At 49.6% G+C, this 57,671-nt stretch carries 45 protein-coding genes (2 of these 45 running past the window's edge); 15 read left to right on the forward strand and 30 right to left on the reverse strand.

The genetic code is table 11. The annotated features are described in order from the left end of the window. Nucleotides 1-573: the 5' end (the start) of a trypsin-like peptidase domain-containing protein gene (locus MYF79_RS13785; protein ID WP_247814515.1), read on the reverse strand. 966 nt of this gene lie to the left of the window's left edge; the window shows 573 of its 1,539 coding nt (coding positions 1-573); its start codon is at nucleotides 571-573; its stop codon lies beyond the left edge, outside the window. 265 nt (nucleotides 574-838) lie between these two features. Beyond that, nucleotides 839-1,831, reverse strand: coding sequence for an acyl-CoA reductase (locus MYF79_RS13790; protein ID WP_247814517.1), 993 nt, complete (start codon nucleotides 1,829-1,831; stop codon nucleotides 839-841). 92 nt (nucleotides 1,832-1,923) lie between these two features. Here MYF79_RS13790 and MYF79_RS13795 point away from each other — a divergent pair, with 92 nt between their 5' ends. From MYF79_RS13795 to MYF79_RS13840, 10 genes are all read left to right on the forward strand, one after another. Continuing rightward, nucleotides 1,924-2,271, forward strand: a complete 348-nt coding sequence (locus MYF79_RS13795) for a 4Fe-4S dicluster domain-containing protein (RefSeq protein ID WP_199657127.1) — start codon at nucleotides 1,924-1,926, stop codon at nucleotides 2,269-2,271. Nucleotides 2,272-2,451: 180 nt separating this feature from the next. Then, a complete protein-coding gene (locus tag MYF79_RS13800; RefSeq protein WP_247814518.1) occupies nucleotides 2,452-3,441 on the forward strand; it encodes a D-alanine--D-alanine ligase in 990 nt (329 codons plus the stop codon). A 37-nt stretch (nucleotides 3,442-3,478) separates the two neighbouring features. Continuing rightward, complete coding sequence (locus MYF79_RS13805) at nucleotides 3,479-4,300, forward strand: PASTA domain-containing protein (RefSeq protein WP_247814520.1); 822 nt, start codon at nucleotides 3,479-3,481, stop codon at nucleotides 4,298-4,300. Between the two features lie 66 nt (nucleotides 4,301-4,366). Further along, nucleotides 4,367-4,675, forward strand: coding sequence for a rhodanese-like domain-containing protein (locus tag MYF79_RS13810; RefSeq protein ID WP_199657124.1), 309 nt, complete (start codon nucleotides 4,367-4,369; stop codon nucleotides 4,673-4,675). Nucleotides 4,676-4,777: 102 nt separating this feature from the next. Beyond that, a complete protein-coding gene (locus MYF79_RS13815) occupies nucleotides 4,778-5,335 on the forward strand; it encodes an RNA polymerase sigma factor (protein ID WP_247814521.1) in 558 nt (185 codons plus the stop codon). 95 nt (nucleotides 5,336-5,430) lie between these two features. Then, a complete protein-coding gene (locus tag MYF79_RS13820) occupies nucleotides 5,431-6,591 on the forward strand; it encodes a FecR family protein (RefSeq protein WP_247814523.1) in 1,161 nt (386 codons plus the stop codon). 46 nt (nucleotides 6,592-6,637) lie between these two features. After that, complete coding sequence (locus MYF79_RS13825) at nucleotides 6,638-9,973, forward strand: TonB-dependent receptor (protein ID WP_247814524.1); 3,336 nt, start codon at nucleotides 6,638-6,640, stop codon at nucleotides 9,971-9,973. An 18-nt stretch (nucleotides 9,974-9,991) separates the two neighbouring features. Further along, nucleotides 9,992-11,416 carry a RagB/SusD family nutrient uptake outer membrane protein gene (locus tag MYF79_RS13830; RefSeq protein ID WP_247814526.1) on the forward strand — a complete coding sequence of 475 codons (1,425 nt, stop codon included), beginning with the start codon at nucleotides 9,992-9,994 and terminating at the stop codon, nucleotides 11,414-11,416. A gap of 121 nt (nucleotides 11,417-11,537) precedes the next feature. Further along, a complete protein-coding gene (locus MYF79_RS13835) occupies nucleotides 11,538-12,290 on the forward strand; it encodes an SGNH/GDSL hydrolase family protein (protein WP_247814527.1) in 753 nt (250 codons plus the stop codon). Between the two features lie 21 nt (nucleotides 12,291-12,311). Next, nucleotides 12,312-13,943: an FAD-dependent oxidoreductase gene (locus MYF79_RS13840; RefSeq protein WP_247814529.1), complete on the forward strand. Its 1,632-nt coding sequence runs from the start codon at nucleotides 12,312-12,314 to the stop codon at nucleotides 13,941-13,943. A 305-nt stretch (nucleotides 13,944-14,248) separates the two neighbouring features. Here MYF79_RS13840 and MYF79_RS13845 read toward each other — a convergent pair whose 3' ends face one another. The 6 genes from MYF79_RS13845 to MYF79_RS13870 form a co-directional block, all read right to left on the reverse strand. After that, complete coding sequence (locus tag MYF79_RS13845) at nucleotides 14,249-15,448, reverse strand: hypothetical protein (RefSeq protein WP_247814531.1); 1,200 nt, start codon at nucleotides 15,446-15,448, stop codon at nucleotides 14,249-14,251. Next, nucleotides 15,445-16,278: a type 1 glutamine amidotransferase gene (locus MYF79_RS13850; protein ID WP_247814532.1), complete on the reverse strand. Its 834-nt coding sequence runs from the start codon at nucleotides 16,276-16,278 to the stop codon at nucleotides 15,445-15,447. Before MYF79_RS13850 ends, MYF79_RS13845 begins: the two co-directional genes overlap by 4 nt. A gap of 17 nt (nucleotides 16,279-16,295) precedes the next feature. Then, the gene (locus MYF79_RS13855; RefSeq protein WP_199657115.1) at nucleotides 16,296-17,396 is read right to left on the reverse strand and encodes a carboxylate-amine ligase; all 1,101 of its coding nucleotides are present in this window, start codon (nucleotides 17,394-17,396) and stop codon (nucleotides 16,296-16,298) included. Nucleotides 17,397-17,474: 78 nt separating this feature from the next. Continuing rightward, nucleotides 17,475-18,581: a RimK family alpha-L-glutamate ligase gene (locus MYF79_RS13860; RefSeq protein WP_247814534.1), complete on the reverse strand. Its 1,107-nt coding sequence runs from the start codon at nucleotides 18,579-18,581 to the stop codon at nucleotides 17,475-17,477. A gap of 154 nt (nucleotides 18,582-18,735) precedes the next feature. Continuing rightward, nucleotides 18,736-19,443 carry an alpha/beta hydrolase-fold protein gene (locus MYF79_RS13865; RefSeq protein WP_247814536.1) on the reverse strand — a complete coding sequence of 236 codons (708 nt, stop codon included), beginning with the start codon at nucleotides 19,441-19,443 and terminating at the stop codon, nucleotides 18,736-18,738. Nucleotides 19,444-19,572: 129 nt separating this feature from the next. Beyond that, entirely contained in the window at nucleotides 19,573-22,869 is a 3,297-nt protein-coding gene (locus MYF79_RS13870; RefSeq protein WP_247814537.1) for a TonB-dependent receptor, read from the reverse strand. A 369-nt stretch (nucleotides 22,870-23,238) separates the two neighbouring features. Here MYF79_RS13870 and MYF79_RS13875 point away from each other — a divergent pair, with 369 nt between their 5' ends. Further along, entirely contained in the window at nucleotides 23,239-24,441 is a 1,203-nt protein-coding gene (locus MYF79_RS13875) for a bifunctional 3,4-dihydroxy-2-butanone-4-phosphate synthase/GTP cyclohydrolase II (RefSeq protein WP_199657111.1), read from the forward strand. 438 nt (nucleotides 24,442-24,879) lie between these two features. Here the strand turns inward: MYF79_RS13875 and MYF79_RS13880 are convergent, their stop codons facing one another. The 6 genes from MYF79_RS13880 to ggt form a co-directional block, all read right to left on the reverse strand. Further along, nucleotides 24,880-29,613: a translocation/assembly module TamB domain-containing protein gene (locus MYF79_RS13880; protein ID WP_247814538.1), complete on the reverse strand. Its 4,734-nt coding sequence runs from the start codon at nucleotides 29,611-29,613 to the stop codon at nucleotides 24,880-24,882. A 190-nt stretch (nucleotides 29,614-29,803) separates the two neighbouring features. Further along, a complete protein-coding gene (locus tag MYF79_RS13885; protein WP_247814540.1) occupies nucleotides 29,804-30,682 on the reverse strand; it encodes a TraB/GumN family protein in 879 nt (292 codons plus the stop codon). 2 nt (nucleotides 30,683-30,684) lie between these two features. Continuing rightward, the gene (locus MYF79_RS13890) at nucleotides 30,685-31,731 is read right to left on the reverse strand and encodes an aminotransferase class I/II-fold pyridoxal phosphate-dependent enzyme (RefSeq protein ID WP_247814541.1); all 1,047 of its coding nucleotides are present in this window, start codon (nucleotides 31,729-31,731) and stop codon (nucleotides 30,685-30,687) included. A 518-nt stretch (nucleotides 31,732-32,249) separates the two neighbouring features. Beyond that, nucleotides 32,250-32,678, reverse strand: a complete 429-nt coding sequence (locus tag MYF79_RS13895) for a hypothetical protein (RefSeq protein WP_247814543.1) — start codon at nucleotides 32,676-32,678, stop codon at nucleotides 32,250-32,252. A gap of 6 nt (nucleotides 32,679-32,684) precedes the next feature. Next, nucleotides 32,685-33,218: a DUF1572 family protein gene (locus MYF79_RS13900; protein ID WP_247814545.1), complete on the reverse strand. Its 534-nt coding sequence runs from the start codon at nucleotides 33,216-33,218 to the stop codon at nucleotides 32,685-32,687. A 22-nt stretch (nucleotides 33,219-33,240) separates the two neighbouring features. Next, a complete protein-coding gene (gene ggt, locus MYF79_RS13905) occupies nucleotides 33,241-34,941 on the reverse strand; it encodes a gamma-glutamyltransferase (RefSeq protein WP_247814546.1) in 1,701 nt (566 codons plus the stop codon). A 163-nt stretch (nucleotides 34,942-35,104) separates the two neighbouring features. On the opposite strand from ggt, the gene MYF79_RS13910 reads away from it, so the two are divergent. From MYF79_RS13910 to MYF79_RS13920, 3 genes are all read left to right on the forward strand, one after another. Next, nucleotides 35,105-37,879: a TonB-dependent receptor gene (locus MYF79_RS13910; RefSeq protein ID WP_247814547.1), complete on the forward strand. Its 2,775-nt coding sequence runs from the start codon at nucleotides 35,105-35,107 to the stop codon at nucleotides 37,877-37,879. A gap of 144 nt (nucleotides 37,880-38,023) precedes the next feature. Then, nucleotides 38,024-38,443 (forward strand): toxin-antitoxin system YwqK family antitoxin, encoded by a 420-nt coding sequence (locus tag MYF79_RS13915; RefSeq protein ID WP_247814549.1) that lies wholly within the window; start codon nucleotides 38,024-38,026, stop codon nucleotides 38,441-38,443. Between the two features lie 51 nt (nucleotides 38,444-38,494). Continuing rightward, the gene (locus MYF79_RS13920; protein WP_247814551.1) at nucleotides 38,495-41,008 is read left to right on the forward strand and encodes a M14 metallopeptidase family protein; all 2,514 of its coding nucleotides are present in this window, start codon (nucleotides 38,495-38,497) and stop codon (nucleotides 41,006-41,008) included. Between the two features lie 306 nt (nucleotides 41,009-41,314). Here MYF79_RS13920 and MYF79_RS13925 read toward each other — a convergent pair whose 3' ends face one another. The 15 genes from MYF79_RS13925 to MYF79_RS13995 form a co-directional block, all read right to left on the reverse strand. Further along, nucleotides 41,315-41,917 (reverse strand): redoxin domain-containing protein, encoded by a 603-nt coding sequence (locus MYF79_RS13925; protein ID WP_247814552.1) that lies wholly within the window; start codon nucleotides 41,915-41,917, stop codon nucleotides 41,315-41,317. Nucleotides 41,918-42,040: 123 nt separating this feature from the next. Next, complete coding sequence (locus MYF79_RS13930) at nucleotides 42,041-43,012, reverse strand: YihY/virulence factor BrkB family protein (RefSeq protein WP_247814554.1); 972 nt, start codon at nucleotides 43,010-43,012, stop codon at nucleotides 42,041-42,043. Nucleotides 43,013-43,024: 12 nt separating this feature from the next. Next, nucleotides 43,025-44,083, reverse strand: a complete 1,059-nt coding sequence (gene mltG, locus MYF79_RS13935) for an endolytic transglycosylase MltG (RefSeq protein WP_247814556.1) — start codon at nucleotides 44,081-44,083, stop codon at nucleotides 43,025-43,027. A 73-nt stretch (nucleotides 44,084-44,156) separates the two neighbouring features. Continuing rightward, nucleotides 44,157-44,498, reverse strand: a complete 342-nt coding sequence (gene secG, locus MYF79_RS13940; protein ID WP_247814557.1) for a preprotein translocase subunit SecG — start codon at nucleotides 44,496-44,498, stop codon at nucleotides 44,157-44,159. Nucleotides 44,499-44,508: 10 nt separating this feature from the next. Continuing rightward, nucleotides 44,509-45,759, reverse strand: a complete 1,251-nt coding sequence (locus MYF79_RS13945; protein WP_247814559.1) for a hypothetical protein — start codon at nucleotides 45,757-45,759, stop codon at nucleotides 44,509-44,511. A 47-nt stretch (nucleotides 45,760-45,806) separates the two neighbouring features. Beyond that, nucleotides 45,807-46,322 (reverse strand): LPS assembly lipoprotein LptE, encoded by a 516-nt coding sequence (gene lptE, locus MYF79_RS13950; RefSeq protein ID WP_247814561.1) that lies wholly within the window; start codon nucleotides 46,320-46,322, stop codon nucleotides 45,807-45,809. 55 nt (nucleotides 46,323-46,377) lie between these two features. Further along, the gene (locus tag MYF79_RS13955; protein WP_247814562.1) at nucleotides 46,378-47,628 is read right to left on the reverse strand and encodes a sigma-54 interaction domain-containing protein; all 1,251 of its coding nucleotides are present in this window, start codon (nucleotides 47,626-47,628) and stop codon (nucleotides 46,378-46,380) included. A gap of 68 nt (nucleotides 47,629-47,696) precedes the next feature. Further along, nucleotides 47,697-49,118 carry a tRNA (N6-isopentenyl adenosine(37)-C2)-methylthiotransferase MiaB gene (gene miaB, locus MYF79_RS13960; protein ID WP_247814564.1) on the reverse strand — a complete coding sequence of 474 codons (1,422 nt, stop codon included), beginning with the start codon at nucleotides 49,116-49,118 and terminating at the stop codon, nucleotides 47,697-47,699. Nucleotides 49,119-49,203: 85 nt separating this feature from the next. Then, a complete protein-coding gene (locus MYF79_RS13965) occupies nucleotides 49,204-49,830 on the reverse strand; it encodes a response regulator transcription factor (RefSeq protein WP_247814565.1) in 627 nt (208 codons plus the stop codon). Then, nucleotides 49,814-50,686 carry a sensor histidine kinase gene (locus tag MYF79_RS13970; protein ID WP_247814567.1) on the reverse strand — a complete coding sequence of 291 codons (873 nt, stop codon included), beginning with the start codon at nucleotides 50,684-50,686 and terminating at the stop codon, nucleotides 49,814-49,816. The genes MYF79_RS13965 and MYF79_RS13970 overlap by 17 nt, the downstream gene beginning before the upstream one ends. A 1,624-nt stretch (nucleotides 50,687-52,310) precedes the next feature. Beyond that, on the reverse strand, nucleotides 52,311-52,892 hold the full coding sequence (locus tag MYF79_RS13975; RefSeq protein WP_247814569.1) for a histidine phosphatase family protein: 582 nt from the start codon (nucleotides 52,890-52,892) through the stop codon (nucleotides 52,311-52,313). A 59-nt stretch (nucleotides 52,893-52,951) separates the two neighbouring features. Further along, complete coding sequence (locus MYF79_RS13980) at nucleotides 52,952-53,620, reverse strand: response regulator transcription factor (RefSeq protein WP_247814571.1); 669 nt, start codon at nucleotides 53,618-53,620, stop codon at nucleotides 52,952-52,954. Between the two features lie 61 nt (nucleotides 53,621-53,681). Next, on the reverse strand, nucleotides 53,682-54,422 hold the full coding sequence (locus MYF79_RS13985; RefSeq protein ID WP_247814573.1) for a sensor histidine kinase: 741 nt from the start codon (nucleotides 54,420-54,422) through the stop codon (nucleotides 53,682-53,684). Nucleotides 54,423-54,459: 37 nt separating this feature from the next. Next, on the reverse strand, nucleotides 54,460-55,122 hold the full coding sequence (locus MYF79_RS13990; RefSeq protein WP_247814575.1) for a hypothetical protein: 663 nt from the start codon (nucleotides 55,120-55,122) through the stop codon (nucleotides 54,460-54,462). 24 nt (nucleotides 55,123-55,146) lie between these two features. Continuing rightward, complete coding sequence (locus MYF79_RS13995; protein ID WP_247814577.1) at nucleotides 55,147-55,656, reverse strand: hypothetical protein; 510 nt, start codon at nucleotides 55,654-55,656, stop codon at nucleotides 55,147-55,149. 282 nt (nucleotides 55,657-55,938) lie between these two features. Here MYF79_RS13995 and MYF79_RS14000 point away from each other — a divergent pair, with 282 nt between their 5' ends. Next, nucleotides 55,939-56,547, forward strand: a complete 609-nt coding sequence (locus MYF79_RS14000; RefSeq protein WP_247814579.1) for a MarR family transcriptional regulator — start codon at nucleotides 55,939-55,941, stop codon at nucleotides 56,545-56,547. A 197-nt stretch (nucleotides 56,548-56,744) separates the two neighbouring features. Here MYF79_RS14000 and MYF79_RS14005 read toward each other — a convergent pair whose 3' ends face one another. Next, nucleotides 56,745-57,671 carry the 3' portion of a PLP-dependent aminotransferase family protein gene (locus MYF79_RS14005; RefSeq protein WP_247814580.1) on the reverse strand. The gene runs 531 nt beyond the window's last position, so only the last 927 of its 1,458 coding nucleotides appear in the window; the start codon falls outside the window, past its right edge — the gene reads right to left on this strand; its stop codon occupies nucleotides 56,745-56,747.

Raw genomic sequence — 57,671 nt, forward strand, 5'->3', positions numbered from 1 at the left:
ATAGAGCAGGTACGGAAGATTTTTAGCGTCGATCTTGATCACTGCCAGGTCGGTATTCGGGTCGGTACCGATCACTTTTGCCTTGTACGTTTTGTAGTTGTTGAGCGTTACGGCTATTTCATCCGCATCATCCACTACGTGGTTGTTGGTAATGATATAACCGTCGTCGGAGATCAGCACTCCGGAACCGGAGGCCATCTGGCCGGGAACGTAGTATTTACGTCCACCGCCTTCACCCTGGAATTCGTCACCGAAAAAGTCATCGCCGAAAAGGTCCTGTAAAACACTTCTCCTTCTCTGGAGGTTGTTGGTCACCTGACGGGGATTGATCTTTGTTTTGATATGTACTACTCCAGGTACCGCTATTTTAGCCGCCTGGCTAAAATCGGTAGGAGGCGTTGCATTCTTCACTTCGGCGCCAGGCATGTAACTGGCGTAATTTACAGGGATGTTCTCTGATCCATTCTGATAGGGGCCTGCCTGCCGTGGTTGGTACCTGTTGTACGCATAGATGCTGGCAACAGCAGTTGCCGCGCTGATTAGTACAGTTGCCGCAATTTGCCGGAATTTCATATGTTTCGTTGTTTAAAGTTTAAATTTTATACGGAATGAGCATCAATTTGCATGCCTTCTGATACAAATTTAAGGGGGCATGCCAGTGAACATTAACCACTCCTGTTACTTTAACACATTTTTATATGAATAGTTAATATGATCTTAACGCCACGACTGACAGATTGTTGTTTTTCATGACAAGATTGTAGTTATCCGGACACCGGAAACAGACATTGTTACAGCCATCGCCGGCGGGACGGTCCTCCGGCGCTGACTGACTGGCTTACAATCCTGTCAGGAACTGCATAGTATCGACACCGTCAGCATAATCCGACAGGGAAGGTTGCTGTGCCATTCCAAAGGGAATGAACCCATGTCCTACAAGGCACTGAAGATCATTGTTTGTTTTGAGTTCTTCGCCAAGGGAAGCGGCATCGGTATAGTAACTGTAGTGCAGAACGCTGATGGGAGAAAAAACGGAAGAAGATTCCTGTAAAATGATATTGCCGGCCGCTATGTGTGGGGTGTTGCTGAGCAGCGCCAGGGCCAGGTTATAGTCATAGTTGTTCTTATACTTATGATGATCTGCCAGTCGGGCATACTTTCCGAGTGCCTTCAGCAGGTCCTCGAAATGGTAGTTTTCCGGAACAAAGATCTTGGTCACATTCCTGCAGCCCAGGCCAAAGTACAGCATGACATCATCTGCCAGGGCTTCCAGTTCGGCAGGTGTTTCGGTGCCGTCGAGGATGGCCACGGAGGTCCGGTTCCTGCGGATGATATGCGGGTATTTGGCAAAATAATATTCAAAATAGCGGGCAGAGTTGTTGCTGCCGGTAGCGATGTAGGCGCCGCAATTCTTCAGCATGTCCTGTACCTGGGTCTGCTCAGCATAGGCAGGGTACCATTCCTTGACTTTGTCAATGACATGCTGCATAAGTATCGTATCTTTGGAAGAGAGCTTCAGACGTACCTGGTGGCCACTGAGAAAGCCGCAGAGCCAGTCATGGAAACCTACCAGCGGAATATTGCCCGCTGCAACGATACCTACCTCAAGAGGGGAGGATACAGGAGCAGCATAACCAGCTAGCCACGCGTTTAAACGGGATTCGTCCAGGTAATAACGGCAAATGCTTTGCAAGGAAAGATCAATAAACTCGGGCGTGAACCAACCGTTAGCCTGAAAGGCCCTGTCCTTCACTATCTGGAGCTCGGGATCATTGCCTGACAGGTATTGTCCTAAACGTACGAGGGCTGCTACTTTTTCTGAACTGCTCATGAATCTGTATAAATAATTAACTTTTTAAACCTAGATATTCTATTTTTGTCTGCAAAATTAATGGCTTACTACTTAAACAAAAAGTTTATACTATGGCAATAAAGATAACAGACGAATGTATTAATTGTGGTGCTTGTGAACCTGAATGTCCAAATAACGCTATTTATGAGGGTGGTGTTGAATGGGCAATGGCAGATGGTACTACCATTAAAGGCCCATACGTACTGATGGATGGGAGTACAATGGATGCTGACCAGCGTAATGCGCCAATTAGTGTAGACACTTACTACATCGTTCCTAACAAGTGCACAGAATGCCAGGGCTTCCATGAAGAGCCTCAGTGTGCGGCTGTTTGCCCGGTTGACTGCTGCGTTCCTGATGAAATGTACCAGGAAACAGTAGATGAACTGCTCGCCAAGAAAGAAAGATTGCACATTTAATATTATTATAAAGGAAGCATAAGGAACTACACCGGTAACTGGTCGCCGAATACCATCGGAACGCATACCGGGGCATAAAGGGAAGAAAGGATGTCAACTTTCTTCCCTTTTCTTTTGCAGTAAAAAAAATGTACATCCACTATTTTTCTATTAACTTTATCCGCTATTATTAAATTATATATGAAAAAGAACATCGCCCTGGTTGCCGGCGGATACTCCGGTGAATATGTGATTTCAGTACAGAGTGCCGCAGTAATAGAAAAGAATATTGACAGTAGCAAGTATAACGTATATAAGATCTCTGTTACCCGTGATGGTTGGAATTACATCGGCGCTGATGGCCAGGCAGTTGCAGTAGACAGGAACGATTTCACATTGACGATCAATGGCAGTAAGATAAAATTCGATGCAGTATTCATCGGTATACATGGTACGCCAGGCGAAGACGGCCGTTTGCAGGGATATTTTGAAATGCTGGGCATTCCTTTCACCAGCTGTGGGATGGTAACCTCCGCGCTGACCTTCAATAAGAGCTACTGTAATAAAGTAGTGGCTTCCCTGGGTGTTGTAAACGTTTCAAAATCAGTACATATCTTTCGTGATCAACCGTTTGATACCAAAGAGATACTCCGTGAACTGAAATTGCCGGTATTTGTTAAACCGGCAGAAGGGGGCAGCAGTATCGGCATGTCTAAGGTAAATACCGCAGAAGAGCTGGAACCGGCTATCGAAAAAGCCTTTAAAGAGGATGTACAGATCCTGATAGAAGAATTTATCAAGGGCAGGGAAATGACCTGCGGTCTATATAAATCCAATGGAGAACTGACCGTACTGCCGGTAACTGAGATCATCAGCAGCAAGGAATTCTTTGACTATGAAGCGAAATATACCCCGGGCGTAACCAGGGAGGTAACACCGGCAGAAGCGCCTGCAGAAGTGACCAACCTGATACAGGAAACAGCTAAGAAATTGTATAACAAGCTAAATTGCCGTGGAATAGTGAGAATGGATTTCATCTGGGAAGAAGCGAACAACCGCCTGTTCTTCCTGGAAGTTAACACAATGCCGGGACAATCAGAGAACAGTCTCGTACCTCAGCAGGTAAGAGCTGCCGGTAAAACTCTGCAGGAGTTTTACGGCACATTAATTGAAGAGTGCCTGAGGAAGTAAACAGATCCGAGTTCATCTTAACGTTAAAATATAATCTGTGTTCAATTCAATAACGAAACGCTCTTTCGGCTTTAACCTGCTGGTTGTTGTAGGAAGTCTGGCCGTTCTGGGGCTGCTTTTCTTTTTACTATTGGGAGTTATCACTAAACATGGGGACACCCTGACCGTTCCCGACGTTTATAAGAAAAATATACAGGAAGCCACCATGATCCTGGAAAAAGAAGGGTTCAGTGTGGATGTAAGGGACTCTATCTATGTAGACAGTCTGCCTGGCCTGGCCGTTTGGGAACAGACCCCTGCCAAGGGCTCCATCGTAAAAGTAGGCCGTACTATCTACCTGACTATCAATAAAGTAATACCTCCAATGGTTCAGATGCCGGACCTGACAGGCCTCACCTTCCGCAGTGCGGAAATGACCCTGCATAGTCTCAGGCTGAACGTAGGAGATACCATCTATAAACCAGACTTCGCCACCAATACCGTATTGCAGCAATTGCTGAACGGCAAACCGGTTAAACCCGGAAGGGACATTCCCGAAGGGAGCAACATCACCCTGGTACTGAGCAGTGGTACCGGCAACACCGAGAACCCTGCGCCAGACCTGATCGGGCTGACCTTCCTGGAAGCAAAGGAGACGTTGAGCGCCAGCAACCTGGGCCTGGGTACCGTACTCATAGATCCTTCTGTGACAGATACGGCCAATGCCTTTGTGGTGAAACAAACGCCTCCGCGCCGTAACAGCCTGAACGAGCTGAACATGGTAAGGGCGGGAGAGACCATCGACCTCTGGCTGTCGGCCAATCGCCCGGCTAAGGATAGCGGTGCCGCACCGGCGCCTCCGGCAGAACAACCAGAATAATCGTCACCAAAACCCGGCAATACAGTAATTTGCCGTAGATATCACAAACATTCAAAATTTACAGCCATGGAAAATATAAGTGTTGCTGAACTGAAAAAACGCATTGACAGCGGGGAAGACCTGAACATTGTGGATGTAAGGGAACCACATGAGCATGAAGATTTCAATATCGGCGGCATCCTGGTGCCACTGGGCGAGATCCGCGCCATGCAGGTAGATGAGCTGGAAGACCTGAAAGATCAGGAAGTGATCGTATACTGCCGCAGTGGTGGCCGTAGCGGACAGGCAGCCATGATCCTCGAAACAATGGGCTTCCAGAACGTAAAGAACCTGACCGGCGGTATGCTGGCCTGGCAGGAGCAGTTCGGCAAGTAATTGATCAATATATCATTCTGTCATAATGCCTTCCGGCGTGTGTGATGCCCCTGGTATCATACTGCCCGGAAGGCGTTTTTAATAGCATTCCCGTTGCCTGCAATGCACGACGATCTATACACAGAGAAGGCTATACTGGCGCGCATTGCTGATGGCGATGAACGTGCGTTCGCACAGTTCTTTAAAGCCATCTCCCCCGGCATAGCTAATGTGGTCAGAAAGGTCGTAAAGCAGGAAGACGCCGCGCATGAAGTGTTGCAGGAGTTCTTTATCAAATTGTGGCTGCACCGCGATAAACTGCCTGCTGTAGATCAGCTGAACGCCTACCTGAAAAGAATGGCCCTCAACGAATGTTTCACCTGGCTGAACCGCCAGGCCCTGTTGCAGCAAAGACTGGCAGATATCCGGAACGCTGGTCAGACCAGCGTCAATGAAACCGAAGCGGAACTCTCTTACCGCGAAACGCAGCGCATCATCGCCAACGCCGTCAGCGCCCTGCCCACCCAACGCCGGCAGATCTATGAAATGAGCCGCCAGGAAGGGCTCAATGCCACCGAAATAGCCAATATCCTCCGGCTTTCCCCCAGCTATGTCCGGAATACCATCAGCGCCGCTCTGCAGTTCATCAGGGAACAATTAAAACAGGCCGGTAAACTTTAATGAAATTTTTTTTCCTCCCGATAGGTACACCCATCCTTTTCCGCCAGTCTATATAAACGGAGATACCCTCACATACCGGGTACGCTGCCGGATAAATGGACCAAGAACGCATTCACCACCTGATCAGCGGTTTTCTGGAAGGAAACCTCTCAGCAGCCGAAAAGGCTGAACTGGACGATTTCCTGAAAGATCCGGCCAACAGGGAGGTATTTGTCGCTGCTGCCAGCAGCCTGACAGAAATGGAAGAGGAGGGCGCTTTCGATGAAAACCTCGAACCGGTATTATCCCGCGTGCTGAATGTGGACAGAACACCTGTTACCACCGGTCGCATTGTTCGCTTCCCTTACTGGCGTGTAGCTGCCGCCGTGATACTGGCGGCCGGTATTGGCAGCTATTTTTACTGGTCGCAGAAAGCGCCGCAAAGGCCCCGGTTGGCGCAACATGAACCAGTTACACCACCTGTGATCCTGCCGGGTAGTAATAAGGCCACCCTTATCCTCGAAGATGGCAGCTCTGTATCGCTGGACAGTACCGGCCGGCAGACCATCATGCAGGGTAACACGGTCGTGCAACGCAATAATGGACAGCTCTCGTACAGCGGTCAGGGGGCAACGGCAAAACTGAGTTATAATATACTCAGCACCCCCAGGGGAGGGCAATACCAGGTGGTGCTGCCGGACGGTACCAAAGTATGGCTGAACGCCGCTTCCCGCCTGAAATACCCGCTTGCATTTGCGGGCAATGAACGCCTGGTGGAACTGGAAGGTGAGGCCTATTTCGAAACAGTGAAAAATGCGCATCAGCCATTTAAAGTGAAAGCGGGAAATTTCGAAGTACAGGTGCTGGGCACCAGCTTCGATATCATGGCCTATAAAGATGAAAAGAACACCCATACCACTTTGATCAGCGGCGCCGTGAAAGTAGCGTCAGGCAAAGTGAGCAAGTTGCTACAGCCTGGTCAGCAGGCTGTCATGAATGCCAACGCCGATATTGGAGTGAATACAGTGAATACCGAAGAGGTCATTGCCTGGAAGAACGGTTATTTCTCTTTCAGAGACGCCGATATTGCGGCCGTCATGCGACAACTGGAACGCTGGTACGACGTGACCGTGTCTTATCCATCAGGTATACCTAAAGGCACATTCTCCGGTGAAATGGGAAGGGGGTTGACACTTACTGAAGCATTAAAGATCCTGGAACAGACAAATGTAAATTTTAGAATAGAGGAAGGCAGACACATTGTTATACTGCCCTGATTATTAGCATTCTTTTATCGTCCCGTTATTTAAAAACTTCCATGTTATGAAGCAGACCTTACTACTTCTACTGGCTTTGCTATGCCTGAAAGTAAATGCCGCCGACACGTCCACACAGATCACCTACACAGGGAAAGATGTTCCGCTGAAAAAGATCTTTTCCGTTATTAAAGCACAAACAGGATATGTATTTTTTTATCGCAATGAAGACATTGCAGATGTCGGCCCCGTCACTGTTTCATTTAACAAAACGCCCCTGGAAGCGGCGCTGGGCGCTGTCCTCAAAGACCGCCAGCTGCAGTATGTGATCCAGGGTAATACCATCGTTATCAGCAGAAAAAAGAAGCTGTCACGGCCCGCTGCCAATGACGAAGCATCTCCTCCGGCCGACACCAGCATACAGGGTAAGGTGGTGAACAGTAAAGGCGAACCGCAGCCCGGCGCCACTATCCTGATCAAAGGGACCAAACGTGGCACCACGGCTAACGAGAACGGCACTTTCACTTTGCGTAATGTGCCGGAGGATGCTGTGCTGCTTATATCCGCCCTCGGACTGAAAGCCAGGGAAATACCAGTGGCGGGTGTTAGCAGTCCGCTGACAGTAACGCTGGAAAGCGGTACAGAAGCGCTGAGTGAAGTGGTAGTCGTAGGATACGGGCAGGTAAAGAAGAGCGACCTGACGGGCGCTGTGGCTACCGTGCCCGTTGGAGAGATCAAAAAAGTAGCAGTGACCTCGCTGGATCAGGCCATACAGGGACGCGTGGCCGGCGTACAGGTAACGCAGAACTCCGGCGCTCCCGGCGGCTCTACCACTATCCGTATCCGTGGTGGTAACTCCATCCAGGGCGATAATGAACCCCTGTACGTAATAGATGGTGTGCCCTTCAAGAATGGCGGCGCGGAAAGCGGTTCCAGCTTTAATGTGCTCAGTACCCTGAACCCCGGCGATATCGAATCGATGACCATCCTCAAAGACGCTTCTTCCACCGCTATCTACGGTTCCCGTGGTTCCAACGGCGTCGTGATCATTACCACCAAACGTGGAAAGGCAGGAAAGACGATCATCAGTTTCGATACCTATTACGGCACACAGCATGTGCGTCGTAAATACCCCGTGCTCAATGCCAAAGAATATGCTGCCTTTGTGAACGAAGCCAATACGAATGATGGGTTATCACCCGTCTATACACCTGCACAGGTGGAAGCTTTCGGGGAAGGCACCGACTGGCAGGATGAGATATTCCGCCAGGCGCCTGTTGCCAATTACCAGCTGTCTATGAGCGGTGGTGATGAGAAGACACAGTTCGCCGTTTCTGCCGGTTATTTTACACAGAAGGGGATTGTGGTGAACTCCGATTTCAACAGGTATTCCTTCCGCGTTAACCTGGATAGAAAGATCAGTAATAAGATCAAGGTAGGGAACAGTCTGACCATCAATCGCACTGCTACCAACCAGTCGCGCACCGACGGTAGCCTGGGTAGTGGCGGATTAGTTACCATGGCGGCATTACAATTCCCTCCCCTGCTGAAGGTGCGCAATGCAGATGGCTCTTACCTGATGACAGACCCCGCGCTGAATTTTACAGCTGATAATCCCGTAGCACTGGCACGCGACAGCAGGAACAAGAATACCGCCTACCGCTTTTTCGGGAACATTTTCGGTGAGTACCAAATCATAGAAGGGCTCACATTAAAAGTGCTGTTCGGTGTAGACGGCATCCTGCAGAAACAGGACAGCTACCTGCCCAGGAGTGTGGCCAGCGGTCTTGCACAGGGCGGTGTCGGCTCCATTTACAACGAACAGTCTGTTACCTGGCTGAATGAAAACCTGCTGACCTACACCCGAACCTTCAACAAGGTGCATAGTTTTTCAGCACTGTTGGGATACACACAACAGGAAAACCATACAGAGAATAATTCCGCTTCTTCCAGGAGCTTCGTGAACGATATTCTGGGTACCGGCAACCTGGGTACCGGCGCGGTGGCCATTACCCCGGGTTCAGGTATCGGCGGCTGGGGACTGGTGTCTTACCTGGGAAGGATCAATTATGGCTATCGGGATAAATACCTGCTGACCGTCTCCTTCCGGGCAGACGGCTCTTCCCGTTTTGGCGCCAATAAACGCTTTGGTTTCTTCCCTTCAGGCGCTGTGGCATGGAAGGTGTCGGAAGAACCTTTCCTGCAACATAACAGGACTGTAAGCGATCTGAAGATACGGGCTACCTATGGTACCACCGGTAACCAGGATGGTATTGGTAATTACCCTGCCTACGCTTTACTGGGCACGCAGAATTATGTGCTGGGCAATAATATTTCCACCGGTCTCGGTCCCAGCCAGATCGCCAATCCGGACCTTTCCTGGGAAAAGACGGCACAGGCAGATGCCGGCATTGACCTGGGCCTCTTCAACAACCGCGTCACCATCACCGCAGATGCCTATCTGAAAAAGACCAGCGACCTTCTGCTCAATGTAACCATCCCGGGTTCTTCCGGTTATACCAGTGCTATCAGAAACCTGGGTAAAGTGCAGAACAAGGGCATTGAGTTGAGCTTATCCACTGTCAACGTGGATGGCGCTTTCCGCTGGACCACAGACATCAACTATGTAGCCAATCGCAATAAAGTGCTGAACATCGGCAGTACACCACAGATCTTTGCCGGCCAGGTGGCGAATATTGCTCAGAACGTGAATTCAGGGATCATCCGGGTAGGAGAGCCCCTGGGTACCTTTTATGGTTACGTGACCAATGGCCTGTACCAGTCAGAAGGAGAGCTGGCAGGGCTGGCAGATGCCAGTGCAAAGAAAGTGGGCGACAGGAAATATATGGACCTCAATGGCGATAAGAAGATCGATGATAAAGACAGGAAGATCATCGGTAGTGCACAACCCAAATTCAGCGGTGGTATCAGTAATACTTTTTCCTACAGGGAAATTGACCTCACCATTTTCCTGCAGGGCGTATACGGCAATAAGATCCTGAATGCAAACCGTTTTGAGCTGGAATACCTGAACGGTACCACGAACCAGGACAGGGACATGCTGGACAGGTGGACGCCCACACATACCAATACGGACATTCCCCGTGCAGCTACTACCAGGCCTGCCAACCGCATCTCTACGAGGCAGATCGAAGATGGTTCCTACCTGCGCCTGAAGAATGTGCAGCTGGCGTATAACCTGCCGGATGCCTGGCTGAAGGCGGCAAAGATCCACTCCATACGCCTGTATGTTACCGCGCAGAACCTCATTACCTGGACAAAATACAGCGGTTACGATCCGGAAGTGAACCGCTTCGGTCAGGACAACCGCAGCCAGGGATTTGATTATGCCAGTTATCCCACCGCAAAAACATTCCTCTTCGGATTAAACATCACCTTGTAAGTATTTAACAGCACGTATATGAAAAAGCTATTTTTTCTGTTGATCTGTACACAAATGTCCTGTAACCTGCTGGACCAGCAACTGCAATCCAATTTTACGCCGGACAATTTCTACAAGAATGCCGACGATGCCAAGGCGGCCCTCAGCGCTGCATACGATCAGCTGAAAGGGCAGAATATGTACGATCAGGCCATGTGGGTATTGCAGGACCAGGCTACCGATGATGCAGAATGGGGTGGGGGCCGCTCTACTGCCAACCAGGCGAAGAACGATGTAGATAAGTATTCCTTTACACCGGCTACGACTACTTTCCAGTCAATATGGACCGCCGCCTACTCCGGCATCAACAAGGCCAACGCTGTGCTGGGACATGTGCCGGGTATCAATATGGATACCGCTTTGAGAAGCCAATACCTGGCAGAGGCTAAATTTTTAAGAGGGTTTTATTATTTTACACTGGTGCGCATGTTTGGTGGCGTGCCGTTGATATTGCAGGAAACCACTTCGCTTGATAACCTGGATGTAGCGAGGGCCACAGCGGAAGATGTATACCAGCAGGCAATAAAAGACTTTTCCGAAGCAGCGGCCGTACTGCCTGTTTCCTATAGCGGTGCTAACCTGGGCCGTGCCACCAAAGGGGCTGCTCTCGCTTTCCTGGCCAAGATATACCTGACCCGTGAATACTGGCCCAATGCATCGGCGAAGTGTAAGGAAGTAATGGACCTTGGCGTTTATGACATCTGGGATAAATTTGAGGATGCCTTCCTGATCGCTAACAAGAACGGAAAAGAGGCCGTATTTGAAGTGCAGGCACTGGGTGGTGGTCTGGGAGAGGGAAGTTTTATGCAGGGCTATATGCGTCCCAACTTTGATAAGGTGAATGGTATTGCAGGTTTCGGAGATGATCCGGTTACAAAGAACCTGTATGATACCTATCGCGCTACGGATAAACGTCGTGACCTTACTATCAGGTTGTACTCTGCCGCCACTACGCCCCCCGCTCCGGCCAGCATTACTTTCCCGGCTTACGTATACAAGTACCGGGACCCGTCTGCCACCGCCAATGGGGAAGGAAGTAACAATTTTCCCGTGATCCGTTATGCAGATGTTTTACTGATGTATGCGGAAGCGCTCAATGAACAGGCTGCCGGCAATCCGGATGCCTTTAATGCCGTTAACCGTCTCCGCAGGCGCGCCGGTATTCCTGAGCTGGAGCCTTCCCTGGGACAGGCGCAGTTCCGCGATAGCGTGCTGCTGGAAAGAAGACTGGAACTGGCCTTTGAAGGGCACCGCTGGTATGACCTGGTGCGTACCAAACGACTGATCAGCGCTATGAAAGCACAGAACCCATCCATCGTTGTGAGCGAAAGACATTATTTGTACCCGATCCCCCAGACAGAGATCGATGTGAACGCTAAACTGAAGCAGAACCCGGATTACTGAGTGTTATTTAATGCAAGCGCTGTGAGAGGATGAGCAGCGCTGTATACAGTAAATCAGCGGAAATGGTACTGAAAGCATCCCTCATGAAGATGCCCCCGAGTTTATTAATCAACACGATGATATGCAAAGAAGAACATTTTTACAGGCAGGAATATTAGCCACTTCTTTTTCCCTTTCGGGGAAAAATGCGCTTGCTTCCCATCTTCCAAAAGCCGCATGGCAGCCGGCAGGAGACGATGAACCTTCATTGGTCATCAATGCCGGTATCGGCGGTAATAATACCGTAGATATGCTGGCAAGAATAGACAAGGATTGCCTGTCGCATCGTCCGGACCTTACTGTATTCATGGCCGGCACCAACGATATGAACAGTATGAAACATGTACCCCTGAAAGAATACGACAAGAACATGCGCAACATGGTGAAGATGATCAGTAATACGGGTAGTAAGGTATTACTGATGACCATCCTGCCCGCCTTTGAACCTTATCTGTATACCCGGCATCCAAAGACCTTTTATGATCCTGAAGGCTATGTGGCCCGGCGGAAGGCCGTCAATGAAGTGATCGCTGCAATAGCTGCGGATACTGGTCAGGCATTGCTGGACATGGGCCGCATATTTGAACGTGCCGGTAACATCGGCAAAGACAAGGACAGTCTTATTCAGAATGAACTGAACAGCGGGAAAACGGACGGTGTCCATCCTACGCCCGACGGTTACCGTCTGATGGGCGTCGTAGTGTACGATTGTATCATCCAGCGGCAACTACCGCATAAAAGGATAGTATGTTTCGGAGACAGCATCACGCACGGTGATGGTGGTACAGAAGGACATAGCTATCCGGCATATCTTAAAAAGTTACTGGTACCATAAAACATCTTTAAACCCACAGTTATGAAGCAGCTTCTTACAATCTTACTCTTTTGTTTGTTATGCCTTACACAGGCCCGGGCACAGACGCCCATAGAGGCCGATGTTGTGATCTATGGCGGTACCTCCGCCGCTGTCACCGCCGCCGTGCAGGTCAAAAAAATGAACAGATCAGTGGTCATCGTATCGCCCGACAAGCACCTGGGCGGCTTGTCGGCCGGAGGACTTGGTTTCACCGATACAGGGAATAAGTCGGTCATCGGTGGCCTGGCGCGCGAATTTTACCATCGCATCTACCTGCATTATGCACAGCCTTCTGCATGGAACTGGCAGCCACAATCTGAATATGGTAATAAAGGACAGGGCACGCCTGCTATGGACGGCGCAGAACGTACCATGTGGATCTTCGAGCCACACGTAGCAGAGCAGGTGTTTGAAGATTTTGTGAAAGAAAATAATATCAAAGTATACCGCGATGAATGGCTGGACCGTAAAAAAGGTGTAAGCAAAAAAGGTGAAAAGATCACCGCTATCAGAACACTGAGCGGTAAAACATTCCGCGGGAAGATGTTCATTGACGCTACCTATGAAGGCGATCTGATGGCCGCTGCCAAAGTATCCTACCGGGTAGGCAGGGAAGCCAACAGCGAGTTCAATGAAACCTGGAATGGTGTACAGATAGGCGTACTTCACCACGGTCACTATTTTAAGCAGCCGGTCAGCGCGTACAAAATACCCGGGGATGCTAAAAGTGGTTTATTACCGCTTATTTCTCCACTGCCACCCGGTGAGAAGGGGAGTGCCGATAAACGCGTGCAGGCTTATTGCTTCCGTATGTGCCTGACAGATCTTCCTGCAAACCGTATTCCTTTTGTGCGTCCGGAGGGATATGATTCCACTCAGTATGAATTGCTGGTGAGGGTGTTTAAGAACGGTTGGGAAGAGGCATTTAATAAATATGACCCTATTCCTAATCATAAAACGGACGTTAACAACCACGGGCCTTTCAGCACAGATTATATCGGTATGAACTACGACTATCCCGAGGCTTCCTATGAAAAGAGAAAAGAGATCATCGCGGCCCATGCTACTTATCAGAAAGGGCTCTTATACTTTATGTCCACTGATCCGCGGGTGCCTGATAATATCCGTGAGCATATGAATAAATGGGGATTGTCAAGGGATGAATTCAAAGATAATGGCAACTGGCCGCACCAGTTATATATCCGTGAAGCCCGTCGCATGACCGGTATGGAAGTCATGACAGAACATGAAGTGCTGGGAAAGAAGCAGGTGGTTAATCCTGTCGGTATGGGCTCTTATACGCTCGATTCACACAACACACAACGATATGTACAGGACGATGGCACCGTGCAGAATGAAGGAGATGTAGAGGTGCGCGTGCCGGAGCCTTACCGTATCAGCTACGGAGCTATTGTGCCCAGGAAGGGAGAATGTGAGAACCTGCTGGTACCCGTATGCGTGTCGTCTACACACATCGCCTATGGTAGTATCAGGATGGAACCGGTGTTCATGATACTGGGACAGAGTGCTGCTACCGCCGCTATCCAGGCAATAGACGCAAAGAAAGCAGTACAGGATATCAGCTATGAACAACTGAAGGCACAGCTATTGAAAGATAAGCAGCGGCTGTAAAGTCACATGCAAATATCGGCTGAGACGTAGCAACTAAAAGACAAACACGGGCACTCCTGAGGGAGTGCCCGTGTTTGTAGCGCTGTGTGATAGCCGGGGAACAAAAACGCAACACGTAACCACCGAAATGAGAAATGAATACGGATGAAAACGATGAAACCGAAACGTATTGAATACGGAAAAATCCAAAATGAAATAGATCGCCAGACCGCGCGAAGCACTCCGTCAGGAGTGCCCGTGTTTGTAGGCCCGGGTGACAACCCGGGGAACGAAAACGCACGGGGAATGAAAACGCAGTACCAATATTACAACGCCTGTTCAAAGAAGGCGCAGCTGCCGCCGGTCCAGTTCTGCGGCTTGCCTTGCGACACACCGATCATTTTGCTTTTGCTGATCCTGGCAAGGTTGTGTACAAGCAAAGGCGCAGGACTGCTGTCCGGCCATATGTACATCATACGTATCTCACAATAGGCAGGACCTTCCGGTGTTTCTACAGCGGGAGCATACTGCACTTTTTGTTGCAGGATCCAGTTCTCCGGATCCTGGATCTTATCCAGGTCCTCCTGTGTCACGTCTATGAGTACGCCCTTTCCTGCGAAAGAGAAGAGCGGCTTCAGTACATAGTTTTCCAGGTCGGCAGGTATCACAGGCAATTGATGCAGGAACCAGCTTTTAGGAGCGTATTCACTGTGAATGAAGGGCAGCATGTATTTACTGATGCGATAGAACCAGTTGGGATGTGTGATCCATTCTACTTCTAAATCCTGGAAGAGATGCACATGTTTACCCAGCAATTCCTGTTGCCGGTGCAGGTCGTCAAATATAACGCGGTTGTAGATGCGTTTGATCTGTATACGTTTACCATCCAGCTCATAGTACAGTTTTTTGCCCTCCTGGATCAGTTTTGTGATGCAGACAGCTTTGATGCCGAGCTTATGTTCGGTATAGTAAAAGTCGATCCTTGTTTTCTGTTCATGTGGTTTTACTTCCAGCAGCACTACTTCTTCCGGCGCGCAGGGACCGATGATGACCTCTTTCAGCAATTCAAAATAGGAGCTTGCATTCAGGCCATTGAAGAAGTTGCGGAGCGTATCAGGAATAGAGAAATGCGTTCTGAACTGACGCGCCATCAGTTCCTGGAAGGCGTATAAGGATGGGAAACCTTGTAGTTCTATCAGTTTGGGTGTCAGGTTGCCTGCTTCGTCACGACATACGGCAAAATCAATGACCATAAAGTGAGGATGGTCATTTTCATGCGGTACTTTCAGTTCATGGGGAATAGCATCCCTGGTTTGCTGTTTGAAATCCGGGTGGAGGATGACAGCAACAATGTCATCGCAGGCCTGCTGTATCCTGGCTGTCAGCTGCGCAGGAATGAATACAGGCGTTTCAGCCACTTTAAAGGCCGGTGCTTCTCCTGCCTCTGCCGCAATACCTGAAAGGAAATCCTGGTATTGCCGCTGGGTGAACTGATGATTGTATGTGCTACGTATGGAGGGGATCATTGTTGTAAAGAGCGTTTAAAAATGGCATTATCAAGAAATGCCGGTATAAAAGCATCGTGCGTCAGCATAATTTTGTCCGGGTCAGAAAGATGCTCCAGCATGCCGTAGTATTTTTCTGCTCCATAATTGGTGATGACCTGGTTCTTCTTTTCCTGCTGCAACAGGTACATGCGCATGCCTGCAGCATCTGCTTCCGGATGGAACTGTGTGCCCAGGCAGTAATCGCTGAAGCGGATGGCCATGGTAGCACGTTCCAGTGGTACATGCGGCCGTTCTTTCTCAATGGCCAGCACTTGCGCGCCGATGGCTTCCATCTTCTGCTGATTCAGCTCGATGACCTGCCAGTTACGGCTGTCAACGATGTAATAAGGCTCGGGCAGTTCATTGAATACCAGTTCCTGCTCGCCCGCAACTGTTTTATGCACGGGAAAGACGCCAAATGCCGGAGACCTGCGGCGGCATACATTGCCTAATCCGAGATAACGGCACATCAGCTGAAAACTGTGGCAGATCAGTAAAACCTGTTTTTTTTCAATAGCGGCGGCATTCCATTCCCTGATGTCTTCCATGAGACGGAAATAATGTTGTTCCCACTCACTGCCTTCGCTGTCCAGCGGACTACCAGGACCGCCGGTGGAGATGTAGATGTCGTAGGACAGATCTGGCACCTGCTGCTGCACCCTTACCTCATATTCATGAAATTCAAGTTGCAGCGCATGTCTTTCAGCATAGCTGGTCAATATTTCCCTGATGCAGCGCATGCCTTCATTAGGGACCTGTTCGTACATATCCAGAACTGCTACTTTCCAGTGCTGCTTATTCGGAATCATACTGCAAAGTTACATGTTTAGCAGTCTTTCAGGAACTGATTAGTGATGAAGTCGGTTACCGATATCAGGTCTTTGGTCTCAGCATAGACCTTCAGCTGCTGATCGGCGCCGGTACCGTTTTCCAGGATATGACGGGTATGCTCTATATAGTGACGGCTGCCCAGGTCATCTACCACATCATCCACAAAGTCCAGCAGCTCAGAGATGAGCAGGCGTGCATTCACTTCTTCCTCCTTGCCGAAATCGATCAGGCTACCATCAATACCGTAGCGGGAAGCGCGCCATTTGTTCTCATTGACCAGGGCGCGGTTGTAGATGATGAAGTTCAGGTTCTGCATACGCAGTTTATAGATCTTGGCGCATACGGCCTGGAAGAGCGCGGCAATAGTACAGGTCTCTTTTACGGTAAGCGGTACGTCGCAGATGCGGAATTCTACCGTGTCGAAGAAAGGGTGTACGCGCAGGTCCCACCACACCTTCTTTGCATTGTCTATACAATTGGTCTTCACCAGCAGCTGGATATACCTGTCGTATTCTTCTATGCTGGCAAAATAATCGGGAATGCCGGTGCGGGGAAACTTGTCGAATACTTTTGTACGATAGGATTTAAAGCCGGTATTACGGCCTTCCCAGAAAGGGGAGTTGGTACTTAAGGCAAATACGTGCGGCAGGAAATAACGGACGGAATTGGCAATATGCAGCGCCATTTCCCTGCTTTCCATGCCCACATGTACATGTAGTCCGAAAATGAGGTTGGAGCGGGCAGCATCCTGCATTTCGTTCACGATCTCGAAATAACGGGGATGATCGGTGATGAGCTGTAATTCCCAGTTGGAGAAAGGATGGGTGCCGGAAGCGCCGATGCTGAAACCGAGGTCGCCGGCTATCTGGGCGATGGTGCGGCGCAGCATGGAAACGTCTTCACAGGCTTCGTCAATATTCGAGCAGACCTGGGTGCCTACTTCTACTACTGCCTGGTGAAATTCCGCTTTTACCTTGTCGCGGAGCACCCTGTGCGCCTGTTCTACGATCTTTTGTTCATGGGACCGGAGCTCACGGGTCACCGGATCCATGACCATATATTCCTCTTCAATACCGAGGGTGAAATTTTTGAGCATGTGGTGTTGGTGTACAATCAGTTACAAATGGTAAATGCCGGACCGCGGACCCGTGATCCGGCATTTTGGACACCAAAGTTATTCTTTCTTTTTAGTCTTTTTGGCGGGTGTTTTTTTGGCCGGGGTTTCTTTTTCTGACAGAGCATCTACCAGCTCCTTCGCATCTTTAGGCGTTTTGGCGGGCGTCACCGCAGCAGGCTTCTTCGCCGCCGCCTTCTTGGCGCCGGGAACAATAGCCGTTTGCTGGCCATGAACGGCGTGTTGCAGGAAATTGCCCCAGGTCAGATTATCGGTACCCGGCTTTTGCTGCTGTGCGCGCTGGATAGCATAAGTGGCGGCTGTTTCCACCACCCATTCGAAATTGTCGGGGCCTATGACCTTTGCATTGGTTTCCGGCGCCGGGTTCCAGAAGTCGATCACATAAGGCACTCCATTGCGTACGGCAATTTCCACCGAATTGAAATCGTAGCCCAGGTATTGGTTCAACCTGGCCACCTGGTCGGCAACGATGTTCAGCAGGTCGCCGTCACCACTGTCTTCCGCCAGGTAACGCTGGTTTTCCGGCTGGTAAGGATCGTAGGGGATCACCCGCACATACCTGCCGCCGATACAGTAGCAACGGTAGTAGGATTCGTATTTTATCTCTTCCTGCAGCATCATTACCAACTGTCCTGTACGGGCATGTTGTGCAAAGAACTCCTCACGGTCATGGATTTTATACACATGTTTCCATCCGCCGCCATTGAATGGTTTCATGTAGGCAGGGAAACCGATATAGTCGAAAATTGAATCCCAGTCGAAAGGGTACACCAGGTTCCGGAACGACTGGTCGGAGGTATTCAAAGGAAGTTCCCTCGAAGGGATAAGAGCGGTTTTAGGTACCTGTACACCAGTCCGCTGGGCCAGCTCATTGTTGACGAATTTGTCGTCGGCACTCCACCAGAAAGGATTGTTGATAACAGCTGCCCCCTCCAGTGCAGCCTGTTTGAGCCAGGCGCGGTAGAAAGGAACGTCCTGGGAGATGCGGTCAAGGATCACCGTATACCCCGAAGGAATACCCTGTATCACTTTATCTATAGACACAGCTTCCGCTGTAATATCATCTACCTGTTTCTCATTCACACGATCGATAAATGCCTGGGGAAAGCCATTTTCCTGGCCAAAGAGGAGTCCTATTTTTTTCATCTGTAAAGAGTTTTACTGTTTGGTTATCCGTCGTTTACAACAGCAGCGTTGAGAATCAATATTCGCGCCAAGGGCGGGATTTTCACTGTCTTAATGCCTGTATTGAATACCAGCTGCCTTGCATAAAAGCATTACTGCCAATGGTAGTTTGTCCCTATTTTATGAGGGACAGGTAATATGGCAGCATTTCCAGCCAGGTAGGCCAGTCGTGCGTCCTGTTAGGCCTTACATCCAGCCAGTGCATGATGCCTTTGCCGGAAAGAATGCCCGACATGGTTTCATTCTGACTGCGGGTGATGTCTTTTTCGGCTACGCCTAAGATGATCCCCATGCGCCACAGGGCTTCATGAGGATTAGCGGGCATAAAGTCCACCGGGTTATGGAAATACACGTTGTCGTCATAATGGCCGTTAAGCCTTGGTTTGAGGTCGAAAACACCGCTAAGGCTAAACAGGTAGGATACGCTTTCAGGATAGCGGAAAGCGAAATTAGCGGCATGATATCCGCCAAAGCTGCAACCGGCTACCGCTACGCGGTGAACGCCCGTTTCCATAGTCACTTTTTCCAGCACTTCATGGCGAAGCATATTGTCATACCTGATATGATTCAGTGCCCTTTGCGCCGGGGAGATGTGCGGATTATACCAGCTATCGCTGTCTATACTGTCCGGACAGTAGATCCTGATCAGCTGATTGTCTACAAACCATTGCAAAGCCTGGATCAGCCCTCTGTCCTTATGTTCGTGATGCCGCCCCATAGATGTTGGGAAGAGTATCAGCGGATAGCCCTCTTCGCCGTACACCAGCATTTCAAATTCATGGCCCAGGTGTGGAGAATGCCATTTGTAATGTTGTTCCTGCATCGTTATAAATATAAAGAAAAAACGCTTACAGGCTGTGAAGGAATAATAAAGTAATGAGTATTATCATCCAATAAAAAAGGGTTGTCGCGCCAACGGCGTACAACCCTTTTTCTATGAAAAGTGCTCTGACTATCTGAATGTGTAACGGAAGCCAAGCTGTGCCTGCCAACGTGCTGACTGTACACCGAAATCATCGATGGTTGCAACAGTCTTGTTGTCGTTTTTAACAGGGTTCTTGAAGTTGAACTGTGGTGTGGTACCATCAGCTGCAAACCCAACGAGGTTGATCAAACCATAGTTGTTATAGTTCATACCTGTACGGGTAGAGTAGATGCGGCCCCAGTCATTGTTCAACATGTTACCCAGGTTGAAGATATCGAAGGTAACCTGTACGGTGTGGCGTTTACCGTTCTTCTGTCCTACGAAGATATCCTGTGCCAGGTGCAGGTCGAAGATGTGCGTGAAAGGAACGCGTGCGCCATTCTTTTCAGCATACTGTCCCCTGCGTTTGCTCAGGTATTTATCGTTGTTGATGAATGCATCCAGTGCGGCCCACTGCTGTTCAGGAGTAACCACATTACCTGCTGCGTCATTATATGCTACCAGGTTGATCTCTGCTGCAGTTCTTGGTACATAGATCAGGTTCAGGCCCCTGTCGCTGCTGGTAGTGTAATCTTTTACGATATTGGTAGACGGGTCGATGTATCCGTAAGAATACCTGTCGCCGGACTGACCGGTGTAGTATAAAGATACCGTAGTAGCCAGGTGTTTCAGGTATTCCTTCTTGTAGGTCACGGATGCAACGATCCTTGAACCTACGTCGAAGATAGAATAACCCAGGTCTACATCGTTACGGCCCCTTACGTTTGGCACCCTCCACTGGGAAGAGTTCTGGGAAGACTGACCATCGTTGATAGATTTGGAACGGCCGAAGGTATAAGATGCCGTACCGCTGAAACCATTATCGAATGATTTCTGTAACTGTGCGGTCAGGTTGTAGGAATAACCCTTGCTGGTGTTCTGTGCATACATGATATCGGTATAGTTACCACGTACAGCAGAGCCTACGTTCTTCCATATCGGACGGTTGTCGCCACCATTACCGGTTACGGTGGTGCCGCTCGGAATGTATGACAGGTTGTAGTAAACTACGTTATTGATATTTTTGGTATAAATAGCTTCCAGGCTACCGATCATGCCCCATGGTAAACGCTGATCTACTGCCAGGCTGGTTCTGAATACCTGTGGGAATTTGAAGTTCTTCGCAAACAGGTCGATCTGTCCTGATGGCGCTACCGTAATGCTAGGCTGGTTGAACGGATCGGTGATGAAAGGGATCTTCTGGTTGGCCGGACCTTCTGGTTTGGTAGGATCATACTTTAAGGTCATACCACCCAGGGTTACACCGTTGTTGTTGTACATACCACCCAGCCATACAAATGGAATGCGGCTGGTGAAGATACCTGCACCACCACGGATCTGCGTGGTCTGGTCTCCTTTCACGTCCCAGTTGAAGGCGATACGGGGAGACAGCAGGATCCTGGCATCAGGTTTAGTACCTGTTTTAGCGCCTTTGATATCCCATTTACCTGCAGCTACAACAGCTGGCAGTATGGTATTGTTAAAGTCATTGTTCGTAGCAGGATCGGTCAGCAGCATAGGCAGGTCTGCACGTATACCCAGCGACACGCGTAAGCGGTCATTCACCTGGTAGTCGTCCTGTGCATAGAAACCCAGTTGCAGCGCCTTGAACTTGGCTGCACCCTTTGTATCATCTCCGGTAGTTTTATCTACAGCAGAGAATGAACGCTGGTACTGAACAGGAGAGGCATTGTTCATGAAATCGTCCAGGCTGGCGAAAGTATAAGAACCATAGTTCTGACGGATAAATACGTTCGTCATATTATAGAACTCATTACTTGTACCCAGGGAGATGGTATGTTTACCTCTGTACAGTTCCAGGTTATCAGTCAGGGTGAATACATCCTGTTTCAGCAGGTTTGCCACAGAGAATTCTTCTGTACCGAAGCTGATAGATTCTTTGGTGATGAATACGGAAGTATATGGAGAACCCATGATACCACGGTCATCTCTTACGATGTTTGCGCCTACCAGCAGGGAGTTGGAAGCCCTGTTTCCAAACTGGCTTTTCAGCTCGGCAGTGGTAGCGTTGGTCGTAGACGGGAAGAGAATACCTTTATTGGCAAACGTGATCGTGTTGGCGCTGGATTTACCCGGGCTGGTGCTTTCACCGTGTACATAGCTGTGACGGATGGTGAACTTGTGCGCATCGCTGATGTTCCAGTCCAGTCTTGCGAAGAATTTACGACCGTCCAGTGAGTTCTCAACTGTTTCATAACCACCGGGATCGTAGCCTGATGCCTTCAGTTTGGCAGTGAGGTCGGACAGCTGTTGCTGTGTAGCATGTGCGCTACCGGGGCCGTTCGCGTATGTCTGATAGGTGAAAGGCTGCGGACGCGTCTCTTTCTGCCACTCTGCGTTCACAAAGTAGAACAGTTTGTTCTTGATGATGGCGCCGCCTAAACGCGCACCGTAAGTTTTGGAAGAGAAGTCAGCCAGCTTAAATCTCTTGCTCTCATCCTTGTTAGGCGTCTTACCTGCAAAGCTCTCGTTGCGCACGAAGTAGTAAGCAGAACCTTCGATATCGTTGGTACCCCTTCTTGTTACCGCGTTGATGGCGCCACCGGCAAAACCACCCTGCTTTACGTCGAATGGAGATACGTTTATGTTAAACTGGTCGATGATATCGATACTGAAAGGAGAGATACCGATCTGACCACCGTTGGTACCGTTTTCTGCCAGACCGAATACGTCGTTCTGTACAGCACCGTCCACGAAAGTAGCGTTGTATTTGTTGTTGGTACCTGCGATGGAGATAGTCTGGTTACCGCTACCATCTTTGGTCAGTTTTGCCTGAGGGGTCAGACGCACGAAGTCTGTCAGGTTCCTGCCCACAGTAGGTAAGGCCTCTATCTGGGAGCGGTTCAGTACAGTCTGCGCACCTTTACGGCTGGAGTTGAATACACCGCCGCCTCTCTGTGCGGTTACCTGCACTTCTTTAATATCCTGGGCTTTTTCTCCCAGTTTCATGTTCAGTCTGAATGGCTGACCCAGGGCCAGGAAAATGTCCCCCTGGCTGAATTCCGTATAGCCGATATAGGAGGCAGTCACTTTGTACGGTCCGCCCACGTTCATGTTTGGGAGCCGGTAATAACCCTCTGCATCTGTAGTGGTACCGTATTTAGTACCTGAAGGCACATGGATTACAACAACGGTAGCACCAGGTAAGGCCTCATTTGCAGGGCCGGTGATCTTACCGGTCATGCTACTGGTGGTAACCTGGGCATAGGAGTAAAAAGCGATAAACAGTACAATGAATGTAGAAAGTAATCTTTTAAATCCCATAAACGAGCGATTTGATTTATGACGCAAAGGTGGCGAATAAAGTTTTACAGATTTTAACTATAAATTAACAAATTGTTAAGCCATTGAGCTTATCTGCTTTACAGTATATAATTTTGGATAGTCATCATTTTAAACAGGGATTTTATCGAGTTTGTTCAAGAATTTGTGCCAGAAATTCTAAAAAATCGAATAGGACATCTTTAAAATACTTAGAATATTGCAGCGTACGGTATTAAATCATATACTTATCAGCCCGAATATTTATATGGTTTATTGCTATATATGTGCAGTGACATTCAGGTAAGCAGATCGGATAGGGTATGGTGCTTTTTTTACCATAACTTTGCAAATTAACTTTAATAAAGCGCTATGCTAGATACAATAGAATCAGCCATAGAAGATATCAGGAATGGTAAGCTGGTAATAGTCGTAGATGACGAGGACAGGGAGAATGAGGGAGATTTTGTTACAGCAGCAAGGAACGTAACACCAGAGATCATCAATTTTATGAGCCGTTACGGCCGTGGTTTAATATGTGCACCGCTGGTGGAAGAACGTTGTGAGGAACTGAAGCTGGAAATGATGGTGCGTGACAATACAGCTCTGCACCAGACGCCCTTTACCGTATCAGTGGACCTTTTAGGCCACGGATGCACCACCGGTATTTCAGCGCACGACCGTGCCAAGACCGTACAGGCCCTGATTGATCCTAATACACGCCCTGAAGAACTTGGGAAACCAGGACATATCTTCCCCCTGAAGGCAAAAAGCGGCGGCGTACTACGCCGTACCGGTCATACCGAAGCCACTATCGACCTGGCCCGTCTGGCTGGTTTTGAGCCTGCCGGCGTGCTGGTGGAGATCATGAACGAAGACGGCACCATGGCCCGCCTGCCACAACTGAAGGAAATAGCAGACAAGTTCGACCTGAAGCTTATTTCTATCAAAGATCTGATCGAATACCGCCTGGAAAAAGAAACCCTGATCGAAGAACAGGTAACTGTACATATGCCTACCGCATATGGCGACTTCGAACTGGTAGCTTTTAAACAACTGAACTCCGGCGACCTGCATATGGCCCTCAAAAAGGGTACCTGGGAGAAAGGTGAACCGGTACTGGTTCGTATACACTCCTCCTGCGTAACCGGCGACATCCTGCACTCCCTCCGCTGCGATTGCGGCGAACAGCTGCACAAGGCCATGGAAATGGTAGAACGCGAAGGTAAAGGCCTGATACTCTACATGAACCAGGAAGGCCGTGGTATCGGACTGCTGAACAAACTGAAGGCCTACAAGCTGCAGGAAGAAGGTCGTGACACCGTACAGGCAAACCTGGAACTGGGCTTCAAAATGGATGAACGCGACTACGGTGTAGGGGCACAGATCCTCCGCCATATGAACATTACCAAAATGCGCCTGATCACCAATAATCCCCGCAAACGCGCCGGGTTAAAAGGATATGGCCTTGAAATAGTGGAAAATGTACCTATTGAAGTACATCCGAATCCACATAACGAATTCTATCTCAAGACCAAACGCGATAAGCTGGGACATGAGATACTAAAGGGGTAATTGAAGACCTCCGTCAATTAAAAAAGGAATCAGCGTAAACTGATTCCTTTTTTAATTATTATAAGTTCTTATCTTATCTATAAGGTCCGATCCGCTGCATTCCGCTCCGTCAGGAGCGACGTGTTTGTAGCCCGGGGTTGAATACCCCCGGGTGGCGAATACCCCCGGGTGGCGAATACCCCCGGGGGGCGAAACCCCGGGTGGCGAAACCCCGGGAGGCGAAACCCCGGGAGGCGAATACCCCGGGAGGCGAATACCCCCTGGAGGCGAATACCCCCTGGTGGCGAATACCCCCGGGAGGCGAAACCCCTGGAGGCGAATACCCCCTGGAGGCGAATACCCCCTGGTGGCGGAAACCCCGGGAGGCGAATACCCTCGGGTGGCGAAATCCCTGAAGGCGAATATCATGGACGACTAAGCGATGAACAAACAAGCGTCTTAATTCCCGCCCTTCCGCTTCAAACTATCCTCTTTATCACGTTGTTTTTCAATCTCTTCCTGCCGGATGGCTTCCGCTCTCCTGATCGAGTCAATATATCTGCGCCGGTTCCGCTCGTTGAACAGCTCCGAAAACTTATTATACTCACGTACATAGGATATACCCAGACCCGCCTTGTTACGGTTTACCAGGTTATATACGTCATAATCCGATTTACTGAAGGCATTGATACGCAAACGGCCTTCCGGTGTCAGGAGGTATTCTGCCCTGAAGTCGCCCGCAAAGCGGTTGGCATTGGCCGAAGTGCTGGCCTTACCCCAATCGTAGTCACCGCCCACATACAACCTGATCCTGTTATTATAGAGGTTACTGGTCACCCCGGCGCTCACCTGGTTACGGTCAAGGGATGCATTGTCCTGGCTACCAATATTGTAAGCCCTGTAGTTGACATTGATACCGATACCGCTGTTTTTCAGCAGGGTGCCGGTAATATTGTTCAGAATGGCAGATGCCTGTGCACTCAACGCCTGGCCCACGCTGTTCTTACCCGTCGTTGCCACACTGGCGCCACCGGCCGAGTTAGGATCTTCCGGCAGGAACTGGTTGAACAGGAGAAGACCGGCCATTTGTTGCAGGGCCTTGTTCTGGTCCTGGTTGATCTCCCTCAGTTTGGCCGCCACACCACTTTCGTAAGCCACTGAGCCTACTTCCGGCAGGCTGATCTCGTAGGTGATATCCGGCTTCATCAGCTCGTTCCGGAGATTGATGAGGATGTCCACCCTTTCTGTACGGGTAGCCAGTTTATCGCCCGCGGTAGAGGAGTTACCCACCAGGTTATAAAGACTTACTTTAGGCAGCGTGTATTTCGCATGAATGTCCACTTTGGCTTCGTTGGGATCGCCATTCCAGGTGATGGAACTGCTCTTGTCGATGTCGAACTTCCAGCTGGTCAGCCGCTGCAGGGTAAAATTGTAGGATCCGTTATTGATCTCATAATTACCGAACATGGTGAAATCGCCCTCTGTATTCACATTGATCTGCAGGTTGCCGGTACCGTTCGCCGAGATCATATCACCGGAAGCAGCGTCCATGATCACGTCGATCTGGGCATCCGGGGTGGCGGAGATATCCAGTTTTACGCTCAGTTTTACGTTGTCTTTCTTCTTTTTCTTTTCCTCTTTCATCTCCGTACCGTAAGACTTGAACGTGATATAGTCCGAACGGCCAATGTCCTTACTGTCTGACAATGGCAGGTAGAAATGTGTGGTCCTGCCTGGTCTTGCCTGTATACGCAGTTGCAGATCGTTCAGGGGGCCCGAGAAATAGACCTTACCATCTGCGATCACGTTCCCGTAAAACAGGTCGCTGTCTGCCGCACCGGTATTCAGGAATATGAAGTTCCTGGCACTAACGTCGAAGTCAAAGTTGAGATTATTGAAATGATCATGTGATATATAACCACTGGCAGTAGCCCGGCTGTTATTCTTATCGACGATGAAGAAGTTACCGAATTCAATCAGGTTGTCATCTATGTTCACGTTAAGCCGGGGGATGGTGTAATGGGTGCCCAGGTACAACACCTTCAGGCCCGCACTGTCTACGCGCAGGTTACCATGTACGGATGGCTGCCGGGTAGTGCCGGTGATGGCCAGCTTGCCGGAGGCCATCCCTTTCAGGTCTGTTACATATTCGTTCACAAAGCGGTCCAGCACACTGAGAGAGGTGCCGTTCAGCTCCACATTGGCCTGTAACCTGTTGTTGGTGGCGGATACGCCTGCCAGTCCTTCTGCAAAGAAATTCTTGCCCTTATTTTCTGATCTGACAGAGAAGGTCACGTCGCCCGTTTCCTGTTTATAACCGCCTTCAAAGGCCACCAGGCCAATGGAGTCATTGTCAATACGCAACTCGCTGGTGGTGATCAGGGCATTGACATCCAGGCTGCCTGCCGGATCGGAAATGGTGATGTTCCCATCCGCAAAACCTTCTATGCGCATAGTGGTCAGTTGGGAGGGGATGACGTCATTCAGGTTCAGGTTTTTCAGGTTCACGATAAATTTCGACTCGTCCGGGTTGAACTCGTTCGTCTCTACCGTGATGCTTTGTTCGTTCCTGGTTACCTGCAGGTTATGGATGGTGAGGAAGTCCTTGCTCCAGTATATTTCATTGCCCGGCGTCACATTCCATTGCCGCTCATTTACGGTAAAGGCGCTGTTGAGGAAACTCACTTTCACACCCTCAGCTACAGTAATAACCCTGGCATAGAAACCATCCAGGGAGGAGGAGTCTATAGCCTGCAGGTCCACCTTAATATAAGAAGTATCCCTGCCGGAATTGGCCAGGATAAGCGGATGCTGCAGCAGTACCTTGTCGCCGGAAGATACCTTCCCGATACTGGTACTGATGTCTATCTTGTCGAAAGTCCCCGTGCTTTTCAGCTGAAGATTTTCAAAATGATAGTTCCTGTAAGAGGCCAGCGGCACATTGACATTCAGGGCCAGGTTACCTTTGATGGTATTCAGGTTACCCTCTATGGTGGAGTTGTCGAAGCCGGAAATATCCTTTGAAAAGCCACGTATCAGTTTATCTACCTGCCCCAGCTGGAAGGCGAAAGAGAAATCCTGCTGGATATTGTCTTTAGGGGCGGTAGGGAAGTAGCTGGGATAATATTTGTTCAACAGGAGGCGGAAAGCATCCGGCAGCTGCATGAAACTGTAATTCCCTTTTACATACCCGCCTATTTCGCTACCCTGGATGGCCAGCACCTTTACATTATTTTCCAGGTGGGTGGATACATTGAGGGAGTCGAACTCCAGCCTGCGCTGGTCTTTGAACAGGGATACATTGTATACCCTGGCGGAACCATTGAAGTTATCGATGTTGTCTCCGGCGAAGTTGAGGGCCATTTTAGCCTGCAGCACGATGGAATCGCCTGTCAGTTTTAAGGCCCGCAGGTTGCCATGGCGGATGTCGGAATCGAAATCGAATACCGGCACATCGCCATTGAAGTCGATGGTACCGGAAAAATCCATGTCCAGGTTGGGATCGTTGACCGTTAGGGAGCCGTTGAAGAATTTACGGTTCATTTCCCCCTTGGTCTTGATATTGCTGTAGCTGTAGCCGTTCAGTGTGATCTGTTGTACATCGGCATCCACGGCAGCTTTCAGGGTCCTGAAGTTGAAGCCTTCCCCGTTCAGTTTTGCGCTGAGCGAGACGGTAGCTATTTCGGGCACGCCCATCAGGGCGCCCACGTTGAAGGCGTCTGTGGTGAGACTTCCGGAATATACCGGTACATCCCTGTTCGTTTTAAAGTTAAGGTCGGAATTCAGGTTACCCAGATTGGTCTGGAACTTACCGTAGGCCACGAAGTCGTTCACGAAGCCTGTAAAGCTACCGGTGAAACGGATATTGTTCAGCCGTTCCAGTTGCACGGGATCTATATTCCGCAGATCAGGCGCAATGCTGATAATGTCAGCCCCGGTGGTGAGCAGTTCATCTGCGTTAAAGTCGATGTAGGTATTGTTGATATCCGGAAGGCCACGCATTTCCAGTCCGCCTTTCAGGCGGGTGGTGGCGCCGGCTTCCAGGCGGATATTGGATGCTTTCAGGTTGCTGACAGGGCCACGGGCATCTCCGCTCAGGGAGATCTCCCTTTTCCAGTCGGACAGTTCGGGCGCGAAGTAGGCGATATCGTCGGAATGGAGGGAGCTGTTCACAATATGCGCACGCATATATACCTCGTCGATATAGTGGTTCATGTCACTGATATCGGCATACTGCATGGTATAGTAATCCCGCAGGTGGCTGCGGTTGGTAAACAGGTCCATGTGGGAGAACTCCATTTCTACCGGCGACATCTTGAACTTCGCTGTCAGCTTTTTCACCTCGAAGCCGCTCCGCTCTTTGGTGCTCATGGTCAGATCGCCCAGGATGCTGTCTTTTACCAGGCTGGTATTGGTCAGTGACAGGTCGATCTTGTTGAAGCGGATATGATTGGGGGCAAAATATCCTTTTGCTACCGGGGTAGGGTCTTCCAGGTCATCCACCCCTAAAGTGCCGTCCTTAATGCTGATCTCTTTTACCAGCAGCTTCCAGTTGGCGCTGTTCCAGCGAAGGGCGGGAATGGCTGCGGTATCTGTGAGCGGCGCTGCGGGTGGCGCCGGACGTTTCTTACGGAGGGGAGAGGCCGGGTACCGGGAAATGATAAACGTCGGTTTATCCAGCGTCAGCTCCTGTATATCAATGTTATGCAGGTTAAGGTCAATATTCTTGGCGTCCAGGTAAATGCGTTTAGCCGCCACACGCATGTCTTCTCCTATCCAGGCATCGATCTGGTTAATGCGCACATTGCGCAGGTCTGTTTTACGCAGGTCGAAAGAGACACCGCCGCCGCCTTTGCGGGGCTTCAGGGTAGTATCCGGCGGAGCGCTGAATTCATCGATGATGAATTGGTAGTTCCATACGGAATCGTTCCTGTGGCGTACCAGGTTTATATCTGCGTCTTCCAGTCCCACAAACTTGATCACAGGTTTGTCCTGGAAGAAGAACCAGTCCGTAATGCGCAATTGCAGTACGCGGGCATAGAGCAGGGTATCTTTATGACGGTCTTCTATCAGTGTGCCTTCCAGGCGGAAACTATTGAACAGGCGGACGTTGACATGATCGATCTCTACACGGGTTCTCAGTTGTTCTGACAGGCGTTGGGTGACTTGATGCACCAGGAAGTTCTGTACCACCGGAATGTTTACCAGTATGCCGATCAGGATGATCAGGCCCAGGATACTCAGGAAGATAACAGATAATATTTTGCGTACTTTTTTCAGGCGGCGATATTTAATCCGGCAAAAATAGTTGAATTACTTGATAGAACTATAAGAGAACGCAGAAGTGCCGGCCATCGTCTGTGAGTATTGTATGAGTATTGCTTTATAACACAGGTTTAACAGTATATCCTTCCTTGCGCAAGAGCGCTATCACCCCCATGTTACCACCCAGGTGCCCTGCGCCTACTGCGAAAAAAGTAGATGCTTTGCCGGCTTCATTGCTGATGATACTGATCCAGTTGCGGTTACGCCTGTCCAGCAGCAGGTCCTTATACCGGAGCATGTCTTCCGTTTCAACGATCAGACTGTATAATGACTGGATATCTCCCTGTTTATAGGCGGCCATCATCTTTTGGTATACTTCCCTCGATTTCACCGTATCAGTAATACTCTTCAACACCATTGCGGCTTCTTCCGTATCAGGAATACTGTCAAAAAGGGCCAGCTGGTCCATGACTGTTTCCAGGTTTTTGACCGGTAGTTGCTGCACTTTCGCCAGTTTCCTAAGTTCGGCCTCTACAGATGCCGGCTGAGGGCAGGTTGTGGCAGCGAATTTTTGTAGCATGAGGGAATATATGATCACTGGCTTCAGCTTATCCAGTTGTGCCAGTTCGATATTCAGTGTATTGCGGTACCAGGTGGACACCTTTACATAATCATCTTCCGCAAACAGTGCCTTGAAGGAATAAGGCTCCGGCATTAGTGCTGCTGACCGCAGACGGCTTATTTCCTGTTTATCGTCGGTGTTCAATTCCAGGTATAGCGTTTTGGATTGCTTCAGCGCATCCAGGGTAGCAGGAGAGAAATGATTGTCATCAGGACAGATAGCATGAATAGTTCCATACAACCAGGATGGGCTTTGCAGGCCTTTACCGGATATTTCCCAGAGTAAGGAAGACTTTGGGGCTGTTTGCTGCTGGCATTTGATGGTTAACAACAACAGACTACAGGAAAACAGCAAAGAGGTCTTCTTGAATAACATGTCTATCTGTTTAAAAGTAATTTATGCAGTATGTACAGATCCTCCTCCGAATGCTGTGCTGAAACAATGATCCTGTTCACAGGCGGACTATCCGGATTGGGATAACCGAATGAGGAGATCATGATATCATGCTCCAGCAGGTATTTTTCAATACCCGCACTCTCCTTCAGCAGGAATACGGGCAACTGGAAGGGGTTGTGTAAGTATCCGATATTTCCCGTCAGGGATGCAAAATAACTGATCCGTTGCTGTAACAGCCGTCTTTGTTCGCGATGCAGGGAAAAGCTTTGCAGGAATGCCCAGGCATTGGCCGGCATCATAGGGGTGGCGCCGGTAAAGAGGGGGAGCCTTTTAATCGCTGCAATATCCGCCGCATGCCCCGATACTACGCCTCCCTGGGCGCTGTAGGCCTTGGTAAGGGAGGCTGACAGCAGGTACTGAACGGGAGGATGCTTTGGCAGGCTATGTATGATGCCATTACCATCCGTCCCGATCACGCCAATACCATGTGCATCGTCAATGAGCACCAGCACCTGGCGCTTCAGCTGTTGCAACCAGGAGAAATCGTTGATGGTACTGGCGAGCGGGTTCACGCTGTCTGTCACAATCACAAAACTTCCGTCAGGATGCGCATTGACCTTGTCGACCGTGGCGGCGGCCCAGGCAGACCATTCCTGTGCAGGAATGAGTGGCTGTCCTTTCCATAAAGCCGGATGGGCAGATGGCGCATACAACAGCTCTCCCTTTGTGGCGGCATATTGTACTGCCGCCTGCGATGCCAGGTAACCGGAAGAAAAAGTCGCCGCTGCCTGCTGCTGCAGCAATACCGCCAGGGCATGCTCCAGCTCCTCATACAGGAGCAGCCTGGTATTGGCAATACGGGAGGATACAAAGGTGGTCCCATATTCATCAATACCCTGTTTCAGCAACTCCTTAAAGGCAGGAAGCGCATGTAAGCCCAGGTAAGAAAATCCGGAAAAGAAGAGATATTCTTTCCCGGAAATGCTCGTTTTGCCGGTCGGCGTTGTATGTGTGAATTGTGCCTGCATGTCGTGAGTCTTTTTAGTTCCAGCATTCCATAAGATCCATTCGTGCCAATCGGCTCCGTCAGGAGCCTCTTGTTTGTAGCCCGGGGTTTTCAACCCCGGGTTGTTTGTAATGCGGGTATCCCCCCCGTTTGTGTAATTGGTACACCCGGGTCGTTTGTAACGCGGGCACCCCGTTGTTTAATGGTACACCCACCGTCGTGTAATGTGTGCCCCGTGTTATTGGTAACGGGTACGCTCCCTGGTTGTTTATAACACCCGCGACACCCCGGGATGGCATAACGCATTCATTCGCGCCAATCGGCTCCGTCAGGAGCCTTGTGTTTGTAGCCCGGGGTTTTCAACCCCGGGTCGTGTATTGGATACACCCCATTGTTTAATGGGTACACCCACCGTCGTGTAATGGGTGCCCCGGTGTTATTTGTAACGGATACGCCCCCTGGTTGTTTGTAACGCGGGTCGCCCGTGTTTATAACACGGTGCCCCCGCTGGATTGTTTATAACGCGAGGATGCCCCCCGCTCATTCAGATTTCGTTTTCAATATGAAATAGTAATCCCCCGATTTCACCTTCATATCAAAATGCGTTTCATCCAGGTTTATCACCGTCACCAGGTTCTCTGATGACCGCAGGCCATTGGCGGCAGTTACAGAGATGATCTTACCATTGCTCAGTAGCTCGTACTTGCCGGAATCCGGTTTATTGTCGATGGTGGCGATGAACAGGTTGTTGTCGAGGAACTGGTAAAACACATTCGTGTAATATCCTCTTTTCAGGTCAGTGGCCTGGGTGATCTGTGTAATATCGTAGGCCGATCCTGGTGGTATCACCACATCATACACCCGCCATTTCTTGTGCAGCAACAGCTGGTTGGTACGGCCGCTGTTACATGCGCTGAAAAGGAGGGCCAGTACAATTGCTGACAGGATAGCCTGTAATCTGATCTTCATGGTATATTATTGTTGCTTTTTTCCAAACATGTCCTGGTTGAAGGCCTGCGATTGCCCTTTGGGGATAGACAGGCTTTTCCAGTCAGATTTTTTGATCATTTTACCAATGTACACAATTTGCCCTACGTGATAGGGGATATGGCTGAGCTGCCTGTTGATGGCATCCAGCACAATATGCGGCTCGCTGCGTATATAAACGGTCTTCTCCAGGTCTTCCGGTGTCAGGGCGCTTATAGCATCCAGCATACATTTCCAGCCGGCGTCCCAGAGCCTGATGATATCTGCGGCAGATGCATTGTCATCTTCAAACTCCACGTCCCTGTTACGCCAGGGTTTTTCGCCATCGGAGTGAAGGAAATCTGTCCAGCGGGAGTGCATATTGCCACTCATGTGTTTCACGATGAGGCAGATGCTGTTCGGCTCTCCCTCCGGCTGCCAGTGCAGTTGTTCGCTGCTGAGCACAGCCAGTGTCTGATCGCCGAGTGATTTATAGTATGCGAATCTTTTCAGCACACTATCCAGGAAGATTTGTCCTATCATACGAAAGTAGTTTTAGTGATGATCAATAACCAGCTACGCTGTCATCGCCTCTTTTATCGCCCGCCGCTTCCAGCTGTCCTTTGGTGTTCACCTTAATAACCTCTGTACGTCCGATGGGACTATGAGGTACTATCTTATAGCCCATCTCCCTTAAGTACTGTAAAGGTGTTTCATCAAAGTCTTCCTCTACATCCACCTCGTCGGGCAGCCATTGGTGATGGAATTTGGGCGCATCTACCGCCTGCTGCACAGGCAGGTTGAATTCAATGATATTGAGCAGGGTCTGGAACACGGAAGTGATGATGGTCGAGCCGCCGGGCGTACCTGCTACAATATATGGCTTGTCTTTCTTCAGCACAATGGTAGGCGTCATAGAGCTCAGCATACGTTTGCCGGGAGCTACAGCATTCGCCTCTGTTCCTACCAGGCCGTACATGTTAGGCACGCCGGGCTTTACGCTGAAATCGTCCATTTCGTTGTTCAGGAAAAAGCCAGCGCCGCCTACTACCACTTTGGAGCCATAGCCGCCATTCAGGGTGGTGGTTACGGATACAGCATTGCCCTCGTTGTCCATCACAGAAAGGTGTGTGGTCTCATCACTTTCATAATAAACAGTTCCTGCGCCGGTCTGTTTACTGGAGCCTGCACGGTGTGGGTCAAAATCTTCCATGCGCGTACGCAGGTATTCGGGAGCGGTGAGTTGTTTTACCGGTACTTTCACAAAATCAGGATCTCCCAGGTATTGCGCACGGTCTGCATAGGCGCGGCGTTCCGCCTCTATCATGAGGTGCATGGCGTTGACAGAATGGAAACCCCAGGCAGACAGCGGATATTTTTCCACCATCCCCATCATCTGTTGCAGGGCAACGCCGCCGCTGGAAGGTAATGGCATGGTGACGATACGATAATTTTTATAGTAGAAGGAAACGGCTGTCCGCTCTTTCGCTTCATAAGCTTTCAGGTCTGCTGCGGTGATCAGCCCTTTGCCGCGTTTCATTTCCGCCAGGATGAACGCCGCGGTTTCCCCTTCATAAAAGCCTGCGCGGCCATTGATACTGATCCTTTTCAGGGTGGCGGCAAGGTCTTTCTGTATCAGGGTATCTCCCGCTTTCCAGGTCTTTTTTCTTACAAAGGCGTTAGGTTGCGTATTGAGCTTGCTGAACTGTTCCTGTGTTGCATTCAGGCTCCTGGCTTCCCTTTCGGTAATGGCGAAGCCCTTTTCTGCCAGAGTAATGGCCGGAGCAATGAGCTGCTGGATGCGCAGCTTTGCATATGGCAGGGACGCAAAGATGCCGGCTACGGTACCCGGTACGCCCGATGCCAGGTGACCGTCCTGGCTCAGTTTTGTATTGGCATTGCCTGAGGCATCCAGGTACATATCGCGGGAAGCCGCTGCGGGTGCTTTTTCCCTGTAGTCGATGGCCAGGTCCTTCCCGTTTTTCAGGTGGGCTACCAGGAAACCACCGCCGCCAAGATTCCCGGCAGCGGGATATACCACGGCCAACGCAAACTGCGTGGCAATAGCCGCATCTACCGCATTACCACCCTGTTGTAACATCAGCAGGCCGGCCTGGCTGGCTAATGGATGGGCAGATACTACGGCGCCATGACTGGCGGTAATACTTTTTTTAACTTGATAACGATAGGCATTGATCTGGGCTGGTTGTTGTGCATAAGCTGTGCTGGCAAGGGTTATAGCCAGTAAAACAGGAATCGTGCGCATGCGTTTATGAGTTTAATCCACAATTGATATTGACAAGTTGTTCCAAATGCGCTGTCAAATTAGTATTTTAGATAATAGACAGACCAATTCGTTCTTGTAGCAATACCATAACCAAAAGAACAACTCAAAATCTAAAAACCCAAATAAATCTAAATCGAACCTTATGTTACACCTGGTAGCCCATCTAAGAGGCCTTGTGCTTCTTATCGCCCTCACTTTATGTATATCAGCATCCTCGTATGGCCAGACCGGCACCATTACGGGTACCGTCACTGATGGCAAAGGACCGCTGGCCAATGCCACCGTCCATATCGAGCATACCAATAAAGGCGGATATACCAATGCACAGGGACGTTTTACCCTGGAAATAGTGCCCGGCAATCATACAGTGCTGATCAGTTACGTAGGCTATACCGCCCAGCGTAAGACCGTTACTGTCAGCGCCGGACAAACCACTACACTGGATGTGACCCTGGAAACAAGCACCACTATGAATGAACTGGTGGTACTGGGCTCCCGCAGCCTGCCGCGTACACAAACGGAAACGCCTGTACCGGTAGATGTTATTGACATCAAACGTATTGCCGCCGATGCGCCGCAGGTGTCCATCAACCAGATCCTCAACTATGTAGCGCCTTCCTTCAGCTCTGGTACACAAACCGTTGCCGATGGCACGGACCATATTGATCCCGCCTCCCTGCGTGGACTGGGGCCCGACCAGGTGCTGGTGCTGGTAAACGGCAAACGCCGGTACAATACCGCCCTGGTGAATGTGAACGGTAGCTTTGGCCGTGGCGCGGTAGGTACCGATATGAACGCTATCCCCACATCTGCCATTGACCGTATCGAGATACTGCGCGATGGCGCTGCCGCCCAGTATGGCTCTGATGCCATCGCCGGTGTGATCAACATCATCCTGAAAAGCACAGTGAACCGCCTGAACGTTAATGTAACTACAGGCGCCAACGTTACCTCGCAGGCCGACGATAATATGGATGGCCAGACGGTGCAGACCGGCGTTAACTATGGTGTTCCGCTGGGCGCCAAAGACGGATATATCAATTTCGGCGGCTCTTATGATTACCGTAATTATACCAATCGTTCAGGCCCCTGGACGGGCGCTATCTATCGCACCTATCCCGGTGGCGTAGATAAGACGGATTCTTTCCTCGTGGCTAACAACATCACCCGCAACGATATCCGTATGCGCGCGGGGCAGTCGAAACTGCGCAGCGCACAGTTGTTTGTGAATGCCAGCATCCCGCTGGAAAACAATGCTGAAGTGTATTTCTTCGGCGGTATCGGCTACCGTAACGGGAATGCTGCCGGTGTATACCGCTTGCCGCACGACAGCAGGAATGTAATGGAGATCTATCCCCTGGGCTTCCTGCCGGAAATACACAGTGATATTTACGACCGTTCTTTTGCAGCAGGTATAAGAGGTAACCTGGGCGACTGGAAAGTGGATTTCAGCAATACCTATGGCCGTAATGAGTTTGGCTTCAAAGTGGAAAATTCACTGAATGCATCCCTGGGAAAAGCTTCTCCCACACGCTTTACCTGCGGTGGACCTATCTTCACACAGAACACTACGAACGTCGATTTCTCGCGCCGTTTTGATGTGCTGGAAGGACTGGACATAGCCTTCGGTGCAGAACACCGCTTCGAGCAGTACGAGCTGGTAGCAGGGGCAGAGAACTCTTATACCGACTATGGCCGCGCCAGGAAGATAGGGGTAGATGCCAATGGAAAAGATATCCTGATACCAGACCCGCAGGGCTCAGTCAACACCGTATTCGGACCTGACGGCACACCCAGGGCCGGCGGTGCACAGGTATTCCCCGGCTTCCGTCCTGAAAATGCGATCAGGGCTACCCGCAGTGCCATCTCCGGTTATGTGGATGTAGAAGCCAATTTCTCCTCCGCATTCCTGCTGGGAGGCGCCTTACGTTTTGAGAACTATAACGATTTCGGCAGTACGCTGAATGGTAAACTGACAGCACGCTATAAGCTGAGTGAAAGAACTGCGCTCAGGGCTTCTGCCAGCACCGGTTTCAGGGCGCCATCATTACACCAGCGCTTTTATTCTTCCACTTCCACTTTGTTTGTGGATGGCGTGCCTTATGAAGTGGGTACCTTCACGAACGACAGCCGGCCGGCACAGTTGCTGGGCATCCCGCAGCTGAAACCGGAAAAATCAAAAAGTATCAGTGCGGGTTTTACCAGCACCTTCGGCAAGTTTAGCCTGACGCTGGACGGTTACTTTACTCATATCGACGACCGTATTGTATACACAGACCAGTTCTCCGGTAATAATGCCGATACCGCATCTGCCGTAGACAAAGAAATATACCAGCTGCTCTCGCTCGCCAATGCCAACAGGGCTGCCTTCTTCGCCAATGCCATCAATTCTGAAACAAAGGGCGTTGACCTGGTACTGACCTACAGTACAAAACTGGGCGGGGGCACATTGCGTGCAGACCTTTCCGGCACCTATAGCTATACGCAGCGTGTAGGCCAGATCAAAGCTTCCGAGAAGCTGAAAGGGAAAGAGAATATCTATTTCAGCCGGGCCAGCAGGATCTACCTCGAAAGAACGGTGCCGCGTGAAAAAGTGAACCTGACACTGTCTTACAACATAGGTAAGTTCAATGCCTTCCTCCGTAACGTTCACTTCGGTACGGTAGAGGAAGCTACCAACGATCCGGCCTTCTTCCAGACCTATTCTGCCAAGGTAGTGACCGATGTGGCAGTGGGTTATAAACTGACGCCTGCCCTGAAGCTGAGCATTGGTTCCAACAACGTGTTTGACGTATACCCGGACCTGGTAGCCAACCCTGCCAATACCACCAACAACCAGTTCAGGTATAGCAGAAGGGCTACACAATTCGGTTATAACGGCCGTTTCCTGTTTGCAAGGCTGGAACTGAACCTGTAAATATTTTACTATAACTGAATAACTATCAATGGAATGAATGGGCTTCGCATTCATTCCATTGGTATAGTCATTTTTCCTGCTATTTTATATTATTATATTTTGCTATATTGAGTATGCCTTTTCAAGCTATTTATTTGCATCAGCATGTCCGGTGAACGAAATTCTATAAACATTTACAATGCATTGCTTCCAGGTTTTCTGCTGTTGTTGCTTGCCATCAATGGCGCAGGTTGTGCTGCCGGAGAGGATCACAAGACTGAACTGTTGCGCCAGGTAATGCGGGAGGAGAACGGGCATATCAAATGGAAAGTATATGGCTTTACTGATGATCCTTACAGGGAAAAGGTAGAGATCTACTATGAGAATGGCAAGCTCAAAGAAGTGTATTACCGGCGGGCGGGGAGAATGGAAGGCGTCAGGACCGTTTTCTTCGATAACGGCAAACTATCGGAAACCGGCCACTGGCATGAAGACAACAGGGTAGGGGAGTTCCGTTATTACCGCCGCGAAGGAGGTCTTGAGTGTGTACAGTATTTCGGACTGATAGGTGAAAGTGTAGAGTAGCAAAAAACCTTTCAATTGTTTATCTTAGGTAAATTAAATTGAAGGTTCCATATGCGCAAATTGCTGTTATCGTCCCTTATACTGCTCATCGTGCAAACAGGATATTCACAGATCCTGCCTACGCCGGAACAGTTTCTCGGTTATGCGCCCGGAACGCAGTTCACGCCCTATCACCGGGTACTCGAATACTTCAGGGCCGTTGCTGCTGTTACGCCCAATATGCAGCTCACCCAATACGGCACTACCTACGAAGGCCGCCCCCTGATGCTGGCCGTTATTTCTTCTCCTGAAAATATCAGCAAGACCGAACAGATAAGACAACACAACCTGGAACTGGCCAGTGGTGATGGCAAGCCTGCCGCCGGCGATCCTGTGATTGTCTGGCTGAGCTATAACGTACATGGCAATGAAGCTGTTTCTACGGAAGCCGCTATGGTCACACTGTACATGCTGGCCAATAAAGAACATAAAGCGCAACAGGAATGGCTGAAGAATACGGTCGTGATCATCGATCCCTGTCTTAATCCCGACGGACGGGAACGCTATGTGAACTTCTACAACCAGGTGCATACCCGTTATGCCGACCCCTTATTATTTGCGAGAGAGCACAATGAACCATGGCCGGGAGGAAGGGCGAACCACTATTACTTTGACCTGAACCGTGACTGGGCCTGGCAGACGCAGGTGGAATCGCAGCAAAGAGCGATCCAGTATAGCCGCTGGATGCCCCAGGTACATGTAGACTTCCATGAACAATCTATCGACGCTCCATATTACTTTGCACCTGCAGCAGAGCCTTTCCATGATATTATCAAACCCTGGCAGCGCAGCATGCAGATGCTGATCGGTAAGAACAATGCCCGTTACTTCGATAAGGAAGGCTGGCTGTATTTTACCAAGGAATTCTTTGATATGTTCTACCCCAGCTACGGCGATACCTACCCTACCTACAATGGGGCCATCGGAATGACCTACGAGCAGGGTGGTGGCGGACGTGCAGGGCTGGCAGGTTTAAAACAGGACGGCGATACCCTGACCCTTACAGAACGTATTGCGCATCATCGCACTACGGGACTGTCGACTATAGAGATCGCCTCACAACAGGCGCCCTTATTACTGAAAGAATTCTCTCACTATTTTTACGAAGCTATCCATGCACCGGAAGGCCCTTATATGTCTTACGTAGTAAAGGCTGCCGGCAATTATGAGAAACTGGCTTCCCTGGGCACCCTGCTCAACAGGAACGGTATCCGTTTCGGTTATGGCTCGGCCGCGAACAAGGCTATTGGCTTTAACTACTTTAATGGTAAGACAGAAAATTTCAACATAGATAAGGAAGACATGGTGATCAGTGCTGCACAGGCCAGGTCAAACCTGTTAAAAGTATTGTTCGAGCCCGATTCCCGTTTAGCCGATTCCGTCACATATGATATTACCGCCTGGTCACTGCCTTATGCTTATGGCCTGCAAACCTACGGGGTACGCCAGTTACTGACGCCGGCAAAAGATAGTCTGCAGGCTATCCAGAACGCTTACCTGGCCGCCGCAAAGCCCTATGCCTACCTGGCCCGCTGGAATAGTATCAAGGACGTACGTTTCCTCTCCGCATTGCTGCAGAAACGCATCCGGGTAAGATATGCGGAAGGCGATTTCATTGCCGGCGGCAAGTCCTTTCCCGCAGGTACGCTGATCATTACCAGGTCGGGCAATGAAGCGGCAGGCGCTCAATTTGACGAACAGGTCATTGCATTGGCCAATACTTTTAAAACAGGACTGGACGCGGTGAATACCGGCTTTGTGGAGAAGGGCGTGGACTTCGGTTCGGAGAAAGTGCGGTTCATCAAACCTATCCGGGTGGCTGTGGTCATGGGCGAGGGTATTTCTTCCCTGGCAGCCGGAGAGGTATGGCATTTCTTCGAACAGCAGATCGGTTACCCGCTCACCATCGTGGATGAAAAACAACTATCGCGCGTGAACTGGAAAGCCCTCGATGTGCTGATATTGCCGGATGGCAACTATAAGTTCCTGTCAGACAAAGACAACGCCAATAAACTGCGCGACTGGATCACCGGCGGCGGTAAACTGATTGCCCTGCAGGGAGCGCTGGCACAGGTGGCTACACTGGACTGGGGCATTCACCAGAAAAAGGAGGATGAAGAGAAAGAAGAAAAGAAAGATGAATACGCCATGCTGAAGCCTTACGCCAACCGTGAAAGGGAAGGCGTGAAGCAGCTTATTCCCGGCGCCATATACAAAGTACAACTGGACAATAGCCACCCGCTGGCTTTCGGATTTCCGTCTGTCTATTACACTTTAAAGCAGGACAGCAGGATATACGACTATCTGGACGATGGTGGCTGGAATGTGGGCATACTGAAGAAAGATAATTACCTCAGTGGTTTCGTGGGAACGGAAACACGCAGAAAGCTCAGGGACGGTTTACTCTTCGGTGTAAGGGAAATGGGCGAAGGTAAGATCGTCCTCATGGCCGATGACCCGCTGTTCCGCAGTTTCTGGGAGAACGGGAAACTGATGTTCGGCAATGCATTGTTTATGGTGTGGTAACATGCCGAAATGATGTACAGCTGTCGATTACCGGATGCAATGGTCATTAAAAGCCACATTTGAATGATATGACAGTGTTACGTCATTGAATTTATGCCTTTAAAGTCATTTGATATTACGCTAGGGTTTTAGACCGTCGTAAGCAATGAAAAGTCTTATTTGAAATGATAGGACGGTGTTGCGTCGTTGAATGCATGACAGCCTTTAAAAGTTATCTGACCTTACACAACAGTTTTAAACCGTCGGAAGCAATGGTTCCTGAAAAAATTCAGAAATGGAGGTGTTGCCCCATGGATATGACAGTCGCTAAAACCTTTTGATATTACATCCCAGCGCGGTTGTAGAATTTACCCGCACGGCCTTACCTGCCAGCAGATCATTGATGGCGTTGTTCAGGTGGCGCATCTTAACCGCTTCTGCATTGCCCGGGCTATCATCAATAGCGCCCTTATAAACGAGTTTCGCCTGCTGGTTGAACAGGTAGCATTCCGGCATATGACTGGCCTCAAAAGCGTCTGCTAATTCAGTTTTTTTATCTGCTACATAATACCAGTTGTATTGCTGCCCGGTAGCATAGGTCTTCATGGCAGCCAGCACTGCTTTTTCATCTGCACCGGCAGTGTTGGAATTGATCAGCACCACACCGATATTATTGCTAAGCGCATATTTACAGATCTCCTGTGTGCGGGCCTGGTTCCTTTCTATATAGGGACAGGTATTGCCGGAGAATATCACCAGTAATCCATTATTTAATCTTGCCTTATTGAGCGTGATCTCTTTGCCGGAAAAATCCTGCAGTACAACATCCCCTTTAGGTAAGGGCGCTCCTATTTCCAATGGCGGCGTAAGGGCCGGCTGCATGGCCACAAGCCAGGAGTATAGGATCAATAGACAGTATACGTTTCTCATAAATATAGGTTTCAGGTTAACACTATGCCCCCTTGCTGGTTGTTGCCGAGGACAGTACAATGAAGGAACCGACCAGGGATTCCGTCATAAAGATACGAATATGTGTGATTTTTATCTAATTTATCAGGAGAGGCCGCGTATCTCTTCCGGGAGGTTTTCCTTACGGGCTTCCGCTGTTTCCTTCAGGATCCGGATGCTGGCGTTCAGCTCAAAACCGATCAGCAGGATGAATGAATAGAGGTAAATGGACAACATGAGGATGAGGATAGTGCCCACGGAGCCGTAGATCTTGTTGTAATTGGCAAATTTGTTGACAAATACGGAAAAGAGGATGGTCACCACGATCATCATAATAGTGGCGAAGGTAGACCCCGCGGTAATGAACTTCCATCGTTTGGTGGTAGCCGGCACGAAGCGGTAGATCACCGAAAGCATAGAGAAGAACAGTAAGGCGATGAGTATCCACCGCGCCACATCGGCCAGTGACAATATGCGGGTGTCGGTTATACCCAGATATTTGAAAATGAAGCTCAATACGGTACCCTGCGCAATGATCAGGATGACGGTCAGCAGCAGGAGGAAGATGAGTATGAGCGTCAGCTTGAGGGCCATAAGCCTTTTCTGCCACCATTTTCTGCGGCGGAAGCCGGGCGACTTCTTATTGAAAGAACGGGCCAGTCCCATCACCGCATTGGAAGAGGCGAAGAAGCCCATCAGGAAGGCGATGGACAGTAATCCGTTACGGTGGGTATACAGGAAGTCATGGATCATGTCCCGTATAATAATGTAGGTATTGTAGTTGGGGGTAACATCTTCTGCCAGCTCGTACAGGGTGGCCTCCACATTTTTCATGGGGATGTAGGGTACGAGGGTGAACAGAAAGATGAAGAATGGGGGAATGGACAGCAGGAAGTTGAATGAAATAGCTGCAGCCCGTTCCCCCAGGCTCCGGTTCCCCATTTCCTTCAGAAAGAATTTGAGCACGTCGTACAGGGGCACTCCCTCAAAACCGGGCAGCACCAGTGTTTTGCTGATGTTTACCAGTTTACGGAAAGGCCTGGATGTAAGAATGATCTTTTCTGGTCTGAATGGCATTGTAGTGTATTGTTATATCCCCCGCGCATTTAAAGCAGCATGGAATGCCTGTGCATTTTTCATGTGCTCTGCGTAGGTGGCGGCAAAGGCATGATATCCGGAGAAATCAGCTTTAGCGCAAAAATAGATATAATCAGTTTCCGGCGTATTCAGTACTGCTTCGATCGATTTAATGGAAGGTGTACAGATAGGGCCCGGAGGCAGACCGGCATTCTGATAGGTATTATAAGGCGATGAAAAGGCGATATGTCCTTCCCTGATCCTGCGGATGGAGAAGTCCTGCAGGGCAAATTTCACGGTAGGATCTGCCTGGAGGCGCATGCCTTTGCGGAAGCGGTTGATGTATACGCTGGAGATCAGCGGTTTTTCATCGTTTTTATTGGTTTCCTCTTCCACGATAGAGGCGATGATCATTACCTGTACAGTGCTCAGGTCCAGGCGACGGGCAGCAGCCTTGCGTTCGTCTGTCCAAAAAGCGGCCGTTTCCTTTTCGATCTTCCTGAAGGCTGCCTCTGCGGTGGTATTCCAGTAGAACTGGTAACTGTTCGGAATGAAGGCGCACATCACGGTGTTGGTATCCAGTCCGAACTGGCGGAGGTATACCTGGTCGCTGAGCAATGCGCGGAAGGTAGCAGAATCGGCTTCCAGGTTGGAGCAGATCTTCCTGACGAGGTCCTGCTTGGTGCGCAGTTTGGTAATGGTCAGGTTCACCGGCGTCTGACGGCCGGCGCGCAGCAGCTTCACAATATCGAAATTGCTCATACCCCGGCTGATCTTGTATTTACCGGCTTTTACCCGCTTTGGATATCCCAGTTCGCGGGCTACCCAATCGAAGCTGGTACGGCTGCGGATGATCTGCTGTTCTTCCAGTCCATCCAATACATCCGAATAGGTTGCGCCGGTATGTACATAGAAAAACTTACTATCCCCAAACGCTTTGGTATTGGGGCCAAATACACGATACCCTACATATACGAGCAGGCCTGCCAGGATAGCGCAGGCAACTACCAGCATACGTTTAATCCACAGATTCTTCTTCTGACTTTTTTTTGCTTTGCTTGTCTTTGCCATAGGATGGTAGGTATTCAATAAAAAACCTCGCTTGTGACGGCGAGGTTCTGAAATAGCTTTAACAGCCGGAATATTATTTTGCAGGAGCCGGAGGTGCCGGATTCACTGGCGTAGCTGGCGCTGGAGCCGGAGCTGTAGGGACGGTCACATTTTGTTCCATCACGCCTTTTCTCATTTCCGGAGCCTGACCTCTGCTGATGAACAGGGAGGAAGTGAGGCACAGCACACCGATGATGGCAGACAGGATCCAGGTACCTTTTTCAAGCACATCTGTGGTCTGGCGTACACCCATCACCTGGTTACCGAAACCACCAAAGCTACCGGATAAACCACCGCCTTTCGGGTTTTGTACCAGTACGAAAAAGCCCAATAACACACAGGCCAGGATGATTAATATGCCGAAAATCAATAACATAGTATATAAGTTAACTTTTTTCTGTTAGTAACTGAAGTTCCTTAATCTTTTGCGCAAAATAAGCGCTTTTGTTGGGATTAAGCAAACTTAATTTTTGATATATGTGGATGGCTGTCTGGTACTGGTGCTGGCGTGCCCAGATCTCAGCAAGCGTCTCCGAAACGATGTCGTCATTCAGTGTAATGGAGTCCATAGCCATCTTTTCCACCGCCTCTGATACTTCCGGATCAGGATCTTCGTAGCTGCGGTGCATTTGCTGATGATACCATTGTTTGCTGGCTTTTTCGGCGAAGGTGTGCTTCATCTCTCTGAGCCAGGAAGTAAAACTTTTCATTTCTGCTGCTCCTTTTTCACTGAGCTGTTCTGCCTGCTCAGGTTCTTTCAAACGTTTGTAAGCGAAATAATCATCGGTATACAAGGGTTGGAAAGTCAGAGACGTTTCGGTCTCAGAAGTATCCAGCGGGAATATTTTAATAGGCTCTGTTTCAGCTGCCGGTGCTGTACTAACCGGGTTGTCTGCTGCCGGTGTTGCCGGCGCCTGCGCTGCTGCAGGCAGACTTGTGACCGGGCTGCCTACTACCGGCTCCTGTGTATGTACAGGCGCTGCCTCCGTAGCAGGTGTGGCTGTAGCCGGCGCTGCCTGGAAAGGCGGCGGAGTGGCAGGTGTTGCCACCACATCATCCGCAGTAACGGTCAATTCTTCTTCTGTATTGTATGTTGCGGCAGTAAAATTTGTTTCCGGCGCGGCCTGTTCTGCCGGCGCTTTAGGTACTGTAACATGGATCTTGGTTTCCTGCACAGGCTGTGCTGCAGGTGCCGCTGTTTCCGCCTGTCCGGGGAATGCACTGACAGGAGCCTCGGCCACAGGAGCAGGAGCTGCTTCGGCTGTTACTTCAGCGGTTACAGGTGCTGCCGGAGCTGCTTCAGCCGTCATTGATATTGCTTCAGCGGTAATTGGTGTTGTTTCTGCCGCTACTGGTGTCGCTTCTTCTGCTACCGGCGCAACAACCTCCGGAACTACACTTTTCTCGTCGGTGGTCACAAAACGGTAGAAGTAATGCATGTTGGTGCTATACTGCTGTGCCTTCTTTACTGCCGGCGCCAGCAGGTTCTTCTGCACGCTGTATTGTTTGCGCGCCAGCAACAGGCGGGCCGCCGTGAAATAGGGATATGACGTTACCAGCCGTTCCAGTGCTGCTTCGTCAACCTGTTTGATATCAGGCTGTTGGAAGATATGTTGAATGATCCTGTTTGCGGTCATGCTGCTAAAGTATGAAAAAAAATTAAATACAAAAGCTTTTGTAATACTTACCAGTTAGCGAACGCTTTGTTGAAAATATCATCCACTATTTGTGGCAGGATAGTGTTTTCCAGCAGGCCATTTTCCACCGCACTTGGTAACTGCGAGGCGGAGAAGTCGGCAGAACGGGTGAAGGACTGTGTATACCCCTTTTTATCACCTATTCTTTTTACAAACGTAATATTGATGGTAACGGTCAGCCTGGAAGTAGCGGCCTGGTCGACGTTGGTCACCGCGGCATTGCTGAAGGAATAACCGGTTACAGCGCCTTTGAACTCATAATCGGCCCCATCTTCGTTGATCTGTACCAGCCTGGTCTGCGATTGTACTTTGGTACGCAGTTTTTCGGTCAGGTTCTGGCTCAGTGTCGGATTGTTGATCGGCGCCCTGTTATCAATAAAACGCACGTTTACGGTCTTTGCGCCCGGTTCAATACTGGCCCCTGTGGCGGAATAATGAATAGAACAGCCGCCCAATACCAGCAGCAGGCTGATGGTCATTATCCCCTGAAGTAATCTGATCATCTTAAAAGTGTTAAGACTGCCTGCCATGAGTGGAATTGTCCCCGGCAGGCGTCTGCTATTCGTTAATGTTGTATTCTTTCAGTTTCCTGTATAAGGTCCGCTCGGAAATGCCCAGGTCAAGCGCTGCGTCTTTTCTTTTGCCTTTATGTTTTTTCAGGGCCTTGACGATCAGTTCCTTTTCCTTGTCGGCAATCGACAATGTTTCCTCTACTTCTTCATGGTGATCGATCTTGTTGTTATCCTGTAAGATGATCGGCTGTGGGGAAGAAATGGTTGCGGGCACAGGGCTTGCTACGCTCACTTCGGGTTGCGGGTGGAAGCTGTGCATCAGGTGACTGTCCTGGAAATTGCCGGCATGGGCAATATTAGGGTTCTGCAGGATGTCGAAGAACATCTTTTTCAGTTCTGTCACATCTTTCTTCATATCGAAGAACAGTTTATACAGTATATCCCTTTCGTTGGTAAAGTCACCGTTGGTCTTGGCCTGTGGAGCAGCGATCATCGGCAGCCTGGAAGGCTCGTTCACCTCTGGCAGGAAGCGTCTTAATTCCTGTGCGGTGATGAGTTTGTCCTGTGCCAGTACGGAGATCTGCTCCGCCATATTCTTCAGTTCACGCACGTTACCTCTCCACGGGTAGTTGACCAGGATATTACGGGCCTCGTCATCCAGCTGGATGCTCGGGGTTTTGTAGCGCTCCGAAAAGTCCACGCAGAATTTACGGAACAACAATGGAATATCCTCTTTCCTGTCCCGCAGGGAAGGTACCCTGATCGGAACGGTATTCAGACGATAGTAAAGGTCTTCCCTGAATTTGCCCTGCTGGGTATGATCGAGCAGGTCCCTGTTGGTAGCGGTGATGACCCGTACATCTGTTTTCTGCACTTTGGAAGAGCCGACCCTGATAAATTCGCCTGTTTCCAGTACGCGCAGCAGGCGGGCCTGTGTGCCGAGCGGCATTTCCCCGATCTCGTCCAGGAAAATGGTACCGCCGCTCACGGTTTCAAAATATCCTTTGCGGCTGTCTACCGCACCGGTAAATGAGCCTTTTTCATGACCGAAAAGTTCCGAGTCTATAGTCCCTTCCGGGATAGCGCCGCAGTTGACGGCAATGAAAGGGTTGTGTTTACGGGCACTAAGTGAATGGATAATATTGGAAAACACTTCTTTACCGACGCCGCTTTCACCAACTATCAACACGGTCAGATCCGTGTTGGCCACCTGTGCTGCCACCTGCAGGGCATAGTTCAATGCAGGTGAGTTTCCGATAATGCCAAACCTGTTTTTAATGGACTGTACGTTATCCATATCCTCAATTTACCCTCTTACCGGCCGCGCGGGCCTGTAAAAGGTACTGTGATCCAATAATTTGTCTTTTATACTCTCCCTGTCGATGTTCCCAATAAAGTGCCGGCAGTACAATCATCCACCTTCACCCATACATATTCACCTTTACGGTAATCTTCTTTAGGGAAAATTACCACCTTGTTATGATCTGTTCTGCCGAAGAGATGATCTTCAGAGCGTTTGGAGGTGCCTTCGATCAGCACTTTAAACGTTTTGCCCACATCCTGCTGCATACTTCTGAGCGATTGTCCGCGGTGCAGCTCTACTACTTCCGCCAGCCTGCGTTTTTTCACTTCTTCCGGCACATCGTCCTGGTAACGGCGTGCAGCCAGTGTACCGGGGCGTTCGGAATAGTAGAACATGTAGGCGAGGTCGTATCTGGCATAGTCCATCAGGCTCATGGTGTCCTGGTGGTCTTCTTCGGTTTCTGTGCAGAAGCCGGTGATGACATCCGTGGACAGGGCGCAGTCAGGTAGTATTTCACGGATGCGGTCTACTTTTTTGATATACCATTCACGGGTATAGGTACGGTTCATCAGTTGCAGTATACGGGTGCTGCCGCTTTGCATAGGCAGGTGAATGTATTTGCAAATGTTCTCGTACTTCGCCATAGTGAACAGCACTTCATCGGTAATGTCTTTCGGATGGGAGGTGCTGAAACGTACCCTGAGCAATGGGCTGATAAGTGCGACGCGCTCGAGCAGATTGGCAAAGGTGGTCACAACAGATGCATCCTGCGGGTCAACCCAGTAGTAGGAGTCCACGTTCTGTCCCAGGAGGGTCACCTCGCGGTAGCCCCTGTTGAACAGGTCTGTGGCTTCCTGCAGGATAGACGCTACGTCTCTGCTGCGCTCACGGCCACGGGTGAAAGGCACCACGCAGAAGGAGCACATATTGTTACAACCCCGCATGATGGACACAAAAGCGGTCACGCCATTGCTGTCCAGCCGGACAGGGTTGATGTCACCATAGGTTTCTTCACGGCTAAGCAATACGTTCACTGCTTTCTGGCCGGTTTCCGCCTCTTCGATCAGCGCGGGCAGGGTCCTGTAAGCATCAGGGCCTACTACCATGTCCACCAGCTTTTCTTCTTCCAGCAGTTTGGCCTTCAGGCGCTCAGCCATACATCCGAGCACGCCCACCAGCAACTCCGGGTTACGTTGTTTTATTTTCTTAAATTCTGTTAGTCGTTTACGTACGGTTGTTTCCGCCTTTTCCCTGATAGAGCAGGTATTGAGCAGTACCAGGCTGGCCTCTTCCACATTGCGGGTGGGGCCAAAGCCTTCTTCCCTGAGGATGGACGCGACGATCTCACTGTCGTTAAAGTTCATCTGGCAACCGTAGCTCTCTATATAGAATTTCTTGGTATAAGTCTGTGTTTCTCCGTCCAGGGAGGAGTAAGCTTCACCCTGGCGACTTTCGTCATGCACTTTTGTAACCTGTTCCAGCATCCTTTGCGAGTAATTTTAGGAAAGCAAAACTACACAATAAAATCCGAAAATGACAGAATGGCATGGTAGGTAGTATTGCCGGTGCTTACAGCCCTTTTTCCAGGAGAAAACGGGTGAGGGCAGCGGGACTTTTGAGCTGGAGTTTCTGCATAATGTTCTTCCTGTGGGTTTCCACGGTATAGATGCTCAGGTACAGGTGCGTGGCTATCTGCTGATTAGTGAGCTGCTGGTTGATCAGCTGGAGGATCTCCGTTTCCCGCCGGGTGAGGTTAAACTCCCTGAAGGGCGGATTTTCCGTTTCCTGCTGGTACATACGGGCCATGGGAGGGAAGCATTGTTTCCCTTTGCTGACCTGCCTGATGGCTTGCAGCAGTTCTTCCTTATTGCAGGTTTTTAGCAGGTAACCGTCAGCCCCATAGGTGCCGGCCAGGGAAACCAGGTGGGGGTCGTTGTAGCTGGAAAGGATGATCGTCCGGATGCCGGGATAATCCTGGCGGATGAGCTTTGTGGCCTCCAGGCCATTCAGGACCGGCATGTTAATGTCCAGGATGACGATATCGGGTTGATGGCGGCGCAGGAGGTTCATGAGCTCCTGACCGTTGGCGGCAATGGCCAGGACGGTCACATTAGGGACCTGTTGAAGGATGGAATGGATACCGTCGGCAAAGAGTGTGTGGTCATCGGCAAGGATGACGTTAACAGGTAACTGCATGTTGTGGAATTACGGGGATGTGAATGATAAAAGTAGTACCGGAGATGCCTGAATCGAGGTGTAACTTCCCGCCCAGTGATTTTACCCGGCTACGTACGCCCGATAGTCCCAGGCCCTGTGCCCTGCCCGGGGTGACCGGTAGCCCCACCCCGTCATCTTCCACCACTATTTCCAGGTAATCGGGGTAGTACAGCAGCTGGATAGTAGCTGCGGAGGCCTTTGCATGCCTGATAATATTACTGGTCAGTTCCATGATGATGCGGTATAGTATCAATTCCTGCCGGGGATCGAAGCAGGCCTGGTATTTATTGCTGCAGAAATGGAACAGGATATTGGAGGAGTTGAGCAGCGAAAAGTAAGATTGTAGTATATCAGTAAGTGGAATATTGCCAAAAAGGGGAGGCACCAGGTTATGTGCGGCCCTGCGCACGTTCTGGCTGGTCTGGTCTACCAGCTGCAGGAGGTTGCTGGCTTTCTGCTCGTCCTGCTTCGTCCTGTAATGCAGGTTTTGCAGATAGATGCGGATGGCGGCCAGATTGCCGCCTATTTCATCATGGATATCGGCCGCTATCCGTTTGCGCTCCGCCTCCTGGATGTCCAGCTCATGGTTGGCCATCATGGCCTGCTGCTCCTGCAGTTTCAGCAACAGCTCCCGCTGTTTCATCTTATAGCTGTCCAGCCTGCGCATCATGACCACTATCCATACGGCTGCGCTCCAGATGCAGGTAAGGGGTAAGATACCAGAAGAGACCAGGTACGTTGTAACGGTATAAGTAAGTTGCAGTGAATAACTGTGTACCGGTCCTAAAATGGCCGGCGTCCGGGGGATTAAGTACATGAACAGTTCCTGACTCATAATAGTACAGAGAATGAAGGGTATGAATCTTATATAACTGACAGATTATCTATTGGGGTAGTGCTGAAAAATTGTCCCTGAATTACATTACAAGTCTACAAAAAAAAGTGTTGCCACGGTGAAAGTAGGGGGTAGTTTGTTAAAAAAATTAACAAATGGGGCTGGGATACCCGGTGGGGATGGTAATTCTGTTCCTGGACGCGAGTGATCGGAGCGGTTGGAAGGGATGACGGGCGATTCGGTTTCAGTAAGGGACTGCAGGCTGTACCCCTCTCCGAGCACTATATATTAAGCATTATCAAGCGTGTGGGCTTTGGAACATGATTTAACTCCCGTCAATCGTATAGGAGCTCTCCAAGGGCTACGTGCCCGCAGTCTCCTTCTGAAACCTTCCGCAGTCATAGGGTGAAGATTGAAGAATTGAGCGAATCTTCACCAAATACTGAGCAAATACATTTACATGTCCTGCGGCCAGTTGCAGTGGATGATCACCGGTTTCAGTTTAACATGAATTCTGTCAGAAGGATATAAAAAAGGGGCGCTGTACTAAGGCACTATGTAAAGCTTAATTTGCAGCACTGTAAAGTTTATACTGAATTTACAATCGCCTGTAAAGTCAATCCTGAACTTCATCATAGAACTGTAAGCTTTTTCTGTACTAAAGCACTTTATGCCTGATGTTCGATTGAATCGGATCTGTATCGAACTTTTAACAAATCAAAGGTTTGGTTTCGGTGTGCCAGAGACTTTTAGTTTTCGCTTTTTTCCCGTCTTGATACCGCTTTGATACCGCTAATCTTACGTTAAAGTTACGTTCATGGACGTAAGATTAACGTAAGATTAGCGGTATCAAAGCGGTATTAAAGCGGTATCAGGACGGTTGTATGATCCTAAAATAGGTTTACACCTTAAAAAGTGTAAAACATGCAAAATTCAAATAATCAGCACAAGGAGGGACGTAAAGGGCGTCTGTGAATGCAGTTATGGTATGGACAGTCATTTGGGATAAAGTCGTGGCCGATTATACAGCGGGGGATCAGAGGCGGCGCCAGGAGCAGTCCGCTCAGTGATCAGTCAAAGCGTTATCAAAGCGGTATCAAAGCGGTATTATGTAACAGCGGAGCGTATATTCTTTGAGGCCGCGCATAAGTAGCAAGGGTTTCAGATGGGAATCGCTGGCCTTAGTTCTTTGAGGCATGCTGATACGATTGACAGGGGTTTCATACATATCCAACAGCCCGTACGATTCCCAAAGCCTGATAGCACGCGGCTTCAAAAAACTACAGCCAGTGATCCCATACTGAAACCTGGCTACTTAGCGCAAGTAATAAGACTTCCAGAATAAGCCTTCAATGTATATCCGGGGCAGAAAGCCCGATAGCACGCTTCAAAGCTATATTGAAACCAGGCTACTTAGCGCAAATGATAAAACTATATCCGGGCAGAATATATCAGCGTTTCATAACATTTGCTGCGATTTCCGAATGCACGTCGCTGCAGTTCGTCCCCTCATTTTTGCGTTTTGTACACATGATTTTGCGTCTCGTACACATGCTTCAAAAGCGCTTTGGAATCTTTCCTAACATTGCATTGCGCCAAAAGCTCTTTGACATATGGATAGATGCTATACCTCGCTCAGGTGTGCTGTACAATTGTACAGTTCACATTCCCAGCGGCCTTCATTTACTGTAAAACGCGTAACGGAGGTGTTTTTAAGGTTTGACTCCTGTACAAGGGTAGGTGCGAGTCTGCGTAGAAGATGGCGGATAAAGGAGCCATGGCTTACGAGGAGAATATGTTTTCCGGCATGTTCTTTCAGCAGCTCATCCAGGAAGCCAAGGCCACGGTTCAGTACTGACTGTTCCGTTTCCATGCCCAGCTCCAGCTGTCGCCAGCCTGCGCCCCAGCGGGCGATCCTGTCGGCTTCTGTAGTGCCTTCGGTCTGGCCGCCGGATACTTCCATCAGGCGCCGGTCCTGGCGTACATCGGTGATACCCAGCCCGGCAGCGATGATCTCGCCGGTTTGCCGTGCGCGCGACAGCTGACTGGTGTAGATCAGGTCCCAATGTTCGTCAGACAGGCGGATAGCCAGTTTGCGGGCTTGTTCAAGTCCTTCGGTGTCCAGGGGAATGTCTGTGCTGCCCTGCATTTTTCCTTCTTTATTCCATGCAGTACTTCCGTGGCGGATCAGGGCTATACGTGTCATAGGCACCCTTATCTGTTGGTTGCCGCAAATATACGCACAGATTGCCAGTAATGAAAGCTTCAAAGCAATTCAGCCTCGCTGATCAGATTGTTTTTCAATGCAAATACCACTACGCCGGCTGTATTTTTTACATTCATTTTTTCCAGTATGCGGGTACGGTGCCCCTCTACCGTGCGTTTGCTCAGGAAGATCTTTTCACCTATTTCCTGGGCGGTAAACTGCTGGCAGATAAGGCGGATGATCTCTTTTTCACGGTCGGTAAAGGTAACAGGAGCATTGTCGCGCGAGGGGTTAAAACGGCTTCTGACGATCATGGAAGCCAGTTTGGCGGATGTCTGTTTGCAGTAGAAGATGTTATCCTCATACACGCTGTTGATAGCCTCAATGATCTCGTGCTTGTCGGCATTCTTCAACAGGTAGCCTTTGGCGCCTGCTTCCAGCATTTCCACGATCAGTTCTTCCTCATCGAACATCGAGAGGGCGATGATCCTGATATGGGGTAATCGCTGCAGGAGGGTACGGGTGGCCGTAATGCCATCCATCAGCGGCATTTTCAGATCGGTCATGACCACATCAGCTTCGACCGTTTCAAGTAGTTCAAGTAATTCCCTGCCATTGTTGGCCTGTCCCACAAGGGTAATGTCAGGTTGCCTCGAAAGCATTAGTGCGAGTCCATCACGGAAAATCTCATGATCGTCAGCTATCACTAATCGGATGTCGTGATTCATTTGAATGTAAGAATTGGGGTACGAGTTGTCTCTCTGAGAGATCAGTGCATGTAAAGTTACACTATCCCACGGGAATTTTTACGAAATAGTTGGTACCCTGACCAGGTGCCGAGTCAATAGATAATGATCCACCTAAAATATCGGTGCGGATGGCCAGGCTTTTCATGCCTAGTCCGGACGATTCCGTCCTGGCTTTTTTAACATCAAATCCGATCCCGTTCTCCCTGACCAGTACCAGGTAGAAACCCTGCTCCCGGGTCAGTGCGATCTGCAGCTGTGTGGCTTTTGCATGCTTCAGCGTGTTGTGAGTGATCTCCTGGATGATGCGGAAGATATGGATCTCTTTTTCCGGTGGAATATTTATCTGTCCCGAGGTGTGAAATTTGATTTCCAGGGGCTGCTTATCGGATAATTGTCTGATGAATTCATGCAGTGCTTCCGTCAGGCCTTTGCGCTCCAGGGTGGCAGGCAGGAGATTGTGGGAGATCTGCCGGAGGCCGCGGATCACTTCATCGATGTAACCGGACGATTTCGCAATGACCTGCTGGTCCCGCTCATCGGCTACGACAATACTGTGAATGTTCAGTTTGATGGTAGACAGCAGGGGCCCCATACTGTCGTGCAGGTCTGCCGCAATCCTTTTCCGTTCATTCTCCAGGATGGTGATCTCGGCTGTAATACGCTCCCGCTGCAACTGTATATAACGGCGGTGATACAATACGATAGATACCACGAAGAATAGGATGATCACAGCTATGAGCACTGAAATAAATATCGTGATATAGAATATTTTATCGTCCATGGGGCATTATCATTTTGAGGCATCAGGTGCCGGCATGCTATGCATCAAAATGTTTGTTAAAGTAGTAGGATGATTTAACAGGTATGCATAGAACTGCTATAGCATAGATCAAATTTACAAAAGCGTTGATATAATTAAACATAAAAATAACCCGTAAGGACAATACCGTGTCCGACCCGATGAACATAGACGCTTCATAGATGATCTGGTAAATGAAAATAATGATAAACCCCAGGCAGACAAGGAAACGGGCATTCCTGAAGAGCGACTTATTATCTTTTACGATCAGGTAGTTGATCTCGTTGATGCTGAGCAGCACGGTTACGAAAGCATAGGTGACGCGGAAATAGGGACTGAAGGTTTCGATCTTGTTGAAGATGATATTTTCTGTGATCCATACGGCGGCAAACCCGAATAACAATCCGATAAAAAGCAGTCGCTTTCGTTTCAGCGTTCCCCATACGAAGAACTGGTACACGATGACAATAGACTCGGCCAATCCGTATAGGTTCAAAGGAACAGCATTGCTGGTTTGCATTACGCTGATACAAATGAAGCTGATCGTCTCAGAAAGGAACGCCAGTGAGAGCAGTAGGAGAAAGGGCTGAAAGCTTGCAACGGTCCTGTTGAAGCGTATCAGCCCTATCACCAGAGGAATAATAACGAGCTGGCTTACGAGAAAAGCACCTAAATTATTCATCAGGAACGGGATGAGAAACAGTAATTATAATACGGCTTTGCAGAGTGGCGGACAGCGCTGGCCGCTTTCCATCGCCTGCTCCTGGGTGCCCGCTTTAGCTGGTTGTACGCCTGGTATATTGGCCGCCTTTTCACGCGATACCAGTGTTGTAAGGATATCGGCTCCGGAAGAATCGACCGGGAGTAATACCATCCTTACCTGTCCTTTTTCATCCCTGCCCATGTAAATACGGAGTCCCTGTGCGCCTTTGGCATTGAGGATGGCAGCGATGGCATGGCGGTTGAAAGTCTCTCCCTCGGGGATATTAAATGCACTATCAAGATAGTTGCCGGGTAATTTGCTCTGGAGTTCTTTTCTTCCGGCAAGGAAACCCTGACGCAGGCGGCGCGCTTCATCGATCGGGATCACATGTTCGAATGCCCGGGTTTTATCGAGCGGAATGTCTCTCTGCTCCTCATGATGGGGGGTACATTTTGTAAATGCTGCAAGGAGAACGGCAGCAGAAAAGAAACGTAGAAAATTACGATGCTTCATAAATAGCGGTTTTATGATGATTGAATATGTAAGCTACCAGATAACACCTTGAATGGGCCGGGTAGAAATGCTGAAAATAAAACGTATAAATACCTGATATATACTCGTGCTCGTGACAGTGCGTGAAATCATCGTGATGTAATGGGGTATCGTTAGTGGGGCTAAAGATAATTAAAAAAACATAGCACCGGAACCGGGCCAGAATATTGAAAAAATTATAATATCTGGTACTTATATAAGTAGTGGCGCGGCGTTATTTTTGCGCTCCTTTTTACATTGACAATGAAAAAAACATCAGGGTTCAGTCCTGAGCAGCAACTGACCTCGCTTGATGCGCGGTTGTTATTATCCTTACAAAGGCTCAGCGACATGCTAAAAGCTATCCAGTGGGAACAGGCAAGGATCCTGGGAATCACCCCTTTACAGTTACAGATATTGCTTTTCACCGGTCATCATACGGCGGCAGTCAATAAAGTAGCATACATTGCTATGGAACTGCAACTCAGCCGTCCTACCGTCAGCGATGCTGCTGCAGCGTTGGTCAGCAAAGGACTGCTGCGCATTGAAGACGACCTGAGAGACAGGCGTAGTTATTCTTTCCTCCTTACAGACAACGGTCTCGAAGTGCTGGAACAGGCTGAAAAGTATACAGCAGACCTGTACGCTATTGTAGGGAAAAGACCCCTGCGGGAGAAAATGAACCTGTACCAGTCCGTCTTTACGATCGTTGCGGGATTAAGTAATGACAAAGGCGGAATGCAGCGTACGTGCTACAATTGCGCCCATTATGAAGGGAACAAAAAAAGACAGCATGGATGCGGCCTGCTTCAGAAAAAACTGGCGTCAGCAGAATTGCAGATAGATTGTATGTATCATTCTACGCTGTCGTAGCGTTTCCATCACGATGCCGTCATGATTCCCATCATGATTCTATCGCTTTCCCAATTCCCCGGGTTATCACCCGGGTCTACAAACACGGGCACTCCTGACGGAGTGCATAGCACCTGACGGTCAATTAAATCCGATAACAGTCCGGTCAATGGCTTATAAACAGATGCTATACCATATTAATATCTGATAGCGGATGTTTATAATTGTTGTATCACCTTTGCCAGTTTTCCCAGCCCTTTAATGATCAGTGGTTCTTCGAGCGATGCATAGCCGAGTCGTAGGCCTGGTGCGCTATTGTAATGTGGTGTATAGTAGCTCAGGGGATTGACCAGGTTCATGCCGGCCGATTGTACCTTGCGGAGCAGTTGTGCTGCTTCCACCTCTTTGTGTAACTGCAGCCAGATGGCGAGTCCTCCCTGTGGGCGCGAGTAATGCGCCTGTCCGGCAAAGATGGAATGTATGATACTGTTTGCCAGTTCCAGTCTTTTCATATATACGTAACGGGTATTGTGTATATGCCTGCGGATGTCGCCAGCGGCCATGAGATTGGCAACGGCCTGTTGCAATACAGGATCGCCTTCATGGTTCACAATACTACGGTATGCCGACAGGGAGTTGATAAAGGCCGCCGGTCCGCATACAAAGCTGATGGGTAGAGTATGCATGACCGATCCGAGGTAGATCACATTGTCTGCATGCTCCATACCCGCCAGGGGAATATGATGTGAGTGGAAGTGGTACTCGTGGTCATAATCATCCTCAATGATCACAAAGTTGTATTGTTTGCTCAATGCCAGTAACTGCATCCGCTTTTCTACGGAGAGGGTAGTGGTGGTTGGGTACTGGTGATGTGGCGTGATGTACAGCGCTTTTAAACGTGTAGTACGACAGCTGGCCTCCAGTTGCTCAATATTGATCCCGTACTGATCGGAAGGAATGTAATGTAGTTGTGCGCCGGCTATCTTAAAAGCATGCCATGCGGGCTGATATCCCGGATGTTCAACGGCAACATGATCTCCCGGCAACAACAAGGTTTGAGCGGTCAGGTATAAAGCCATCTGCATGCCGTGGGTAATGCAGATATTTTCCGTAGTAACTGCCAGTCCGCGGTCGTTGTTCAGCAT

Source organism: Chitinophaga filiformis (genome assembly GCF_023100805.1).
GTDB lineage: Bacteria > Bacteroidota > Bacteroidia > Chitinophagales > Chitinophagaceae > Chitinophaga > Chitinophaga filiformis_B.

Coding starts and splice junctions, on each gene's coding strand:
- MYF79_RS13790 (WP_247814517.1), bottom strand. CDS start 1,831: ATGAGCAGTTCAGAAAAAGTAGCAGCCCTCGTACGTTTAGGACAATAC.
- MYF79_RS13795 (WP_199657127.1), top strand. CDS start 1,924: ATGGCAATAAAGATAACAGACGAATGTATTAATTGTGGTGCTTGTGAA.
- MYF79_RS13800 (WP_247814518.1), top strand. CDS start 2,452: ATGAAAAAGAACATCGCCCTGGTTGCCGGCGGATACTCCGGTGAATAT.
- MYF79_RS13810 (WP_199657124.1), top strand. CDS start 4,367: ATGGAAAATATAAGTGTTGCTGAACTGAAAAAACGCATTGACAGCGGG.
- MYF79_RS13815 (WP_247814521.1), top strand. CDS start 4,778: ATGCACGACGATCTATACACAGAGAAGGCTATACTGGCGCGCATTGCT.
- MYF79_RS13820 (WP_247814523.1), top strand. CDS start 5,431: ATGGACCAAGAACGCATTCACCACCTGATCAGCGGTTTTCTGGAAGGA.
- MYF79_RS13825 (WP_247814524.1), top strand. CDS start 6,638: ATGAAGCAGACCTTACTACTTCTACTGGCTTTGCTATGCCTGAAAGTA.
- MYF79_RS13830 (WP_247814526.1), top strand. CDS start 9,992: ATGAAAAAGCTATTTTTTCTGTTGATCTGTACACAAATGTCCTGTAAC.
- MYF79_RS13835 (WP_247814527.1), top strand. CDS start 11,538: ATGCAAAGAAGAACATTTTTACAGGCAGGAATATTAGCCACTTCTTTT.
- MYF79_RS13840 (WP_247814529.1), top strand. CDS start 12,312: ATGAAGCAGCTTCTTACAATCTTACTCTTTTGTTTGTTATGCCTTACA.
- MYF79_RS13845 (WP_247814531.1), bottom strand. CDS start 15,448: ATGATCCCCTCCATACGTAGCACATACAATCATCAGTTCACCCAGCGG.
- MYF79_RS13850 (WP_247814532.1), bottom strand. CDS start 16,278: ATGATTCCGAATAAGCAGCACTGGAAAGTAGCAGTTCTGGATATGTAC.
- MYF79_RS13855 (WP_199657115.1), bottom strand. CDS start 17,396: ATGCTCAAAAATTTCACCCTCGGTATTGAAGAGGAATATATGGTCATG.
- MYF79_RS13860 (WP_247814534.1), bottom strand. CDS start 18,581: ATGAAAAAAATAGGACTCCTCTTTGGCCAGGAAAATGGCTTTCCCCAG.
- MYF79_RS13865 (WP_247814536.1), bottom strand. CDS start 19,443: ATGCAGGAACAACATTACAAATGGCATTCTCCACACCTGGGCCATGAA.
- MYF79_RS13870 (WP_247814537.1), bottom strand. CDS start 22,869: ATGGGATTTAAAAGATTACTTTCTACATTCATTGTACTGTTTATCGCT.
- MYF79_RS13875 (WP_199657111.1), top strand. CDS start 23,239: ATGCTAGATACAATAGAATCAGCCATAGAAGATATCAGGAATGGTAAG.
- MYF79_RS13885 (WP_247814540.1), bottom strand. CDS start 30,682: ATGTTATTCAAGAAGACCTCTTTGCTGTTTTCCTGTAGTCTGTTGTTG.
- MYF79_RS13890 (WP_247814541.1), bottom strand. CDS start 31,731: ATGCAGGCACAATTCACACATACAACGCCGACCGGCAAAACGAGCATT.
- MYF79_RS13895 (WP_247814543.1), bottom strand. CDS start 32,678: ATGAAGATCAGATTACAGGCTATCCTGTCAGCAATTGTACTGGCCCTC.
- MYF79_RS13900 (WP_247814545.1), bottom strand. CDS start 33,218: ATGATAGGACAAATCTTCCTGGATAGTGTGCTGAAAAGATTCGCATAC.
- ggt (WP_247814546.1), bottom strand. CDS start 34,941: ATGCGCACGATTCCTGTTTTACTGGCTATAACCCTTGCCAGCACAGCT.
- MYF79_RS13910 (WP_247814547.1), top strand. CDS start 35,105: ATGTTACACCTGGTAGCCCATCTAAGAGGCCTTGTGCTTCTTATCGCC.
- MYF79_RS13915 (WP_247814549.1), top strand. CDS start 38,024: ATGTCCGGTGAACGAAATTCTATAAACATTTACAATGCATTGCTTCCA.
- MYF79_RS13920 (WP_247814551.1), top strand. CDS start 38,495: ATGCGCAAATTGCTGTTATCGTCCCTTATACTGCTCATCGTGCAAACA.
- MYF79_RS13925 (WP_247814552.1), bottom strand. CDS start 41,917: ATGAGAAACGTATACTGTCTATTGATCCTATACTCCTGGCTTGTGGCC.
- MYF79_RS13930 (WP_247814554.1), bottom strand. CDS start 43,012: ATGCCATTCAGACCAGAAAAGATCATTCTTACATCCAGGCCTTTCCGT.
- mltG (WP_247814556.1), bottom strand. CDS start 44,083: ATGGCAAAGACAAGCAAAGCAAAAAAAAGTCAGAAGAAGAATCTGTGG.
- secG (WP_247814557.1), bottom strand. CDS start 44,498: ATGTTATTGATTTTCGGCATATTAATCATCCTGGCCTGTGTGTTATTG.
- MYF79_RS13945 (WP_247814559.1), bottom strand. CDS start 45,759: ATGACCGCAAACAGGATCATTCAACATATCTTCCAACAGCCTGATATC.
- lptE (WP_247814561.1), bottom strand. CDS start 46,322: ATGATCAGATTACTTCAGGGGATAATGACCATCAGCCTGCTGCTGGTA.
- MYF79_RS13955 (WP_247814562.1), bottom strand. CDS start 47,628: ATGGATAACGTACAGTCCATTAAAAACAGGTTTGGCATTATCGGAAAC.
- miaB (WP_247814564.1), bottom strand. CDS start 49,118: ATGCTGGAACAGGTTACAAAAGTGCATGACGAAAGTCGCCAGGGTGAA.
- MYF79_RS13965 (WP_247814565.1), bottom strand. CDS start 49,830: ATGCAGTTACCTGTTAACGTCATCCTTGCCGATGACCACACACTCTTT.
- MYF79_RS13970 (WP_247814567.1), bottom strand. CDS start 50,686: ATGAGTCAGGAACTGTTCATGTACTTAATCCCCCGGACGCCGGCCATT.
- MYF79_RS13975 (WP_247814569.1), bottom strand. CDS start 52,892: ATGACACGTATAGCCCTGATCCGCCACGGAAGTACTGCATGGAATAAA.
- MYF79_RS13980 (WP_247814571.1), bottom strand. CDS start 53,620: ATGAATCACGACATCCGATTAGTGATAGCTGACGATCATGAGATTTTC.
- MYF79_RS13985 (WP_247814573.1), bottom strand. CDS start 54,422: ATGGACGATAAAATATTCTATATCACGATATTTATTTCAGTGCTCATA.
- MYF79_RS13990 (WP_247814575.1), bottom strand. CDS start 55,122: ATGAATAATTTAGGTGCTTTTCTCGTAAGCCAGCTCGTTATTATTCCT.
- MYF79_RS13995 (WP_247814577.1), bottom strand. CDS start 55,656: ATGAAGCATCGTAATTTTCTACGTTTCTTTTCTGCTGCCGTTCTCCTT.
- MYF79_RS14000 (WP_247814579.1), top strand. CDS start 55,939: ATGAAAAAAACATCAGGGTTCAGTCCTGAGCAGCAACTGACCTCGCTT.